The organism is Pseudomonas sp. LBUM1644 (assembly GCF_059716195.1).
The window spans coordinates 4,420,262-4,477,441 of record NZ_CP166812.1 but is presented as its reverse complement, the minus strand read 5'-3'; the positions used below and the strand labels follow the sequence as shown (position 1 = coordinate 4,477,441).

The window sequence follows — 57,180 nt, the reverse complement described above, 5'->3', positions numbered from 1 at the left end:
AGAAACTAATCACAAAAATGCTTGATCTTTCTGGCTGTGGCCTTGAGATATCCCCTTTATTTCGCCCAATAGTGCCAAAATCGGTAAATAATGTTTTTTATACTGACTATGCGCCGGCGGAAGAGCTAAGAGCAAAGAATCGAGAAAATGTAAATCTTACTTCCGGCTCGTTTTCTGGGATCGTAGATTTAGATTTTGTATGGGCTCCCGGGTCGAAACTTTCAGAAAGCGCTCCTAAAGATATTCTGTTTGACTACGCCGTAGCGTCACATGTTATAGAGCACGTGCCCAATGTTGTTGGCTGGTTAAATGAAATTTTGAGTGTTCTAAAAATTGGTGGAGTTTTGGCTCTTGCTGTGCCAAACAAGAAATCGAGCTTTGATTACTATCGTCAAACTACAAGTGCAGCTGAAATATTTGATGCATGGATTCGAGGGGCTTCTACCCCATCACCCAAACAGATTTTTGACTGTCTTTCTTTGGCAGCCGTTGACACTGGACAGCCTGGAACCAGGTCGTTCGACTTAGATCTCCCGCTGAAAAAGGCGAACCTCACGTATTCGCTTGATGAGGCGGCATCATATGCAATCGACACCTATGCCTCTGGTAACTACCTAGATGTCCACTGCTCTGTTTTTACGCCTGAGAGTTTTGTTGACGTATTTCAGACGTTGGTTGGCTTGAAATTATTGAATGTATCGATATCTGAAGCAGTTGAAGGAGAGCCGGCTGGAGTTCCTGGGTCTTTAGTTTCTTCAGAATTTGTTGTCTTCTTAACTAAGCTCGGAGAGCCCGAGCGTAGGTCGCCTGCAAATGATTTAAAAATATCTGCTGGATCAACGTCAGCAGTTTCTCATTTACATAAAGCATTTGCTGAGGCGATCGAAGCTCAAGAGGATTTAAAACGTTATATAAAAGTTCTTGAGTCTCAGTTGCGGCTTAAGACTGTGGTAAAGCGCGTATTGCGAAGATTTATTGGTCGTGCATAGAAATGTAAAAGTAATCAGCAGAGCTCACCCAGTGTGGGATTTTTTGTGCTCCCGGCAGGGCGCACTTAGTTGGGGAGGATAAATCCCCCGCCGGCAATGGGAAGCGCTAACCAGAAGTAAGGGTATCAGTTGATTACGCCGCGAGGTGCGGAGATGACAGTGCAAAAGTCAGCAGAGGGCATAGTAGGTCGCAAGACTGAAGGCCTGCACAATTAATACCGGGAGTAGGACGAATGTAAGCGCTCCATGAGCCCCACCTTTTAATGTGGGGTTCATGGAGCGCTTACTATGAATGAAAGGTCTCGAGGTGTTGTGGCTGCTTGCCAACGCCGGCTGCACATCGCGGGAGGCTGTCTTGCTGGTGATGGTAAGTCCGGTATCCCCTTCGGCGCCCGCTTGGATGACGGTCCCGGGTATTTCAAAAGTAAGGACGTGCCCGGCTATATTGACCGAGAGTACTTTTTCTTACGGATATACAATCGAGAGGTCTTTCCCTAGTAGCTTCGCGAAAGCATGCTCGGTGAGGGGAATTGTTTTGGTTTGACCGGGTTCATTATGAAACGCTACAAGTATTCCCCAGCCATCGACGCCGGCACCGCTTTCTGCAAGAGGTCGAAGCAAGAGAGTTTTCACCGTACCGAAGATAGATATATCGACTCGATCGGTGGATCCAAAAATGTTTCTGCCGCCTGGGATAAACTCAATGTGCCGCCCATTGACAGAGGGAGGTGGTTTGGTTAGGGATTTTTCAGAGCCTTTAGGTGAGGCCGTTGGAGCGAAGAGGGGGTGAGGTTCCATCCAAATTCCATCCGCCCGGTACCTGATAAGCCAGGACTCAATTTGTTTGTAGAGATTCGCAACAGTATTCAGCCTACTCTCGATGGGAAGCATGTGTAGCCCAATGTTGATAACTCCTGCATTGGCATGTGTGTCTTCCTGCGTAATTTTCACTTCATCCATCATGAGCCTCCGTAGAATATTATCCGTACCGACAACTTGGTATAGGTCCATTTCCCCGTAGTGTCAAAGCTCCAACCCATCTGTGGCGGCAATGCCAGTCCGCGAAGCACCCCATTTCGGTTGGCTGCTTTATAAATCTGCCGGGCTTACTGTCGTGTGGAAAATTCATTATCCGGTGGAGAACGATACGACCGCATACGTGCGGGCAGTTGAGGCAGGTGCCGGCATTCTACCTGGCGCAGAGATCGATTTGGCTCAGGCACCAGTCATATACGGATTCAGCGTCTGAACGCATCATTTAGGGAGCAAGCTCCAGAAAGAAATCGGAAGCTCAGCTTCAGGCTTTAAAAAAAGTATTGAATGTGGGTTTCATGGAGCGCTTTCGTAACAATTAGCCAATATTTTTGTGATAGGAAACCATGCATATCACCTACGTCGCGGTAGAGTTGTCGTTGCCGAGTAGATACTGATCAACGTTAATTCTTTCATTCTGATCGCCTCCGAAAAGCTCCCTGCTAAGGCGTAGCCTCGTAGTGTGTAGGGGGCGATTTTCATTAATCCGGAATCTTAATCAGATTCCGGATTTTTCTACCGTCCCAGGATTATCTAGCGGATATTAAGTTGCCAACATGCACATCAATGTGGGGCTGCATTGCTAGGGCGTTACCCTAGGATACTAAAATATTTCGTACCCATTTTGGTACCCACGATTTCAAATGTAGGGAGTTGCGTTCTAGTTTGTGGATCGATGCTTTTAGCGATTCTTGTACTGCAACAGCGTCAACAAAGGCCTTTCTTGCATGCTCAAGATCCTTGGTGAAACCCGCAACGTCTGATTCATAAACAACACCTATTGCGGCGCTGTGCGGTAAACCCGGATGTTTTACCCTTGGTTCGCCGATTTTTTTAAGTGTCACATAAAACTCATTCTCATTCCCCGTAGGGGTTGATATCTCGACATTCGTTATTCCGATGTCATTGAGCTTCGAAAAAAGGGTACAAAAACTTTCAGGGGTAAATGCTGAGCAATGGACATCGAAGTACGCTCCTGTAGTCCAGGAATTAACAACAAAATTTAACGCTTCTTGATCTGTGTAACTCCTAGCGGCATCTTCGAATTTTTCCGCTACTTCAAAGGCTCGTGTTCCTGGCTCTCCACTTCCGTCTACCGAGCGGCTGAGAAAGTCATAAATCTGACGCGGGCTCGGTATTCTTTGTTGGCGAACCCATTGGTCAATGAGGTCAGAAACGTCAGTTTCTCGACGAAACTTATCATAGCAAAAGCGTTTATCGGGAAGGGCTAATGAAAATATTCCTCCATTTTCAAGAACCTCGAAAACCTCGAGCACCCATCCAATAGGATCTGGAACATGTTCAAGAACATGGGACGAAACTGCCCATTTGAACTTCTGTCCAGCTGGAACGCACTCAATCAACTTCTTGCCAGGAGTCCAAACGAAATCAATTTCCATGATTTCATCATGTTCGTAATTCGAATGTTTCTGCCTTGAGTCTTCTGCAGTTGTATAGTCCGTATAGTACACATTATGGTTGCTTTTTAATGCTGTTGGCCGGTATAGAGGGGAAACTTCGAGCCCCGGCTTATCAGTTTCAAGACCTCTAAGTAATACTTCACGCCGATCTTCTTGAGATTCCGCAACCATTCTAAAGCCCTTTTTATATATGAATAAGTTTTAATTATAAAGCTATATAGCAATGAACATGAAATCCGCTAAACTTTTGAAATCTACCTCAGTCGGAGTGGTTTGACAATATGATTTATGGCTAACCTAGGGGGCATGAAAGTGGTTTTCATCTCTGGCGGAATGCCCGGCTTACACGGACTGGACGGTTGCGCCTCGATTAGGCGGATAACGCATCGCTGATGCGGGTGCCGGCAAACTTAGTCACCCCCGCTATCGAGATGGATCAGGTCGTGCCCTGAAGGGGCTTGATTGCCTGAATCAAGCTGCTTTATCTATATGGCATTGGTGGTCGCCCGACGTATCGATTGGCAGTCATGCTGCGGATTCATCCGATACAGAACTTACAGCGATCCGGAAATGGCAGCAGCGCTCTACGGGGTCACGTGCTTACGCCAAATGTTGGCCTGCGCTTGGATCGCATTCTTGAGGAGACCGCCATGCGCAACTACCTGGTCAAAAAATATGAGCAGTCACCCAGCGCAGAGGTTTAGAAATAGATTGCTATTTCAAGTCTCCATTTATGAGTGGGTGGAGTGGCGTTTGGTTGGTGGTTGAAGCAAGCTGCCCGCAGCTTAAGATCGATTAATACCATTTTAAAGTTTTTATCGTTTTGAATTATTGTTTGCTGGATTTCATGTTGATGAAGGTTGCGGGGTTGGGTCGTGTTGAACCAGCAGAGGGTTTATTTTGCATCAAGTGATGGTTGGTTGACGCGAATGAGTCTATTGCTTATCTAAAATGACTAATGTCGCTATCTTGATAATAATTTTAGCTTATGTACAATTGGAAGCCTGAGGTCGGAGATTTTGCTTTGGGGTTTGGGTCCCATTAACAATCATAAGGTTCGAAAACACTAATGATTAAGGTTCTGCATTTTTTCAAAACTTACTATCCCGAGACTATGGGCGGGATTGAACAAGTCATTTTCCAGCTAGCGGAAGGTTGCATCAAGCACGGCATCGAATCTGAAGTTTTGTACTTGAGTCGGGAAGGGGCTGAACGGGGAATGCGAGTGGCCAATCATGTGAGCCATCGTTCAAAGCAGGATTTACAAATAGCGTCTACAGGCTTTTCAATTTCGGCCTTTAAAGACTTTGTTGAATTGGTAAAGGATGCGGATGTAATACACTATCACTTCCCTTGGCCTTACATGGATTTAGTGCATTTTGCCTCGCGATTAAAAAAGCCGACGGTAGTAACGTATCATTCGGATATTGTGAAACAAAAAATTCTGCTGAAGCTTTATCGGCCTTTGATGCGGTGCTTTCTTACTGATGTCGATAAGATTGTCGCCTCCTCTCCTAATTATGTTGAGAGTAGCTCCGTCCTGGAGGAGTTTAAAAGTAAAGTCTCTGTTATTCCGTTTGGACTTGATAAGGCTACATATCCAGAAGCTTCGCCTGAGAAGCTGGAATATTGGCGAAGTCATCTCGGAGAGCGTTTTTTTCTATTTGTTGGAGCGCTGCGTTATTATAAGGGATTGAATTTTCTGCTGGAGGCGGCAAAGGAAACTAATCTCCCAGTTGCTATTGTCGGCGCTGGACCGCTTGAACACGAGTTGAGGCAACAGGTCGAACGATTAGGGATTGATAATGTTCATTTTTTGGGTGCGTTGGCTGATGACGACAAATTTGCATTGCTGAGTCTTTGCTACGCATTGGTTTTCCCCTCCCATCTGCGTTCAGAGGCATTTGGAATCTCATTGCTTGAGGGGGCGATGTACGGTAGGCCCCTAATATCCTGTGAAATTGGTACGGGAACAACTTACATTAATATTGCAGATGAGACTGGGTTAGTCGTTCCTCCGCGTGATTCAAAGGCTCTTGCGGATGCGATGCGAAAACTTTGGCAAAATCCATCGCTTGCTGAAGCTATGGGAAAGGCTGCAGCAGTTCGCTGCGAGAAGTTTTTTTCTGTTGATTCGATGGTTAGTTCTTACGCTAGCCTTTATCGTAGTTTGTTATGACGCTTGCGAGCGCGAGTATGGTATTTGTTAGAGGTTAGAGGTTAGAGGTTAGAGGTTAGAGGTTAGAGGTTAGTGGTTTGGTTATAGTTTTAAAGAGATTTTGTTTTTTAAGTGTGGGTGAAGGTGTATTTTGTTTTAATAGGTTGCTTACGTAGGTTGGCAGTATTACTATCTATGGTGTTTATTTTAATGAGTCGTTGACATGAGCTCTGCATCTATCCTCGTCACCGGAGCTTCTGGCTTTTTGGGGGGGGCGTTAATCAGGCATTTGAGTTCAATTAAATCACTGACGCTAACTGCAGCTGTTAGGAGCCAGGATATTGTTCTCCCTCCTGGCGTGCGTTTACTGCCGATGCCCAGTCTAGACGGGGCTGCTGATTGGCATCATGCACTTCGTGATGTTGATATTGTGGTGCATGCCGCTGCGCGTGTGCACGTAATGAAAGAGGTCTCTGTCGATCCCCTATCAGCGTTTCGTGAAGTCAACGTCGATGGCACACTTAATCTCGCCCGGCAAGCCGCATCTGCGGGCGTCAAGCGCTTTATTTTTATTAGCTCTATCAAAGTCAATGGGGAATTTACCCGACCAGGTGAGGCCTTCACAGCAGATGAATCTCCGGCTCCAGTTGATCCTTACGGGATCTCTAAGTTTGAAGCGGAGCGGGGACTTCGCGAAATAGCCGCTGCGACGTCTATGGAAGTGGTGATTATCCGGCCGGTGCTGATATATGGAGTGGGGGTAAAAGCAAATTTTTTGAGTTTGATGCGATGGCTGTATAAAGGGATACCTTTGCCATTTGGGGCTGTTCATAATAGTCGAAGCTTTGTTGCGCTAGATAATCTGGTTGATCTTATAGTTATCTGTCTGCAGCATCCAGGAGCTGTTAACCAAACGTTCTTAGCTAGTGATGGTGAGGATGTTTCCACCACAGAGTTGTTATGTAAGATAGGCCGGGCTTTAGGTAAGTCTGCACGTTTATTCCCTTTTCCGAGTTGGGCTTTGCAATGCGCGCTTGTGATGATAGGCAAAGTCTCACACGGCCAGCGCCTGCTTGGCTCCCTTCAGGTAGACATCAGTAAAAATGCAAGGCTGTTGAACTGGACGCCTCCTGTCAAAATGGACGATGCCCTCCGTAGGACAGCACAACACTTTTTGGAACATCACAAAACATGAACTTCTGGTGGTTTATACCGGTTATCGCCGGCATTTCTCTGTTCCTCACCGCAGTACTTCGCCGCTATGCACTGTCACGCAGTTTGATGGATATCCCCAATGAGCGGAGTTCACACTCGATTTCCACCCCTCGCGGAGGCGGGGTAGCAATAGTAGTTGCTTTTTTGTTGGCTCTTACGATGCTCTGGGTTATCGGGCAGCTATCATTGGCGCATTTTGTTGGCATTGTGGGTTCGGGGGCGTTTGTCGCTTTAATCGGCTTTATGGATGATCACGGCCATATCGCCGCCCGCTGGCGATTGCTGGGACATTTCTCCGGAGCAGCCTGGGTTTTGTTTTGGCTGGGTGGTTCGCCACCGATTGTCGTGCTTGGCGTCAATCTAGAGCTTTCATGGTTCGGGTATCTGCTCGGCGTGTTCTATCTGGTCTGGTTGCTCAATCTCTACAACTTCATGGACGGAATCGACGGCATCGCCAGCGTCGAAGCGATTTGTGCCTGCCTGAGCGCCAGCCTGCTTTATTGGTTAGCGGGTCTGGACAGTCTGGTTTGGGCCACCCTGTTGCTTGCAGCTTCCGTCGCAGGCTTCCTTTACTGGAATTTCCCTCCCGCAAGGATTTTCATGGGCGATGCCGGCAGTGGGTTTCTGGGCATCATCCTGGGTGGTCTTTCTCTGCAGGCCGCGTGGGTCAGTGCCCCAATGCTTTGGGCCTGGTTGATTCTGCTCGGGGTGTTCATCGTTGACGCGACGTTCACACTGTTCCGCCGTCTGTTTAGAGGGGACAAAGTCTATGAAGCCCATCGCAGCCATGCCTACCAGTTTGCTTCACGCCGTTTCGGCAAGCATCTACCGGTCACTATTGCGGTCGGTGTGATCAACGTCCTCTGGTTGTTGCCGATAGCCCTGTGCGTGACGCATTTTGGTCTGGATGGCGCGTTGGGTGTCGTTTTGGCTTACGCACCATTGATCGCGCTGGCTATAAAGTTTCATGCCGGAGAACTTGAAGTCCCGGCGATATAGAACTAAGCAAAAACTACTGTGTTATTAGGTTTAAAGTGATCACCAGGCGCATTTGAAGAATGTGAACAGGTTGCTACCAGGAGGGGAAAGAGTGTTCGAAGCGTCCATGGGTAAAGTCAGAGGGTTTCTGGTAGGGCTTCCTCGGCGCCGAAAAAGGCTGATTCAGGTGGCCACGGACATTGTGTTGGTCTGGGTTGCATTGTGGCTGGCATTTATCGTACGTCTGGGCCTGGACGATATGTACAACCCACTGAGAGTCCATCTCTGGCTCTTCGTTTGCGCGCCTGTTATTGCTATTCCCTTGTTTATACGTTTTGGCATGTACCGTGCGGTCATGCGCTATTTCGGCAATGACGCACTTGTTGCCATCATCAAAGCCGTCAGCCTTTCAGCGCTTATCCTGGCGCTCGTCGTCTATTGGTACAGCAATCACGAAGCCATAGTCCCGCGCTCCATCGTTTTCAATTACTGGTGGCTCAGCCTCGTCATCATCGGCGGCCTGCGCCTCTGCATGCGTCAATATTTCATGGGCGACTGGTTCAGCGGTGGAAAACATATGCCCTTCACCAGTCGCGATGATGGGTTGACCAAGGTCGCTATCTACGGCGCCGGTGTGGCGGGCAATCAGCTGGTAGCGGCGTTGCGGATGGGTCGGGTCATGCGTCCGGTGGCGTTTCTGGACGATGATCCAAGTATTGCGGAACGATCGATTGCCGGGCTGCAAGTCTATAAACCCAAGCACATTCAACAGATGATCGATGAAACAGGTGCACAGGAAATCCTCCTGGCCCTGCCGTCGTCCACCCGTGCGCGTCGTAGGGAAATTCTCACGTTGTTGGAGCGTTATCCGCTTCACATCCGAAGCGTTCCTAACTTCACTGACCTGGCCAGCGGCCGGGTAAAGGTCGAAGACATCCAGGAAGTGGATATTGCGGACTTGCTGGGGCGTGATTCGGTGCCTGCGCAACCGGACTTGCTCGAGCGTTGTATCAAAGGCAAGACCGTGATGGTCACTGGCGCGGGCGGTTCGATTGGTGCGGAGCTCTGCCGGCAGATCTATTCGCTTGGTCCGACCACGCTTTTGCTGTTCGATCACAGCGAGTTCAACCTCTACAGCATTTTGACGGAGCTGGAGCAGCGCGGAAGCCGGAAGTCGGTGCCTGTGCGTCTGCTGCCGATCCTGGGTTCCGTTCGTCACCAGGACAAACTTCTGGATGTGATGAAGACCTGGGGCGTGGAGACGGTCTATCACGCCGCCGCGTACAAGCATGTGCCGATGGTTGAGCACAACATTGCTGAAGGCGTACTGAACAACGTCATTGGCACGCTCAATACTGCTCAAGCGGCGTTGCAGTCGGGTGTTTCCAACTTTGTGCTGATTTCCACCGATAAGGCCGTGCGGCCGACCAATATCATGGGCAGCACCAAGCGCTTGGCCGAGCTGACTCTTCAAGCGCTCAGCCGTGAAATCGCCCCGGTGTTGTTTGGTGACAAAGCCAATGTCTCTCGGGTCAACAAAACTCGCTTCACCATGGTTCGCTTTGGCAATGTGCTGGGGTCTTCCGGTTCGGTGATTCCACTTTTCCACAGCCAGATTAAGTCCGGTGGTCCGCTGACGGTCACCCACCCGAAAATCACCCGCTATTTCATGACCATCCCCGAAGCCGCGCAATTGGTGATCCAGGCCGGTTCCATGGGGCAGGGTGGTGATGTATTCGTTCTCGACATGGGCGAGCCGGTGAAGATCGTCGAGCTGGCCGAGAAGATGATTCACCTGTCTGGCTTGAGCGTGCGTTCGGACAAGAATCTTCAGGGCGACATTTCTATCGAATTCACCGGTCTGCGTCCCGGTGAAAAGCTTTACGAAGAGTTGCTGATTGGCGACAACGTGGCGGCGACCCCGCATCCCATGATCATGAGCGCCAACGAAGATCATCTACCGTGGGATCTGCTCAAGGTTCGGTTGACGGAGTTGCTGAGCGCCGTTGATCAGGACGATTACTCTCGCGTGCGGCAGATTCTGCGCGAAACCGTCAGCGGTTACACCCCCGACGGCGATATCGTTGACTGGATCTACCAGCAACGTCGCCTCGAGCCCTGATTGTTTCACATCCTGTAACGGACACATTTTTGACAGGCTCCAGACATCGCCTAAATTTGGGAGGCAGCTTCGGAAAAGCTGCTTTCTCAATTGATGTCATGGAGCTTCATTTATGCGTACAGGCTATTTCTACTCTCTGGTTTTTGCCCTGCTGACTAGTGCCTCGATGGGTGCTTTGGCCGCGCCGGCGGTCAAGGTTGAGGCTGGCAAGGCACCCATCGTTCTGGAAACTGCTTCCAAGGCACAGTCTGGCAAGGTTGACTTGAATGGGGCTGATGCGCCGACCCTGCAACGGGAGTTGTCCGGGGTGGGTGAGGCCAAGGCCAAGGCGATTGTTGCGTATCGTGACAGTAATGGGCCGTTTGCGTCGGTGGAGGAATTGCTTGAGGTGAAGGGGATTGGTAAGGCGATTCTGGATAAGAATCGCGAGAAGCTTGAGGTGAACTAAGCTTGTAGGTTCAGCGCCGTGAAGGCCGGTCATTGACCGGCCTTTTTGCGTTTTGGCGTGAGGGATCGCGTTTGAAGATCAAAAGATCGCAGCCTTCGGCAGCTCCTACAAGGGCGGGCCTTTTGTCGGTGGGGGGAAAATTACGGCTATCATATGGTGATGGGATTATGCCTATAATAATTTGGTTTTCTGCTGCGGCGCCTTAAGCGTCGGGCGCTTGTATTTCCTCTCAAGCATCTCTCAGGAGCACAGTCATGACTTCCACCCAGTCCCAAGGTACGGCCCTTGTCACCGGTGCTTCTTCCGGTATCGGGGCGATTTACGCTGAGCGGTTGGCGGCGCGTGGTTTTGATTTGTTGTTGGTCGCTCGCGACGAGCAGCGGTTGCAGGCGGCGGCGAGCAAGTTGCGCGCCGAGCATGGTGTTCAAGTCGAGGTGTTGAAGGCCGACCTCACGCAGAAGGATGATGTGCTGAAGCTGGAGCAGCGTCTTCGCAGTGATTCGAGTATCAGTTTGTTGCTGAACAATGCCGGTGTTGCCGCCGATGGTTTGTTGGCCAATGCCGACTTGGATCAGCTGGAGCGCTTGATTCAATTGAACGTTACGACGGTGACGCGATTGGCGTCGGCAGCGGCTGCCAGTTTCGCCAAGGCAGGTCGGGGTTCGATCATCAATATTGCCTCGGTGGTGGCGTTGTTTCCCGAGCGCTTCAACGCAACGTACAGCGCGAGCAAGGCGTATGTGTTAAGTCTTACCCAGTCGTTGAATGCCGAGCTGGATGGCACAGGGGTCAAGGTCCAGGCGGTGTTGCCAGGCGTAACACGCACAGAGATCTGGGAGCGCTCCGGTATCGATGCTTCCCAGATACCGGCCGACATGGTCATGGAAGCGGGTGAGATGGTCGACGCGGCGTTGTCGGGTCTGGACCAGGGTGAGTTGATCACCATTCCGTCATTGCCGAATGCGGCCGATTGGGATGCCTTCGTTGCGGCGCGTCATGTGATGGCGCCGAATCTGTCTAAAAGTTCTGCCGCCGCGCGTTACAAGTGAGGCGCCATGAATCGGCCTGAGGTGTTAGCGGTATGAGTGATCGTCGAGTAGTTGTAACTGGCATGGGCCTGGTGTCGCCGCTGGGTAGCGGTGTCGAGGCGGTTTGGGCGCGTCTGTTGGCGGGGCGTTCCGGTTTGCGCAAGTTGCCGGACGAGGTGGTTGCCGATCTGCCGGCCAAGGTCGGGGGCACGGTGCCGACGCTGGCGGAGGATGCAGAGGCGGGTTTTGATCCGGACCGGGCCATACCGCCCAAAGAGCAGAAGAAGATGGACCGCTTCATTACGTTTGCCATGGAAGCGGCGCGTCAGGCATTGGAACAAGCCGGGTGGCAGGCGCTGGACGCCAATGCCCAGGAGCGCACTGCGACCATTATCGGTTCAGGCGTGGGTGGTTTCGGCGCGATAGCCGATGCGGTGCGCACCACGGACACCCGTGGCCCGCGACGTTTGTCGCCGTTTACTATCCCTTCGTTCCTGGTCAATCTCGCGGCGGGTCATGTTTCGATCCAGCATGGTTTCAAGGGGCCGCTGGGTGCACCGGTGACGGCGTGTGCTGCCGGGGTTCAGGCGATTGGTGACGCTGCGCGCTTGATTCGTTGTGGCGAAGCGGACATCGCGGTATGCGGTGGCGCGGAGGCGGCGATCGATCGTGTCAGTCTCGCCGGATTTGCTGCCGCGCGTGCCTTGTCCAGTAGTTTCAACGAGACGCCTGAGCGCGCTTCACGGCCTTTCGACAGTGACCGCGACGGCTTCGTCATGGGCGAGGGCGCCGGCGTTCTGGTGATCGAATCTCTGGAGCATGCGCTGGCCCGCGGTGCTCAACCGTTGGCTGAGCTGGTCGGTTACGGCACCAGCGCCGATGCCTATCACCTGACGGCAGGCCCGGAAGATGGCAGCGGCGCGCGCCGTGCGATGTCGCTGGCGCTGGCACAGGCAGGCGTTTCTGCGGCACAGGTGCAGCATCTGAATGCTCACGCGACGTCGACGCCGGTCGGTGATCTTGGGGAGCTGGCGGCGATCAAGGCGTTGTTTGGCGCCGATAACAAGATTGCGGTCACTTCGACCAAGTCCGCTACTGGGCATTTGCTGGGCGCGGCAGGTGGAATCGAGGCGATCTTCACGCTGTTGGCGATTCGCGATCAGGTCGTGCCGGCTACCCTCAACTTCGAAACGCCGGACCCTGCGGCTCAAGGCGTGGACATCGTCCACGGCAAGGCGCGGCCGATGGCTATCGAATACGCGCTGTCCAATGGCTTCGGGTTTGGCGGGGTGAATGCGAGCGTGTTGTTCAAGCGCTGGCAGGGTTAGTCCCGGGTTGTTTGAGAGACTCGCGAGTGACGTCGAGAATCCGCTGGGCCAATTCGGGATTCTCGACGCTGCGCGATAGCAGCAACGCGCCGATCAGCGTGGACATGATGACGATGCTGCGGTCGGCGGTGTCGTCGCCCTCAAGTGTGCCTTGCACTTGTTCGAGCCGCGCGTTGAGCACCGCATCAGTGGTCGGGCTCGGCTGCCCGCGCATCCCCAGTTCCGATGACATGGTCAGCAGTGGACAGCCTTCCTGGGGCGACGTCTGGTGCCATTCGGACAGATAGGCGTCGATGAACGCGTCCAGCGGCTGATCCTGCGCAAACAGTTCGGCGCAGAGGCCGTCGACCTGATCGCCTGCGGCCTGCAAGGCCTTTTCTACCAGTTCGTCCTTGGATTTGAAGTGCGAATAAAACCCGCCATGGGTCAAGCCCAATGCCTTCATCAACGGTTGCAGGCCTGTTGCGCCAATGCCGTCGCGACGAAAGCGTTCTGAGGCTTCCTTGATAATGCGTTGATGTGTCTGGGCTTTATGGTCCTGCGAGTAACGCATGTCGAATCTCCGCAACAATGCACCATATTAACCAATGAAAATTGAATGGTGGCTGTACTTCTACTTCTAAAAAGCATGCAGATGCGTCGAACTTGATCGAAGGGCGCTGTAGCTGGTGGCACGAAAAGTGATTACTCGTTCAGTGACGATTGTTGAACAATCACGAGGCGATGAGCATGAGCAGCGGACTGTCCCTGGCCGACCACATCACATTGGAGTTGCGCGCCGACATTATTGGCGGTCGTTTGCTGCCCGGCATGGCGCTGGTGGAGAACGATCTGGTGTCGGCCTACAACGCCTCCCGCAACACGATTCGCGAAGCGTTGCATCGCCTGGGGCAGGAAGGCCTGACCCGTTATGTCCGCAACAAGGGCGTGATGGTGCGCCGACTCGGCGTCGACGATGTGCGGGATCTGTTTAACGTGCGTAGGACCCTGGAACTGCACGCCATCAGCGCCAGTCAGCCGCTGCGCGAGTATCAATCCGATCGGATGCTCGAGGCGCTGGAGGCCACCGAGCTTGCCCGGGAGCGTGAGGACTGGCGCGCCGTCGGTACGCACAGCCTGGCCTTTCATCAGCATATCGTCGGGTTACTGCGCAGTCCGTTGTTCAATGAATTCTTCACCAACGTCGTCGCGCAATTGCGCCTGGTGTTTTGCACCGCGCCCGATGAATCACGCTTTCAAGCGCCCTGGCTGGCGCGCGACCGACAGATACATGAGTTGCTGGCCGAAGGCGACAAGCGCGCGGCCGAAGATGCAATGAGCCTTTATCTCGACGATTCCGAACACCTTCTGGTGCAATTGCTTGCACCTTCGTCCCCTCACTGATCGAGGATTTGAGCCATGTACAAAGACTATCCGGCGGCCTATCAAGTCAGCAAAGGCTCAGCCTTGCAGGTGGATAAACCCTTTTATGAGCGAGTCCGCGACACGAAGGAGGGGCGCACGCTGATCGAGTCGTTCGAAGTGCCGATCCGCACCGGTCGTGCCTGGAAAGTGCCGGCAGGGCATGTGTTTCGTGTGACCACGCCAGTCGGGCCGCAAGTCGGTGACTTCAACGTCTGGAACGCCAATGATCCGCGTGAACGCCTGTGGGCGGCGCGGACCCGGCAGTTACAGGGCGCTCACGTCAGCACTCATGACCGGCTCTGGTCGAACCTGCCATTTTTGCGGCCGCTGGTGACCATCACCGATGACAGCCTGGCCGGTTATGGCATCGACGAACATGGTGGCCGCCTGCATGATTTGCTCGGCACCCGTTGCGATCCTTATGTGAACAAAATGCTCACTGGCGAGGATTTTCATCATCACTGCCACTCGAACCTGACTCGCGCGGTGTTGCCTCATGGGCTGACCGAGTTTGACGTGCATGACGTGCTCAACATTTTCCAGTGCACCGGCCTGAATCACGATGACATGTATTTCATGAAAGCCTGCCCGGCGCAGAAGGGCGACTATCTGGAGTTCTTTGCCGAGATCGATTTGCTGTGTGCGCTTTCAACCTGTCCCGGCGGCGATCTTTCGCTGGCCATGTGGGGGCCGGATGCGCAGGATCCGCTGAGCGTTTGTCGCCCGTTGGGCGTGGAGATCTATCGTTTGGACGATTCGTTGCTGGAGGGCTGGAGCCAGCCTGAGCGCGCAGCCTACAAAGGGCTGCACGGTTTGCACATTGCCAAGGCGGAGTGGGAAAAGTAGGCGCAAAAAGGATCGCGGCTTGTGGCGGCGCCTGCATGGAGCCTGGGGCTGCCCAAGGCTCGGCGCTTTTCAAGGCTGGCGCATGTCCTTGACGCTGCTCATATTTTTTAATCCGCCCGAACGGTTGTAACTTCGTCTCAGATAGGTACAATGGCGCGGCTCGCCGTCAGGTGAGCGTCGTTATGGTGACCCCATCGGTCCCCCCGCAACGATTACCCGTGAACCTGGTCAGATCCGGAAGGAAGCAGCCACAGCGGGAACATTGTGTGCCGGGGTGTGGCTGGTGGGGTTGCCTCCATAACGCCCCGCGAGTTTTCTCTCGTGGTATCTGATTACAAATACTTTATTTTTTTACACTGCCATGGACCTTGTCCAAGGGCGGTTTTTTGTCGTCCCCAATTTTAAACAGCGCCACAATCTGTAGCAGCTGGCGAAGCCTGCGTTCGGCTGCGCAGCAGTCGTAAAATCAGGCAATGCGGTGTTTCAGTAATACCTCGCGCTCAGGTTTCACGACTGCTGCGCAGCCGAACGCAGGCTTCGCCAGCTGCTACAAAATGTGCGGCGCCTCAGGGCTGGCTGATGCGTTCGCTGGAGGGTTCACCACCGATATACAGCCGGATAATGTCATCGATCTCCCCGGACATTTTCATCCGCAACAATGTGCGCAGAATCCGCTGCACGGGCACTTTCGGATCGTTGCGCACGAAGCAACCGACACTGTGCTCCTCCAACACCGCTACGGCTTTCAGTTGGCGGTCGGGCAGCAGGCGCTGATTGAACCAGTTCAACGTCCATTCATTGCTCACCGCATAGCGATAACGCCCTGCGATGAGTTTTTCCAGCACTTGTTCCTGATTGCGCGCGTCTTCGCGTTGCAGTCGATCGGCATCGAACAACGGTTGCAGCGTCGGATAGCTATAGCCAAGCACCGTGCCGATGCTTTGTCGCGACAAGTTAGCGGGGACTATCGAGGCTGCCGGCTCTTGCTGGCTAATCAACACATCGCGCTGAAACCACAGCGGAATACTCCAGATGTAGTCCCCGGATTGATTTGGCAGCCAGGATTGTGCGGCATAGCAGCGGATATCGACCTCGCCGTGTTCCATGGCGCTTTGCACGCGGGCCCGAGGCAGCACGTGAAATTCGGCCGGTACACCGACCTGAGTCGCGAGGCTGAGCATCACGTCATGCAGGATGCCCTGTGTCGGGTGCCCACGGTCCAGTTGCACCATCGGCATCGCCCAACTATCGGGTATAACGAAGCGCAACGGCGCGTCAGTCGCCGCGACGTTCAGGCTGATCAACAGCAACGCCCCCAAGGCCAACCGCATAAACGCTCCGGTACTGATAAAACCCGAGCCGATAAAAGCCCCCCAAACTGCATCTTAGCCAGATTAGACGAGCGCGCCGGATGCAATTTTGGCCTTGCTCCGCTAGCATTAGCCGCTTCTGTTCCTTCGTTGCGACGGTTTTCGATGAGTTATCAGGTTCTTGCACGTAAATGGCGTCCGCGCTCGTTCCGCGAAATGGTCGGCCAGACCCATGTGCTCAAGGCTCTGATCAACGCCTTGGACAGCCAGCGGCTGCACCACGCCTATCTGTTTACCGGCACCCGCGGGGTCGGCAAGACCACCATCGCGCGGATTATCGCCAAATGCCTGAACTGTGAAACAGGTATCACTTCGACGCCGTGCGGCGAGTGCTCGGTGTGCCGCGAAATCGACGAGGGCCGTTTCGTCGACTTGATCGAGATCGACGCCGCGAGCCGGACCAAGGTCGAGGACACCCGCGAACTGCTCGACAACGTGCAGTACGCGCCAAGCCGTGGGCGCTTCAAGGTTTACCTGATCGACGAAGTGCACATGCTCTCCAGCCATTCCTTCAATGCGCTGTTGAAAACCCTCGAAGAGCCGCCGCCCTACGTCAAGTTCATCCTGGCCACCACCGACCCGCAGAAACTTCCGGCGACGATTTTGTCGCGATGCCTGCAGTTCTCCCTGAAAAACATGACGCCTGAACGGGTGGTCGAGCATTTGACCCATGTGCTGGGTGTCGAGCAGGTGCCGTTCGAAGACGACGCACTGTGGTTGCTCGGTCGCGCCGCGGACGGTTCGATGCGGGACGCCATGAGCCTGACCGACCAGGCCATCGCCTTCGGTGAAGGCAAGGTCATGGCCGCCGACGTGCGGGCGATGCTCGGCACGCTCGATCACGGCCAGGTCTACGACGTTCTGCATGCGCTGATCGAAGGCGACGCCAAGGCGTTGCTCGAAGGGGTCCGCCATCTGGCTGAACAAGGCCCGGACTGGAACGGCGTGCTCTCGGAAATTCTCAACGTGCTGCACCGCGTCGCCATCGCCCAGGCCTTGCCTGAAGGTGTCGACAACGGCCAGGGCGATCGCGACCGGGTGCTGGCACTGGCCCAGGCGCTGCCGGCCGAAGATGTGCAGTTCTACTATCAAATGGGCCTGATTGGCCGCCGCGATTTGCCGCTGGCGCCAGACCCCCGTGGTGGCTTCGAAATGGTCCTGTTGCGAATGCTCGCATTCCGACCGGCCGACACCGCGGATGCGCCGAGGCAACCGCTAAAGCCAGTGGGGATCAGCCAGGCCACAGTTGATTCCGCACATTCAGTGGCTGCCGCGCCCAAAGTTGCGCCGGTAGTCGCTGCGGCAGTTGCACCTGCGCCGGTTGCTCCAGTTCCCGTTCCAGCCGCTGAGCCTGAGCCTGAGCCGGTTGCGCCCGTCGTCACGCCTGAGCCAGTGATCGAGCCTGTCGCGATCGAAGCCGTGGTCGACCTGCCATGGAATGACCCGGTCGAGCCTGAGCCCGTCCAGCAACCCGCCGTCGAGCCAGTGCTGGAAACCGCTAGCGAGCAGCCCGAGCTGGCGCCAATGCCGTTGCCAACGCCTGACAGCGTGGTGCCGGACGCGCCGGAGTGGGCCGCCGCGCCGATTCCGGAGCCCTCCGTGGCCGAAGTCGATGCCGCGACGCCGGGTGTGGACCTGGACGACGAGCCGCCGCTGGACGAAGACTACATCGAGCCGGACATGGATTCGGCCTACAGTTACCTGGATGAACTGGCCAGCGAACACGCCGCCGATCCGGTGCCCGAACCCGAGCCTGAACCGGCCGCGATGCCCGCCACCGGGCTGGCCCTGCAATGGCTGGAGCTGTTCCCGAAACTGCCGATCTCCGGCATGACCGGCAGCATTGCCGCCAACTGCACGCTGATCGCGGTCGATGGCGACAATTGGCTGATGCACCTGGACCCGGCGCACAGCGCCTTGTTCAATGCGACCCAGCAACGTCGTCTCAACGATGCGCTGAATCAGTTTCACGGGCGTACGCTGACCCTGAGCATGGAGCTGATCAAGCCCGAGCAGGAAACCCCGGCCCAGGCTGCGTCCCGGCGCCGTGCGAACCGTCAGCGCGAGGCCGAGGAATCGATCCATGGCGATCCGTTCATCCAGCAAATGATGCAGCAGTTCGGTGCGGTGGTCCGTAACGATACTATTGAACCTGTCGAAGCTCTGGTCAGTCAGGGCTAATAACTGAAGGCGTTGGGCCGAAAGGCCGGGCGCTGATTAATCCAAGTACGTTTGAGGTGATTCCCATGATGAAAGGTGGCATGGCCGGCCTGATGAAGCAGGCACAGCAGATGCAGGAAAAAATGGCCAAGATGCAGGAAGAACTGGCCAACGCCGAAGTCACCGGTAAAGCCGGCGGCGATATGGTCACCGTAGTGATGACCGGTCGTCACGACGTCAAGCGCGTGACCATCGACCCAAGCCTGGTCGAAGGCTTGAGCGAAGACGACAAAGAGATGCTGGAGGCCGTATTCGCCGCCGCCGTCAACGATGCCGTGCGCAAGATCGAAGCCAACAGCCAGGACAAAATGTCCGGCGTGACCGCTGGCATGCAATTGCCACCGGGCATGAAGCTGCCATTCTGATTCGCTAAAGCGCATCGGATGAGCTACAAAAAAATGCCAGGCATCGCGCCTGGCATTTTTGTTTTTGCCTGTTGGAATTATTGTGTCTGGGAGGCTGCCTTCGCGAGCAAGCCCGCTCCCACATTGGATCTCCAGTGTTCACAAAATCCCTGTGGGAGCGGGCTTGCTCGCGAAGGGGGCGACCCGGTCCTCCGTTAGAAACATCGAACGCCATACCACCGCCAAGGTCTGCTCCCTACTACCGCCAAATTCACCGATCAAAGGAGACGCTCACATGCCAGACGCATTGACCCTCAACCAACGTATCGTCCTGGCGTCCCGCCCTACAGGCGCGCCGACGCCGGAGAATTTCCGCCTGGAGCGCGAAGCGCTGCCAGAACTCACCGACGGGCAAGTGCTGCTCAAGACCCTCTACCTGTCGCTGGACCCGTACATGCGCGGTCGCATGAGTGACGCCCCGTCCTACGCGGCTCCTGTCGAAATCGGCGGCGTGATGACCGGGGGCGCGGTCAGCCGCGTGGAGCGTTCGCTGAATCCGAAGTTTCAGGAAGGGGATGTGGTAGTCGGTTCCACCGGTTGGCAGAGCCACAGCATCAGCGACGGCCGCAACATCATCCCGGTGCCGTCCGGGCTGCCAAGCCCGTCAATGGCGCTGGGTGTGCTCGGTATGCCGGGCATGACCGCTTACATGGGTTTGATGGACATCGGCCAGCCCAAGGCTGGCGAGACCCTGGTGGTCGCGGCGGCGTCCGGCGCGGTGGGCTCAGTGGTCGGTCAGGTGGCGAAGATCAAAGGCCTGCGCGTGGTCGGCGTGGCCGGCGGTGCGGAAAAGTGCCGTTATGTGATCGACGAGTTGGGTTTTGATGCCTGCATCGATCACAAGAGCCCGAACTTCGCTGCCGAGTTGGCGCAGGCCTGCCCGACAGGCATCGACATTTACTACGAGAACGTCGGCGGCAAAGTATTCGACGCGGTATTGCCGCTGCTCAATCCCAAGGCGCGAATTCCGCTGTGCGGCCTGATTGCGGGCTACAACGCCCATGAAGCCCCGACCGGCCCGGATCGCTTGCCGCAATTGCAACGCACGTTGCTGACCAAACGCGTGCGAATCCAGGGCTTTATCGTGTTCGACGACTATGGCGATCGCCAGCCGGAATTCGTCAGTGCAATGGCGCCGTGGGTGCGCGATGGCAAGGTGAAATTCCGCGAAGACGTGGTCGATGGCCTCGAACAGGCGCCTGAGGCGTTCATCGGTCTGCTGGAAGGACGCAACTTCGGCAAACTGGTGGTGCGGGTCGCGCAAGACTGAGTATTTGACGCTAAAGAGAGGCGCGGGTATAAACCGCGTCTCGTTGTTTAGTCGGACGTTTCCCCATGAGCTTCAGCCCTTTGATTCGCCAACTGATCGATGCCCTGCGTACGCTGCCGGGCGTGGGTCAGAAAACCGCCCAGCGCATGGCGCTGCAACTGCTCGAGCGTGATCGCAGCGGTGGTTCGCGTCTGGCGCTGGCGTTGAGCCAGGCCATGGAAGGGGTGGGCCATTGCCGCTTGTGCCGCACGCTGACGGAAGACGACCTGTGCCCGCAATGTGCGGATACGCGCCGCGATGACACCTTGTTGTGCGTGGTGGAAGGGCCGATGGACGTTTACGCGGTGGAGCAGACCGGTTTCCGTGGTCGCTACTTCGTGCTCAAGGGGCATCTGTCGCCGCTTGACGGTCTCGGACCGGAGGCGATTGGCATCCCACAATTGATGACGCGGATCGAAGAGGCCGGGACCTTCACCGAAGTCATCCTCGCGACCAACCCGACGGTGGAAGGTGAGGCGACGGCGCATTACATCGCGCAGCTGCTGAGCAATAAAGGCCTGATTGCATCGCGAATCGCACACGGCGTGCCGTTGGGTGGTGAGCTGGAGCTGGTCGACGGTGGAACGTTGGCGCATTCGTTTGCCGGGCGTAAGCCGATCGCCTTGTAACAAAATCAAAAGATCGCAGCCTTCGGCAGCTCCTACAGGGATCAGGTACGGCTCGCGTCCTGTAGGAGCTGCCGAAGGCTGCGATCTTTTGATCTTGAAATTCCCTGTTGAAACCCAAGCAAGCGCTCGGTTAACGTCACTGAACCTTCAGTGGAGTTCGCCGATGCCTGCCTTTCAGGAATACTTCGATCCCAGCCACCAATTGGTCCGCGACAGCGTCAGGCGTTTCGTCGAGCGCGAGATCCTTCCGGACATTGACCAGTGGGAAGAAGCCGAAGGCTTTCCCCGCGAACTCTATCTCAAGGCCGGCGCAGCGGGGATTCTGGGCATCGGTTATCCCGAAGCGCTGGGCGGCAGCCACGAAGGGGATGTGTTCGCCAAAATAGCCGCCAGCGAAGAGCTGATGCGTTGCGGCTCCGGTGGTTTGGTGGCGGGCCTCGGTTCGCTGGACATCGGCCTGCCGCCGATCCTCAAATGGGCCAGCCCTGAAGTTCGCGACCGCGTGGTGCCGCAGGTGTTGGCCGGTGAGAAGATCAGCGCCTTGGCCGTGACCGAGCCCAGCGGCGGTTCCGATGTGGCCAACCTGCAAACCCGCGCCGTGCGTGACGGTGATGTCTACCGGGTCAGTGGCAGCAAGACCTTTATCACCAGCGGTGTCCGTGCGGATTTCTACACCGTCGCGGTGCGCACCGGTCCGCCCGGTTTCGGCGGCATCAGCCTGTTGCTGATCGAGAAGGGCACCCCGGGTTTCACCGTCGGCCGTCAGTTGAAGAAAATGGGCTGGTGGGCGTCAGACACGGCCGAGTTGTTCTTCGATGATTGCCGGGTGCCTGTAGGAAACTTGATCGGGGCCGAGAACATGGGTTTCGCCTGCATCATGGGCAACTTCCAGAGCGAACGCCTGGCGTTGGCGCTGATGGCCAACATGACCGCGCAACTGGCCCTGGAAGAGAGCCTGAAATGGGCCCGCCAGCGTGAAGCCTTCGGCAAACCGATCGGCAAGTTCCAGGTGCTGAAGCACCGCCTCGCGGAAATGGCCACGGCACTGGAGGTTTCTCGGGAGTTCACCTACCGGCAGGCGGCGAAAATGGCGGCGGGGCAGAGCGTGATCAAGGAGATTTCCATGGCCAAGAACTTTGCGACTGACACCGCTGATCGCATCACCACCGATGCGGTGCAGATCCTCGGTGGTCTCGGTTATATGCGCGAGAGCCTGGTGGAGCGGCTGTACCGGGATAACCGGATTCTGTCGATCGGCGGCGGGACGCGGGAAGTGATGAACGAAATCATCAGCAAGCAGATGGGGCTTTAGATGCAAAAAGATCGCAGCCTTCGGCAGCTCCTACAGTGGGTTGGCGTACACACTGTAGGAGCTGCCGAAGGCTGCGATCTTTTGATTTTTGTTACTTATCGCTAAGAGCAAACTGCGTCAGACAAAACGTCGCAATCCCCATATCTTCCAGGCGCTGCGAACCACCCAACTCCGGCAGATCAATAATCGCCGCCGCTTCATGCACTCGTGCGCCCATGCGCCGGATCAGGTTCGCCGCCGCAATCAGCGTGCCGCCCGTGGCGATCAGGTCATCGAACATCACCACCGAATCGCCCTCACACAGGCTGTCGGCGTGGACTTCAAGGAACGCTTCGCCGTACTCGGTCGCATAGCCCTCGGCCAACACGTCGGCCGGCAGTTTGCCCTGCTTGCGAAACAGCACCAGCGGCTTGTTCAACTGATAGGCCAGCACCGAACCGATCAGGAAACCACGCGCATCCATCGCGCCGATGTGGGTGAAGTCGGCCTCGACATAACGCTGGGCAAAGCTGTCCATCACCAGGCGCAAGGCCCTGGGCGACTGGAACAGCGGGGTGATGTCGCGAAAGATCACCCCAGGCTTGGGAAAGTCGATCACGGGGCGGATCAGGGATTTGATGTCGAAGGCGTCGAAGGCCATAGTCGAAGAATCCTGGCAGGCTGCAAACGTCGCAGTATAACGGCGGCTGAACCGTTTCGCTCAGCCGCGTTCGTCGCCATCAGCCTTCGATGGAACCGCCAGCCAGGGCGCAGAGCTGGATCGGGTCGAGGATATGGATTTCCTTGCCTTCGGCGGCGATCAATTCGTTCTGCTGGAAGCGCGTGAACACCCGGGACACGGTTTCCACCGCAAGGCCCAGGTAGTTGCCGATTTCGTTGCGCGACATGCTCAGGCGAAACTGGTTGGCCGAGAAACCCCGCGCGCGGAAACGCGCCGACAGGTTGACCAGGAACGTGGCGATACGCTCGTCGGCGGTTTTTTTCGACAGCAGCAACATCATTTGCTGATCGTCACGGATTTCTCGGCTCATCACGCGCATTAACTGACGGCGCAGTTGCGGCAGTTGCAGGGCCAGTTCGTCGAGACGTTCGAAGGGGATTTCACACACCGAAGTGGTTTCCAGGGCTTGCGCCGACACCGGGTGTTTTTCGGTGTCCATGCCCGACAGGCCCACCAACTCGCTTGGCAGATGGAAACCGGTGAGCTGTTCTTCACCGCCATCGCTCAGGCTGAACGTCTTGAGGGCGCCGGAGCGAACTGCGTAAACGGAATCGAAGGTGTCGCCCTGGCGAAACAGGAACTCGCCTTTTTTCAGCGGACGGCCACGTTTAACGATTTCGTCCAGCGCTTCCATGTCTTCCAGATTCAGTGAAAGTGGCAAACAGAGGGGAGCCAGGCTGCAATCCTTGCAATGGGCCTGACTGTGAGCGCGCAGTTTTACTGGCTCGGACATTTCTTCAATCCTTGTGGGAAAACACACATAAGACGTAAGGGTAACTCACCAGAGGACATCCAGGCGCGACGATTTTGCCATTGGGTCTAGATCACCCGTGAAAACCGCTGGCGATTCTGCTCTCCAAGATACGCATCGAACACCATGCACACCGACCGCACCAGCAAACGGCCGGCGGGGAGCACATTGATTGTTTCGTTATCCAGTTCGATCAGTCCGTCGTCGGCCATCGCCCGCAATTGTGGCCACAACTCGCCAAAGTAACCGCGAAAATCAATGTTGAAGGTGTGTTCGATGTTCGCGAATTCCAGGCTGAAATTGCAGATCAGTTGTTGAATCACGGCGCGCCGCAGACGGTCGTCGGCATTGCACAACAGGCCCCGGCTGGTGGCCAGTTGGGACGAGGCCAGGCTGTTTTGGTACTGGTTCAAATCGCTGTTGTTCTGGCAATACAGGTCGCCAATCTGACTGATGGCGGACACGCCCAGGCCAATCAGGTCGCAATGACCGTGGGTGGTGTAGCCCTGGAAGTTGCGTTGCAGGGTCGACTCTTCCTGGGCAATCGCCAGTTCATCATCGGGCAGTGCGAAGTGATCCATGCCGATGTAGCGGTAGCCGGCAGCGGTCAGTTGTTCGATGGTGCGCTGGAGCATTTCCAGTTTCTGCGCCGGCGTCGGCAGTTCGTTGGCGTTGATTCGCCGTTGCGGCATGAAGCGTTCCGGCAGGTGCGCGTAGTTGAACACCGAGAGGCGGTCCGGTTGCAGGTTGATGACCTCATCGACGGTGCGGGCGAAGTTTTCGGGCGTCTGTCTCGGCAAGCCGTAGATCAGGTCAATGTTGATCGAGCGGAATTGCAGGGTCCTGGCGGCGTCGATCACCGCGCGGGTTTCTTCCAGGCTTTGCAGGCGATTGACTGCCCGTTGCACCACCGGGTCGAGGTCTTGCAGGCCGATGCTGACCCGGTTGAAACCCAGTTCACGGAGCAGGCCCATGGTCGACCAGTCCGCTTCTCGAGGATCGATTTCGATGCCGTAGTCGCCAGAATCGTCGTCCAGCAAATTGAAGTGTTTACGCAGTTGGGCCATCAGCTGGCGCAGTTCATCGTGGCTGAGAAAGGTCGGCGTGCCGCCACCGAAATGCAGCTGTTCGACCTTTTGCGCCGGGTCGAGGTGGCAGGCGATCAGCTGGATTTCCTGCTCAAGGCGCTGCAAGTAGGGCAGGGCGCGGCCACGGTCTTTGGTGATGACTTTGTTGCAGGCGCAGTAGTAGCAAATGTTCGCGCAGAACGGCACGTGCACGTACAGCGACAATGGGCGCAGCGCTTTGCGACTTTCGCGCAAGGCGTGAAACAGATCGAACGTGCCGACATGCCCGTCGAATTGCACGGCGGTCGGGTATGAGGTGTAGCGCGGGCCCGCCAGGTCATAACGGCGGATCAGATCGGTGTCCCAACGAATGGCGTCGAGCATCATGCGGGCATTCCCCGGATAGGCTGGCAGTGTCAGCGAGTCTAGGGGCGGCGGCGGTGAGGCATGTTGATTTGCATCAACGGCGAGCGCGGATCTGTAGCAGCTGCCGAAGGCTGCGTCCGGCGGCGAAGCCGTCGTAAACCATCCACCTGGGAATTTCAGAAAGATTGCGTACACCTTATTGCGAGGACTGCGTCCTCGAACGCAGCCTTCGGCAGCTGCTACAGGGGCGCCTTGCGGATCTAATGCCCCATCAACCAATGCTGATGCGGCCCGGGCAATGTCCAGATCCCAAACAGCATCACCAACAACCCACCAGCCATACGCACGCTGCGTTTGCGCAACAACGCCGTCACCCGCTCAGCCGCCAGCCCCGTGGCGAGCAACACCGGCCAGGTCCCGAGCCCGAACGCCAGCATCAACAACGCACTGTCCAGTGCATTGCCCTGGCTCGCCGACCACAGCAGCGTGCTGTAGACCAATCCACACGGCAGCCAGCCCCAGAGCGCGCCCAACAGTAATGCGCGAGGCAGGCTCGACACGGGCAGCAGTTTGTTGGCAACCGGCTGGATATGCCGCCACAGGCCGCGACCGAGGCTTTCGATGCGGGTCAGGCCGCTCCACCAGCCGGCCAGGTACAGGCCCATGGCAATCAACAGCATCCCGGCGATGACCCGCATAAACATCGCCGCCGGGCTGTTGGCCACCGCCCAACCGGCCAGCCCGATCAGCAGTCCGGCCGTTGCATAGCTGAGGATTCGCCCGAGGTTGTAGGCCAGCAGCAGTCGAAAGCGTCGGCTGCGCTGCTCCTTGGGAATCGCCAGGGTCAATGCGCCCATCAAGCCGCCGCACATTCCCAGGCAATGCCCGCCACCGAGCAGGCCAAGGATCACCGCAGACACCAGCAGCGGCGCCAACTCAAGCATGAGGTGGCGCCTTGTCGTCCGGTTTGGCCGGATGGCCACTGGCTTCGTCGACCGCTGCCTTGTGATTCGGGTCCTGGTCGTCGAACAGAATGCTGTGGGCCGGGCCATCGAGGTCGTCGTACTGACCGCTGTCGACTGCCCAGAAAAAGATATAAACAGCGATGGCCACGATCAGCAGCGCGGCCGGGATCATCACGTAGAGAGCTGGCATCTGGACTCCATGCCCGCGCGGCTCAGGCCGGCAGCGGACGGGTTTCGGGGGCGGTGCTGGCGGCCGGCGCGCTCGGCAGGCGAGTCAGGCGCAGGGCGTTCAACACCACGGTCAACGAACTGATGGACATGCCCACCGCGGCCCACACGGGAGTGATCCAGCCGAGGGCGGCGAACGGCAACATGAGGCCATTGTACAGCCCGGCCCACAGCAGGTTCTCGATGATTACCCGACGGGTGCGCCGAGCCACGCTGAAGGCCTGCACCAGCGCGTCGAGACGGTTCGAAAGCAGGACCGCATCGGCACTGGTTTTCGCCAGGTCGGTGGCCGAGCCCATGGCCACGCTGATGTCGGCAGCCGCCAGCACGGGCACGTCGTTGACCCCGTCACCGAGCATCAACACCTTGCGACCTTCCTTGTGCAACTGTTGCAGGACCTGCAATTTATCGTCCGGACACAAACCACCATGGGCCTCGTCGATGCCCAGTTCCGCGGCGACACTGGCGACCATGGGCGAGCTGTCGCCCGACAGCAGCAGCGTGCGCCAGCCGCGAGCCTTGCACGCCTGCAATAGCGCCGGCGCATCGGCGCGCAATCGGTCATCGAGGACAAACCATGCCAGCGGTCCCTGGCTATCGCCGAGCAGCAGCCATTGCCCGGCTTCATCGGGCATTCGCGGTACGACGGCGCCGCTGAGTTCGCAGACAAAACCCGGTTGGCCGATGCGCAGCCGTTGTTCGCCGACCCGCCCTTCGAGGCCCAGGCCCGGCGTGCTGTGGACTTCTTCAGCGGCCAGCGGCGCTCGCCCAAAGGCGCGGGCGATCGGGTGTTCGGAACGGTTTTCCAGGGCGGCGGCGAGGCTCAGGCATTGATCGCTGTCGAGGGCGCCGAGCGGGCGGATCGAGCGCAGCGCCAGGCGACCTTCGGTGAGCGTGCCGGTCTTGTCGAAAATCACCGTGTCGATCTGGTTCAGGCCTTCCAGCACATGGCCGCGCGTCAACAACAAGCCCAGCTTATGCAGCGTGCCGGTCGCGGCGGTGAGGGCGGTCGGCGTGGCAAGGGACAAGGCGCACGGGCACGTCGCAACCAGCATCGCCAGCACAATCCAGAACGCTCGCGATGAGTCCAGTTCCCACCAGACCAGGCCGATGACGGCCGCGGCGATCAACGACAGCAGCAGAAACCATTGCGCCGCGCGGTCGGCGATTTCCGCCAGTCGCGGCTTCTCGGCTTGCGCGCGGTCCAGCAGGCGGACGATGGCGGACAGTCGCGTGTCCTGACCGAGCGCGAGCACTTCAACCGTCAGCGCGCCTTCGACGTTCAGCGTGCCGGCCGTCACCGCGTCGCCCCGGGTTCGAGGTTGCGGCAGGTATTCGCCGGTCAGCAAGGACTCGTCGACACTTGATTGACCGTCGAGGATCTTGCCGTCAGCCGGGAGGACCGCACCGGGATGCACCAGCACTTGATCGCCGACGCGAAGTTCGCTGAGCAGGATTCGCTCGCTCTGGCCATCGGCACTCAGGCGCAAGCACGAGGCGGGCAACAGGTTTACCAACTGTGCGGTGGCGGCAGCGGTGCGTTCCCGGGCCCGGCGTTCCAGGTAGCGCCCGGCCAGCAGGAACAGCGCAAACATGCCGACGGCATCGAAATACAGTTCACCGATGCCGGTGATCGAGGTCCAGATCCCGGCGAGGTAGGCGCTGCCGATCGCCAGCGATACCGACACGTCCATGGTCAGGTGGCGGGTGCGCAAATCGCGCATGGCGCCCTTGAAGAACGGCGCGCAGCTGTAGAACACAATCGGGGTGGTGAGAAACAGCGCCACCCAGCGCAGGATGGTGTGCAGCTCGGGGCTGAGGTCGATGTTGAATTCCGGCCAGGTGGCCATCGTTGCCATCATCGCCTGGAACCACAGCAGCCCGGCCACGCCGAGTTGACGCAAGGCCAGGCGGTTTTCGCTGGCCAGTTGTTCGCTGGCGCGGTCGGCTTGATACGGGTGGGCGGCGTAGCCGATATGGCGCAGTTCGCTCAGGACCTGGCTTAGCGGCAATTGGGCATCGGCCCAACGCACGTGCAGGCGGTGGTTGGACAGGTTCAGGCGCGCTTCGGCCACGGCGGGCAGGGTGCGCAGGTGCTTCTCGATCAGCCAGCCACAAGCGGCGCAACTGATGCCTTCCATCAGCAGCGTGGTTTCGGCGAGATCGCCGTCGTGGCGCACGAACGGAGCTTGCACGTCGGCCCGGTCGTAGAGCGCCAGTTCGTCCACCAACTGCACGGGCAGCGCTTGCGGGTTGGCCGATGACTCGCTGCGGTGCTGGTAATAGCTTTCCAGTCCACCGGCCACGATGGCCTCCGCCACAGCCTGGCAACCCGGGCAGCAGAATTCGCGGGTTTCCCCGAGAACGGCCGCGGTGAAACGGCTGCCGGCCGGGACGGGCAGGGCGCAGTGGTAGCAGGGAAGTTGCGTGGTCATGAGGTGGAGTCTATATCGTCCGGGAGGGCCCTAACCCCTGTAGGAGCTGCCGAAGGCTGCGATCTTTTGATTTTGCTCTTCAAAACAACATCAAAAGATCGCAGCCTCGTTTCACTCGGCAGCGCCTACAGGGTTTTACGCGGGGTTACGCGGTTTTACTTTTTCAGGTCTTCCGCGCCTTGCAGCGGCTCATCACCCAGCAGCAAATCCTTGTCTTGGCTGACCTGTTCTTCTTCAAACAGGCGCCAGGTTTTCTCATCCTGCACACCCAGCAGTTCCACAAAGCGACGGCCTTCGACCTTGTCGCTCAACTGGCCGATGTAACGGCCCTGTTCGGTTTCGCTGCGGGCGAGGGTGATCTTGCGATCCTTCTCCGGCTGCGTCGGCGAGATAAGGTTCAGTTCCAGGGTTTTCGGTTGGCTGTTGCCGGTCAGGTGCAGGTCGACTTCGCCGGTCACATCATCCAGGTGAACGCTGGCGCGCAGCAGCAGTGTCTGCGCCAGTAATTCACGGTCGAGGGAACGGTTGATGCCCTTGCCGGCCTCGTAGTAATTGTCGTTGACCAGGTTGTCCGGGTGGTTTACCGCAATGGTCACCATGGTCAGGGTCAGGGTCACCGAGCAGGCCAGAATCCCGATGATGATCCACGGCCAAAGGTGCTTGTACCAAGGGCTTGCGGCGTTTGCTGCGGTCATGATCACTTCTCTCAACGAACTTGCGGGCCGATGAATCGGCTCTTGGCTTCAATGTGGACGGACTCGTCATCGGCATCCTTGAGGATGAATTTCACCTCGTTGGTGCTCGATGGCAGTTTTTCCGGGGCGATGGACAACTCGACCGGCTGGCTGAAAATCTCCCCGGCAGCGACCTTGATCTCGCGCTTGCCTTGCAGCTTGAGGTCCGGCAAACCGGCGGCTTCCAGCACGTAGGTGTGGTCGCGTTGGTCCTTGTTCATGATCTTCAGGCTGTAGACGTTTTCGATCCGGCCTTCGGCGTTCTCGCGGTACAACACGCGGTCTTTGCTGACGTCGAACCCGACCAGCGAACGCATGAAGAAAGCGCCCGCCAGCAAGCCCATCATCGCCAGCAACACCACGGCATAGCCGATCAACCGTGGGCGCAGTTTATGGGTTTTCTGCCCGGACAGGTTGTGTTCGGTGGTGTAGCTGATCAGGCCGCGCGGATAGTCCATTTTGTCCATGATGCTGTCGCAGGCATCAATGCACGCGGCGCAACCGATGCACTCGATTTGCAGGCCGTCGCGGATGTCGATGCCGGTCGGGCAAACCTGTACGCACATGGTGCAGTCGATGCAGTCGCCCAGCCCCTGAGCCTTGTAGTCGATGCCTTTCTTGCGCGGGCCGCGGCTTTCACCGCGACGCGGGTCGTAGGAGACGATCAGGGTGTCCTTGTCGAACATCACGCTCTGGAAGCGCGCGTACGGGCACATGTAAATGCACACTTGCTCACGCAACCAACCGGCGTTGCCGTAGGTGGCGAGGGTGAAGAAGCCAACCCAGAAATACGACCAGCCATCGGCTTCACCGGTGAAGAAGTCGATGGTCAGCTCGCGGATCGGCGAGAAGTAACCGACGAAGGTCATGCCGGTGACGAAGCCGATCAACAGCCACATCGTGTGCTTGCTGAGCTTTCGCAGTAATTTGTTGGCGCTCATCGGCGCCTTGTCAAGCTTGATGCGCTGGTTGCGGTCGCCTTCGGTGACCTTCTCGCACCACATGAAAATCCACGTCCAGACGCTCTGCGGGCAGGTATAGCCGCACCAGACGCGACCGGCATAAACGGTGATAAAGAACAGGCCGAAGGCGCTGACAATCAGAATTCCCGAGAGCAGGATGAAATCCTGAGGCCAGAAGGTCGCGCCAAAAATGAAGAATTTGCGCTCCGGCAGGTTCCACCAGACGGCTTGATGGCCGCCCCAGTTCAGCCATACCGTGCCGAAATACAACAGAAACAAAAAGGCCCCGCCCATCATCCGCAGGTTGCGGAACAGGCCGGTGAAGGCGCGGGTGTAAATCTTTTCTCGCGAGGCGTAGAGGTCGACGCTTTGGTTAGCGTCTTTGGCAGGTGGAGTTACGTCGTGTACCGGAATCTGGTTACTCATCGGTTGCATCCCACGGCAGTGGAAAAATGCCTCGGTCAGTACATGCCGACCGCGGTCAAAAAGAGGTGTTGCAGTGGCGCAATGATACGCCTGTCGCTCTAGCTCAAGGGTGCGACCTTTGGTCACGTTGGTGGAAATCAATCGACAGTGTAATGACTTGAATCAATTGACTAGTGAAATTATGGACGGTTTTGCGGGTGTCGGCGCTCAATCGGCCCATGGGTCGATCAGGGCAACGCCACTGGATTGAAAGTCGCCGATGTTGCGGGTAACCACTGCCAGTCCATGAACCAGCGCGGTTGCGGCGATCAGGGCGTCGCACTCATTGGTCCGATCCGGAACATGCAAACTGGCGCAGCGCAGCGCCACGGCGGCATCGACCGGCAGGATTCTGCCATCGAAGGCCGGCATGACGTGTCGCTTCAGCCAGGTGCGCAAGACCTTGCCCTGCGCTGGGTCGCGGCGCTCCATTCGCAGCACCCCCGTTTCCAGTTCCTTCAAGGTGATAGCTGAAATGAACATGCGTGGAGCAATGACACTTTTGGCCCAGGCGACGACGTTGGCATCAGCCTGGGGTTTGCGCAGCTCAGAAATTACATTGGTGTCGAGGAGAAACATCAGGAAAGGTCCACGGGGCGATGGATGATCACGGCACGCTCGGTTTCGAGCTCGATGTCCGCCGCTTCTGGCATCACCAGCAGATCGACAATGGTAGCGTCCATGCCGGTTAGCTTTTGATACTCCTCAATGCTTAGCAGTACGTGCGCAGGCTTGCCACGATCAGTGATGATAACCGGCCCCTGACGCGTGGCTTTTTTGGCACTACTTGTGTCCTGATTGAATTCACGGCTGGAAATGGTGGTGATGGCCATCATGGGTGACCCTCCTGGAAATGCTGATGTAGGAACGTTACTACTTGGCCCTTCGCCGAGCAACCCGAATGCACGAGGGCGGCTGTACCGTTCGTCGTTGTCTGGAGGGGGACCAGACCGGGGCAGTTTGCGTCGCACCTGGCAAATAGAAAAGTAATGTTGAACTAACGATTGAATAAGCGCTTAACGATAGTTAGATTTCATGGGAGTCCACTTCCGGTAACAAGAGTATGTTTGCCGTTTTTCATTTGCTCGATATATTTTGCTCGGCGAAAGATGAGCAAGTAATTTTATATAAACGGAAATGGACTTCGATGAGATTTTATAGAAAGAGTAATTTGTTGCTGTGTCTTGCAATCATGCTGTCACTCCCTGTGGCCCACGGCGCATTGGCGGCGCAAGTACCGCGGCATCTGGTATTTGCCTCTGATCCGCAATACCCATGGAGTGATCTCACCGATGACGACATTTCAGACCCCAATAAAGAGGCGCGCTCGAAAGAGTTGATAGAGTTGCAGTATTCCGATATAGCGAGCTTTCGCAAGTTGAACGGCGGTTCCGCCCGTATACCGGTCATGATCAATGGTGATATTACGGCGTTCGGTCATGGGGGTGAACGTTCATACATGAAGTCCTTGTTCAACAATAAACTGGACGGGCTGTATGACTACGGATTGGGTAATCATGACTATGCGAATAATGTGGATGACTGTTTTTTAAATAACTGCGCGGCCGGAAGTGTCAATGATCTGAAGGATCGTTACTGGGGGAAAGTGATCTCCATGGATTGGGCGGCGAGAAACTCAGGCCTGGGGAAAACCTACTATGGCAGTCTCGCTTATTCGAAGAGTTTCGGTGATGTGCACATGGTGCAGTTGAACAACGAGCCGACCTATTCAGTGAATTTTTCATCCGGCAATCCGCTCGCGCGAACATCCTTTGAAATCACACCGGCCCTTGATTGGCTTGAGCAGGATCTGAAGCGTGCTCGAGAGCAGGGCAAGATCATTATTCTCAATATGCACAAGGTGTACGACTGGCATGGAAGTGACGAGCAGATTGCCCGGTTTCAACAAATGATCGAACACTATCGGGTAACAGCGATTTTTGGCGGGCACGATCACTGGAAGGCCGGGGCTTACCTGGATTGGGATACACCGAAGTATTTTGGGGCGGTGCCGGTATTTCTCAGCGGATCTGCCTCACAGCAAACCTATTTGATTGCCAGTTTTTCCAATGACAGGCAGTCACTGACCGTGAGTGCCGTTCAAAACAGCAATTGGCCAAGCCGTGAAGCCGTCGAGGTCATTGCGGTCCTCAATTAAGCGTTGAAACAAAACGGCCCCGCCAATTCACATGGGCGGGGCCGTTTTTTTGCTGCAGGCGTTTGCCTTACTGGGCGTCTGCCACCGGCGCTTTCTCACCGTGAGACAGGCTGTAGACGTAAGCGGCCAGCAGGTGAACCTTGTCATTGCCTTGCAGCTGTTCTTGCGCAGGCATCTGGCCCTGACGGCCATAACGGATGGTCTGCTGCAGTTGAGCGAAGCTCGAACCGTAGATGAACGCTGCCGGGTGGGTCAGGTTAGGCGCGCCCATTGCTGGCGTACCTTTGCCTTCCGGACCGTGGCACGCCACGCAGTTGGCCGCGAACAGTTTCTGGCCGGCAACCGGGTCGGCCTTGGTGCCTTCCGGCAGCTTGCGGCCATCGAGGTTGGTCACCACGAACGCGGCAACGTCGGCAACGCCTTGCTCGCCGATCACTTCAGCCCAGGCCGGCATCACGGCGTGACGGCCGCCCATGATGGTGGTCTTGATGGTTTCCGGTTCGCCGCCCCAGCGCCAGTCGGCGTCGGTCAGGTTAGGGAAGCCATAAGCGCCCTTGGCGTCGGAACCGTGGCAGACCGAGCAGTTGGAGGCGAACAGGCGGCCACCCATCTTCAGGGCTTGCGGGTCCTTGGCCACTTCTTCGATGGGCATGGAAGCGAACTTGGCGAAGATCGGACCGAACTTGGCGTCCGACTTGGCCATTTCCTTTTCCCATTCGTGAACGCCGGTCCAGCCGTTCTGGCCGTTGGCGAACGCGGTCTGCTTGTCGTTATCGAGGTAGTTGTAACCCGGCAGCAGGCCTTTCCAGTTGCCCAGGCCTGGATACAGCACCAGGTAGCCCAGGGCGAAAATGATGGTGCCCACGAACAGCATGAACCACCATTTTGGCAGTGGGTTGTCGTACTCCTCGATCCCGTCGAAGGAGTGGCCAACCGTTTCTTCGGTGGCTTCGCTGCGCTGGCCCTTACGGGTGGACAGCAGCAGCCAGGTCAGGGCGAAGATGGTGCCGAGACTGAGGACTGTGACGTACAGACTCCAGAACGTAGTCATTCTTTGTTACTCCTAGAAGCTTGCTCGACGTGCTTGATGGCTTCGGGATCATCCGCGAAAGGCAGCAAGGTCGCGTCTTCAAACTCCGACTTGCGCTTGGGGCTGAACACCCACAACGCCAGACCGATGAAGGCCACCATCACAACAACGGTGCCCAGGCCACGAATCATCCCGATATCCATCTAAATCACCGTTTGCTTTTGATGATGGTGCCCAGGCCTTGCAGATAGGCCACCAGCGCGTCCATTTCGGTTTTGCCCTTCACAGCATCCTTGGCGCCGGCGATGTCTTCGTCGGTGTAAGGGACGCCGAGCGTGCGCAAGACTTCCATTTTCTTGGCGGTGTCTTTGCCGTCGAGCTTGTTTTCCACGAGGAACGGGTAGGCCGGCATTTTCGACTCAGGCACAACGTTGCGCGGGTTGTACAAATGCGCACGCTGCCAGTCATCGGAGTAACGACCGCCGACACGGGCCAGGTCCGGACCGGTACGCTTGGAACCCCACAGGAACGGGTGGTCCCAGACGCTTTCACCGGCGACCGAGTAGTGGCCGTAGCGTTCGGTTTCAGCACGGAACGGGCGGATCATCTGCGAGTGGCAGCTGACACAACCGTTGGCGATGAAAATGTCACGGCCTTCAAGTTCCAGCGCCGGGCGCGGCTTCATGCCCTCGACCGGCTTGTTGGTGACGTCCTGGAAAAACAGCGGAACGATCTGGGTCAGGCCGCCGACGCTGACGGCGATAACCATGAAGAAGGCCAGCAGGCCAATGTTCTTCTCGACTGCTTCATGCTTCATCAGTGAGCTCCAACTACAGCAATCTGAGCGGCGGCTTCGGCTTCAGCCGGGTTCGAGGCACGTACGGTACGCCATACGTTGTAGGCCATGAACAGCATGCCGCTGGCAAAGAACGCACCGCCCAGGGCGCGAACGATGAAACCAGGGTGGCTGGCTTGCAGCGCTTCGACGAACGAATAGGTGAGGGTGCCGTCGTCGTTGATTGCACGCCACATCAGGCCCTGGGTGATGCCGTTGACCCACATCGAAGCGATGTACAGCACGGTACCGATGGTCGCGAGCCAGAAGTGCGTGTTGATCAGGCCGATGCTGTGCATCTGCGCACGACCGAACAGTTTCGGGATCATGTGGTAGATCGCGCCGATCGAGATCATCGCTACCCAGCCAAGAGCGCCGGCGTGTACGTGGCCGATGGTCCAGTCGGTGTAGTGCGACAGCGAGTTGACGGTCTTGATGGCCATCATCGGGCCTTCGAAGGTCGACATGCCGTAGAACGCCAGGGATACGACGAGGAAGCGCAGGATCGGGTCGGTGCGCAGCTTATGCCAGGCGCCCGACAGGGTCATCATGCCGTTGATCATGCCGCCCCAGCTTGGCGCCAGCAGGATGATCGACATCGCCATGCCCAGGGACTGTGCCCAGTCCGGCAGTGCGGTGTAGTGCAGGTGGTGCGGACCGGCCCAGATGTACAGGGTGATCAGCGCCCAGAAGTGCACGATGGACAGGCGATAGGAGTAGATCGGGCGCTCGGCCTGCTTCGGCACGAAGTAGTACATCATCCCCAGGAAACCGGTGGTCAGGAAGAAACCGACCGCGTTGTGGCCGTACCACCACTGGATCATCGCGTCCGTCGCACCCGAGTAGGCGGAGTAGGACTTGAACAGGCTGACCGGCAGCGACATGTGGTTGACGATGTGCAGCATCGCCGTCACCACGATAAACGCACCGTAGAACCAGTTACCCACATAGATATGCTTGGTCTTGCGCTTGACGATGGTGCCGAAGAACACCAGGCCGTAGGTAACCCAGACGATGGCCAGCAGAATAGCCAGGGGCCATTCCAGTTCGGCGTATTCCTTGGTGGTGGTGTAACCCAGCGGCAAGGTAACGATGGCGCCGATGATTACCGCTTGCCAACCCCAGAAGTGGAAGGCCGCGAGGCTGTCGGAAATCAGTCGCGTTTGGCAGGTTCGCTGCACGACGTAATAAGAAGTGGCAAACAGTGCACAACCACCGAAGGCGAAGATCACCAGGTTGGTGTGCAACGGGCGTAAGCGTCCAAAAGTCGTCCACGGCAGACCGAAGTTCAATTCCGGCCATACGAGCTGTGAGGCGATGAAGACACCAAGCCCCATGCCAAGGATCCCCCAGACCACCGTCATGATGGCGAACTGGCGGACTACCTTATAGTTATAAGCAGTCGGACTGATTGCTGTGCTCATTCTAAGGTTCCACGGTTTGGGTGTTTTATTAGGAGTAAAAATCGGCCGCAAGTATGGAGAAAGCAGGGGGTCATTGCAACGCGCCATGACCTGGGTCAATGCTTTCAAAAGCTGATTCTGCGGCCTTTCCATGCGCCGCGTAAGGACAAAATTGCCCAGGGCCAAAATGTCGCAGCGGATGAAAGAGGCGAGGGGGTCAGGTCAGTTGTAACGGGGTATGTTCAAACGCAACGACAAGGTGACCGATGGCATTTGGCACGACAGCCGGTATCTACCAGCCTTTGCGGCCTGTCATCGAGCTGAATCGTCAAACACATCGCGCCAAGGTCGACCTGGAACCGGCTCATTACCAGTCCGCATCGAGTAGCTTAGACCCGAATCTGGGGAACCGAAAGGCGGACCAACGGAGGGTGCGACACTTGGTCGCAAAGGGGCAGGGAACTGCCGCATCCGGGTGAATGCGGCAGCAGAGCGGTCGAGAATTATTCGCCTTTGCCTTCAGCCTGCAAACGCTCGGTGCTGACACCGTGAGACAAGCTGTAAACGTAGGCCGCGAGCAATTGCACCTTATCGTTGCCGAGCAGTTCGTTCTGCGCGGGCATATGGCCCTGGCGGCCATGACGAATGGTTTGTTGCAGTTGCGCCAGGCTCGTACCGTAAATAAAACCGGCCGGGTGCGTCAGATTCGGCGCACCCATGGCTTCAGTGCCTTGGCCGTTTGCCCCATGACAGGCTACGCACGTGGTGCTGAACACTTGCTGTCCGGCGTGCAGGTCGGCACTGCTGTCGGCTGGCAACGGCAGGCCGGCTAGATCGTGACGCACATAAGCCGCGACGTTTTTCACGCCCGCTTCACCGAGGATCTCACCCCACGCTGGCATCGCCGCCATGCGACCGCCCATGATGGTGGTCTTGATCATCTCGGCGTCGCCGCCCCAGCGCCAGTTGCTGTCAGCCAGGTTGGGGAAGCCGAAAGCGCCCTTGGCATCCGAGCCGTGGCAGACCGAGCAGTTCGACGCGAAAAGCCGACCGCCCATTTTCAGCGCTTGCGGGTCCTGGGCTACCTCTTCCAGGGGCATGGCGGCGAATTTGGCGAAGATCGGTCCGAATTTGGCCTCCGCCTTGTTCATTTCCTTTTCCCACTCGTGAACGCCGGTCCAGCCGTCCTCGTAACCCGGCAGGATGCCTTTCCAGTTGCCCAGCCCCGGGTAAAGCACCAGATAACCCACGGCAAACACCAACGTGCCGGCGAACAGCACGAACCACCACTGCGGCAGCGGGTTGTCGTACTCTTCGATGCCGTCGAAGCTGTGGCCCATGGTCTGGTCGACGCTGCCCTTGGTCTCGCCCTTGCGGGTGCCGATCAGCAGCCAGGTCAGGCCGATCAGGCTGCCGAGGGTCAGTACGCAGATCCACGTACTCCAGAAGGTGGTCATGGCCGGGTACTCCTTGTTGTTGCAGGTTCTTGGGTGTTATCGGTTTGCGGCTCATCGGCGAACGGCAGCAGGCGCGCTTCGGCAAATTCTGGATTGCGCTTGCCGTTGAACACCCACAGCGTCAGGCCGACAAAGGCCACGAACACCACGACCGTGCCCAGGCCGCGGATCATTCCACTGCTCAACTCAAAGATCATGGTTCACCTCTTGCTCTTGATGGCAGTGCCGAGCACTTGCAGGTAGGCGACCAGGGCATCCATTTCGGTCTTACCCTTGAGCGAGGCCATTGCACCGGCGATGTCGCCGTCGGTGTACGGCACGCCGAGGGTGCGCATGGCGCGGAGCTTGGTTTCGGTGTGGCTGCTGTCGAGTTGATTGGCCACCAGCCATGGGTAGCCAGGCATTTTCGATTCCGGCACCACGTTGCGCGGGTTGTACAAGTGGGCGCGGTGCCAGTCTTCTGAGTAACGACCGCCGACCCGTGCCAGGTCCGGCCCGGTGCGTTTCGAGCCCCACAGGAACGGGTGATCCCAGACGCTTTCCCCGGCCACCGAGTAGTGCCCGTAGCGTTCGGTCTCGGCGCGAAACGGACGGATCATCTGCGAGTGGCAACCGACGCAGCCTTCGCGGATGTAAATGTCGCGACCTTCCAGTTGCAGCGCGGTGTAGGGCTTCATGCCTTCCACCGGTTTATTGGTCACGTCCTGGAAGAACAGCGGGACGATCTGGGTCAGGCCACCGATGCTCACGGCAAGGACCATCAGCAACAGCAGCAGGCCGACGTTTTTCTCGATTGTTTCGTGTTTCATGGCGGACTCCTCAGGCCATCTGCGCGGCAGCGGCGACTTCGGCAGGCTGCGAGGCCCGCACGGTGCGCCAGGTGTTGTAAGCCATCAGGAACATGCCGCTGAGGAAGATCGCACCGCCCACCAGTCGCACGACGAAGCCCGGGTGGCTGGCCACCAGGGTTTCGACGAAGGAGTAGGTCAGCGTGCCGTCCTCGTTCACTGCGCGCCACATCAGGCCCTGGGCAATGCCGTTGACCCACATCGACGCGATGTAGAGCACGGTGCCGATGGTCGCGAGCCAGAAGTGCGCATTGATCAGGCCGATGCTGTGCATCTGCGCGCGGCCGAAGATTTTCGGGATCATGTGGTACAGCGCGCCGATGGAAATCATCGCCACCCAGCCGAGCGCGCCGGCGTGAACATGGCCGATGGTCCAGTCGGTGTAATGGGAGAGGGCGTTGACGGTCTTGATCGCCATCATCGGGCCTTCGAAGGTCGACATGCCGTAGAACGCCAGCGAGACCACGAGGAAGCGCAGGATCGGATCGCTGCGCAACTTATGCCAGGCGCCCGAGAGCGTCATCATGCCGTTGATCATCCCGCCCCAGCTCGGCGCCAGCAGGATCAGCGACATCACCATGCCCAGCGACTGCGCCCAGTCCGGCAGTGCGGTGTAGTGCAAGTGGTGCGGGCCGGCCCAGATGTACAGGGTGATCAGTGCCCAGAAGTGCACGATGGACAGGCGATAGGAATACACCGGACGTTCGGCCTGTTTCGGCACGAAGTAGTACATCATCCCGAGGAAACCGGCGGTGAGGAAAAAGCCCACGGCGTTGTGCCCGTACCACCACTGAACCATGGCGTCAGTCGCGCCGCCGTACAGCGAGTAGGACTTGGTCAGGCTGACCGGGATTTCCATATTGTTGACGATGTGCAGAATCGCGACGGTGATGATGAATGCACCGAAGAACCAGTTGCCGACGTAGATGTGCTTGGTCTTGCGCTTGGCCAATGTGCCAAAGAACACGATGGCGTAGGCGACCCAGACGATGGTGATCAGGATGTCGATCGGCCATTCCAGCTCGGCGTATTCCTTGGAGCTGGTGTAACCCAGCGGCAGGCTGATGGCAGCCATCAGAATCACCAGTTGCCAGCCCCAGAAGCAGAAGGCAGCAATTTTCGGCGCGAACAATTGCGTTTGGCAGGTGCGCTGCACCGAATAGAACGAACTGGCGAACAAGGCACAGCCGCCAAAAGCGAAAATCACGGCGTTGGTGTGCAATGGGCGCAACCGCCCGAAACTGGTCCATGGCAAATTGAAGTTGAGTTCGGGCCAGACCAACTGGGCCGCGAGAAAAACCCCGAGCCCCATGCCGACGATGCCCCACACCACCGTCATAATGGCGAATTGGCGGACCACCTTGTAGTTGTAGGCGGTACTGATAGAAGTGTTCATGGTTCCCCATCCACGGTTCAGCCGAAGTGAAGGCGCTTGCGCAAGGCAATGGCGCTTCCTTCGCCTGGAGTTATAGGCAGACTAAAAGCGAGGCAAGCATGGACAAAGAGCACAAGGCCAGTATTGACGGGGATCAATGGGCGCGGTGTGTGCAGGATCATGGATGGTTGTGGAATGCCGCAGTCGCGCCGGCTTCGGCGACGCTGATTCTCGCGCATGGTGCCGGCGCGCCGATGGACAGCGGCTGGATGAACGACATGGCTGAACGCCTCGCCGCTCAAGGCGTCAACGTGTTGCGCTTCGAGTTTCCGTACATGGCGCAACGGCGTGTCGATGGCGGTAAACGCCCGCCAAATCCAGCGCCGAAACTGATGGAATGCTGGCGTGAGGTCTATGCCGTGGTGCGACGCCATGTCACTGGGCGCCTGGCCATTGGCGGCAAGTCCATGGGCGGGCGGATGGCCAGTCTTTTAGCTGATGAGCTGGGAGCCGATGCGTTGGTGTGCCTCGGGTATCCGTTTTATGCCGTGGGCAAACCGGAGAAACCTCGGGTCGAGCATCTGGCCGGGGTCAAGACACCGTCCTTGATTATTCAGGGAGAGCGCGATGCGCTGGGCAATCGCGAGGCGGTCGAAGCGTATGAGCTATCGCCGAGTATCGAGGTGTTCTGGCTGACCGCGGGGGACCATGACTTGAAGCCGCTGAAGGCTTCGGGGTTTACCCATGCGCAGCATCTGGCGGCTGCGGCGGGGAGGGTTGCTACGTTTTTGTGACAAGCAAGATCAAAAGATCGCAGGCTGCGCCAGCTCCTACAGTGTGACGCGATCCCTGTAGGAGCTGCCGAAGGCTGCGATCTTTTAGCGGTTAAACCGCTCTACCAACGAATACTGCACATTCGCCGTCTTGGTCAGCTCTTCACTCAACAACGCTGAATGCTGAGCCTGCTCCGACGTCTGATCAGCCAGTTGCGAAATATTGCTGATGTTGCGGCTGATTTCTTCGGCGACAGCGCTTTGCTCTTCGGTCGCGGCGGCGATCTGGGTGGTCATGTCGGTGATGTTGGCCACCGCTTCACTGATGCCCACCAGCGCCTTATCCGCTTCCATTACCCGCGCCACACCTTCTTCCGCCTGGCGATGCCCGGCTTCCATGGTTTGCACCGCAGTGCCCGCCGTTTGCTGGAGCTTGGCGATCAGCGCATGAATCTGCCCGGTGGATTCGCTGGTGCGTTGCGCCAGTTGACGGACTTCGTCAGCCACCACCGCAAAACCACGGCCCATCTCACCGGCACGGGCGGCTTCGATGGCGGCGTTCAATGCCAGCAAGTTGGTCTGGTCTGCGATGCCTTTGATCACATCGACCACACCACCGATTTCGTCGCTGTCCTTGGCCAGTTGCGTCACGGTCAGGCCGGTTTCGCCGACCACCACCGACAGGCGCTGGATGGCTTCGCGGGTTTCCCCGGCGATATCCCGACCGCGACCGGTCAGGCGATTGGCTTCCTGGGTCGCATCCGCCGTGCGCTGCACGTGGCTGGCGACTTCCTGCGTGGTGGCGGCCATCTGGTTGACGGCGGTGGCCACTTGTTCGGTTTCGACGCGCTGACGTTCCAGGCCGGTGGAGCTGGACTGGGCCAGCTTGTCGGACTGTTTCGCCTGGTCGCTCAGGTGCTCGGCGGTGTCCTGCAGACGCGTCAGACAGGTTTTCAGGCGCGCTTCCTGGCTCAGGATCGACATTTCCAGGCGCGCTTGGGCACCGCGGCTGTCGGTGTACATCTGCGCGATCAACGGGTCGGAGGTGGTCTGCCCGGCGAGGCGCAACAAACGCTTGAGGCCGCGTTGTTGCCAGCTCAGGCCCATCAGGCCCAGCGGCACCGAAAGACCGGCGGCGAGGGCAAAGCCCCATTGAGAGTTGAGCGTCGCGCCGATGATGAAGCTCAGCTGACTGACCAGAATGAACGGCAGCCAGTCCTGAAGCACCGGCAGCCATTTGTCTGTCGAGGGGATGGCGGACTTGCCCTGGTTGATGCGCTGGTAGAGCGCTTCGGCACGCTGGATCTGTTCGGCGGTCGGTTTGATCCGCACCGACTCGTAACCAATGACCTGATTGCCCTCAAACACTGGCGTCACATAGGCGTTAACCCAGTAGTGATCACCACTTTTGCAGCGATTCTTGACGATGCCCATCCATGGCAAGCCTTGTTTCAGTGTGCCCCACATATGCGCGAACACCGCGGCCGGGACGTCGGGGTGACGGACCAGGTTATGCGGCGCACGGATCAACTCCTCACGCGAAAAACCGCTGATCTCGACGAAAGCGTCGTTGCAGTAGGTAATCACGCCCTTGGCATCGGTGGTGGAAATCAACCGTTGCTGAGTCGGGAAAGTCCGTTCGCGCTGGGTAATGGGCTGGTTGTTACGCATGGCATTTTCAATCCGTGAGGCTTTGACAGGTTTTCGGCGAGGTTGGCGATTAGTTGAAATTATTTTTCATTTTTCAGGAGCACGTCGCAAAACGGCGATTGCGTTATAGGCAGTTACTGTAGGAGCGCGCTTGCTCGCGATGGATTCAAGAGCGCCGCGTTTATTCAGAAAACGCGCGTCATTGTTAACGTCCATCGCGAGCAAGCTCGCTCCTACAAGGGCTTGGTTGTTACGACGCGATCAACTGCCGCAACACGTAATGCAAAATCCCTCCCGATTTGAAGTATTCGACTTCATTGAGCGTATCGATCCGGCACAACACCTCGACTTTTTCACGGCTGCCATCTTCACGGGTGATCACCAGCGTCAGGTTCATCCGCGGTGTCAGTTCGGCGCCGGTCAAACCGAGGATGTCCAGGGTTTCCTTGCCGTTGAGGTTCAGGCTTTTGCGATTCTGGTCCAGCTTGAATTGCAACGGCAATACGCCCATGCCCACCAGATTGGAGCGGTGAATCCGTTCGAAGCTCTCGGCGATGACCGCTTTGACCCCCAGCAGGTTAGTGCCCTTGGCGGCCCAGTCTCGGCTCGATCCGGTGCCGTATTCTTGCCCGGCGATCACCACCAGTGGCGTCCCCGACGCTTGATAGCGCATCGCGGCGTCGTAGATCGGCACCTTCTCCCCGGTGGGGATGTAGATCGTATTGCCGCCTTCCTCGCCGCTGAGCATTTCGTTACGAATGCGGATGTTGGCGAAGGTGCCGCGCATCATCACTTCATGGTTGCCGCGACGGGAACCGTACGAGTTGAAGTCCCGCGGCTCCACGCCTTTCTCGCGCAGGTATTGGCCTGCCGGACTGTCGGCCTTGATGTTGCCGGCCGGGGAGATGTGGTCGGTGGTCACCGAATCACCCAGCAGAGCAAGGACTCTGGCGCCGGCGACATCCTTGACCACTGGCGGCGGCCCGCCGATGTCGTCAAAGAAGGGCGGATGCTGGATGTAAGTCGAATCGTCCTGCCAGACATACGTGGCCGCTTGCGGCACTTCAATCGCTTGCCACTGCTCATCGCCGGCAAACACTTCGGCGTATTCCTTGTGGAACATCGACGTATTGACCTGGTTGACCGCATCGGCGATCTCTTTGGTGCTTGGCCAGATGTCCCGCAGATACACCAGGTTGCCCTCCTTGTCGGTACCCAAGGGCTCGCTGCTGATGTCGATGCGCATCGTGCCGGCCAACGCATAGGCGACGACCAGCGGTGGCGAGGCGAGCCAGTTGGTTTTCACCAGAGGGTGCACGCGACCTTCGAAGTTGCGGTTGCCCGAGAGCACCGAGGCGACTGTCAGGTCGGCTTTCTGGATCGCTTTTTCGATCGGTTCCGGCAACGGCCCGGAGTTGCCGATGCAGGTGGTGCAGCCATAACCGACCAGGTCGAAGCCGAGTGCATCCAGGTATTGAGTCAACCCGGCGGCCTTGTAGTAATCAGTGACCACTTTCGAGCCCGGCGCCAACGAACTCTTGACCCACGGTTTGCGCTTGAGGCCTTTCTCCACGGCTTTTTTCGCCACCAGCCCTGCGGCCATCATCACGCTCGGGTTGGAGGTGTTGGTGCAGGAGGTGATGGCGGCAATCACCACGGCACCGTTTTTCAGGCGATAGGTCTGGCCGTCATACTCATAGTCCGCCTCACCGGCCAGATCGGCATTGCCCACCGCGACGCCACCGCCGCCTTCACTTTCCAGGCGACCGACTTCCTTGCTGGTGGGTTTGAATTGCAGGTCGATGAAGTCGCTGAACGCTTGCGCGACATCCGGCAGCGAAACCCTGTCCTGTGGCCGTTTCGGCCCGGCGAGGCTGGCTTCGACGCTGCCCATGTCCAGCGCCAGGCTGTCGGTGAATACCGGCTCCTTGCCCGGCAGGCGCCACAAGCCCTGGGCCTTGGTGTAAGCCTCGACCAGTTTCACGGTTTGCACGGGGCGACCGGACAAGCGCAGGTATTCCAGCGTGACATCGTCCACCGGGAAGAAACCACAGGTAGCGCCATATTCCGGGGCCATGTTGGCGATGGTCGCACGGTCGGCCAGCGGCAGATCGGCGAGGCCGTCACCGTAGAACTCGACGAATTTGCCGACCACGCCTTTCTTGCGCAGCATCTGGGTCACGGTCAGCACCAGGTCGGTGGCGGTTATGCCTTCCCTGAGCTTGCCGGTGAGTTTGAAACCGATCACTTCCGGGATCAGCATCGACACCGGTTGGCCGAGCATCGCGGCTTCCGCTTCGATCCCGCCGACGCCCCAGCCGAGCACGCCGAGGCCGTTGATCATGGTGGTGTGCGAATCGGTGCCGACCAGGGTGTCGGGGAAGGCGTAAGTGCGCCCGTCCTCGTCCTTGGTCCAGACGGTGCGGCCGAGGTATTCAAGATTGACCTGGTGACAAATGCCGGTACCCGGTGGCACCACGCTGAAATTGTCGAAGGCGCTCTGGCCCCAGCGCAAAAACGCATAACGTTCACCGTTGCGCTGCATTTCGATGTCGACGTTCTGCTCGAAGGCGCTTGAAGTGCCGAACTTGTCGACCATCACTGAGTGGTCGATCACCAGGTCCACCGGCGACAGCGGGTTGATGCGCTGTGGATCGCCGCCGGCCTTGGCCATGGCCGCGCGCATCGCGGCGAGGTCGACCACGGCGGGCACCCCGGTGAAGTCCTGCATCAATACCCGCGCCGGGCGGTACTGGATTTCGCGATCGGAGCGTCGCTCCTTGAGCCAGGCGGCAATCGCCTTGAGGTCGGCGCCGGTGACGGTTTTTTCGTCTTCCCAGCGCAGCAGGTTTTCCAGCAGCACTTTCAACGACATCGGTAGCTTGTCCAGGTCGCCCAGGCTTTTGGCGGCTTCCGGGAGGCTGAAATAGTGATAGGTCTTGTCGTCGACTTGTAGGGTTTTAAGGGTTTTCAGGCTATCGAGGGACGGCATTGAAATGACTCCTTTGGGTCCGCACGGCTACGGACTGACGGGACGAACAGAGCTTTTAACCTAGCCCTGTTTAGGCGTTAAGGCTAATAACTGGACTCTATGGCAACGTCCAGGGTTTCGAACTCGGCTATCATGCGCCGGTTTTCGTGACAGGCTTTGCTTCAACGCAAGTCTGGGCATCGCGCAGTGGTTGAATTTCTCGCCATCTGCCCAGGAGTAAGAATGAACACCCTCTTTATGCATTGCCGGCCGGGCTTCGAAGGCGAAGTCTGTTCCGAGATTTCCGAACACGCCGCGCGGCTGAACGTGGCCGGTTATGCCAAGGCCAAGACCGCCAGTGCCTGCGCCGAATTCATCTGCACCGAAGAAGACGGTGCAGAGCGCCTGATGCGTGGCCAGCGTTTCGCTGATCTAATCTTCCCGCGGCAATGGGCCCGCGGGATTTTCATCGATCTGCCGGAAACCGACCGCATCAGCGTGATCCTCGCGCACATGGCCGATTTCCCGCTGTGCGGCAGCCTGTGGCTGGAAATGGTCGATACCAACGATGGCAAAGAGCTGTCGAACTTCTGCAAGAAATTCGAAGGTCACCTGCGCAAGGCGTTGATGGCGGCGGGCAAACTGGTCGAAGACGCCAGCAAGCCGCGTTTGTTGTTGACCTTCAAAAGCGGCCGCGAAGTGTTCATGGGCCTGGCCGAGTCGAACAACTCGGCGATGTGGCCGATGGGCATTCCGCGCCTTAAGTTTCCCCGTGAGGCGCCGAGCCGTTCAACGCTGAAGCTCGAAGAGGCCTGGCACCACTTCATCCCACGTGACCAGTGGGACGAGCGCCTGCACAGCGACATGACCGGCGTCGATCTCGGCGCAGCACCCGGCGGCTGGACCTGGCAACTGGTCAACCGTGGCATGCTGGTCACCGCCATCGACAATGGCCCGATGGCCGAAAGCCTGATGGACACCGGTCTGGTGCAACACTTGATGGCCGACGGTTTCACCTTCAAGCCCCGGCAGCCGGTGGACTGGATGGTGTGTGACATCGTCGAGAAACCGGCGCGCAACGCCGCGATGCTGGAAGAATGGATTGGCGAGGGGCATTGCCGCGAAGCGGTGGTCAACCTCAAGCTGCCGATGAAACAGCGTTACGCTGAAGTGAAACGCTTGCTGGAGCGCATCGCCGACGGCTTCAAGGAACGCGGGATTCGGGTGGAGATCGGCTGCAAGCAGCTGTATCACGACCGCGAAGAAGTGACCTGCCATCTGCGCCGGCTCGACGTAAAGAAACCCAAGTCCCGCTAAATCCCTGTAGGAGCTGCCGCAGGCTGCGATCTTTTGATCTTGCCCTTAAAAACAAAATCAAAAGATCGCAGCCTGCGGCAGCTCCTACAGGGAATGCCACAGATGACGTTAAACCCGGCATTGCGCGACAATGCCGGCACGATTCAGGAGTACATCATGAGTGAAATGATCGATACGCCGGTAGACGGCACCCTCGACGCCACCGGCCTCAACTGCCCGGAGCCGGTGATGATGCTGCACCAGCACATCCGCGACCTGGCACCCGGCGGCCTGCTCAAGGTGATCGCCACCGACCCGTCGACGCGCCGCGATATCCCCAAGTTCTGCGTGTTCCTGGACCATGAACTGGTCGCGCAGCACGAAGAGGCCGGCACCTACCTCTACTGGATCCGCAAGAAGCTCGCTTAACCGGCCGATTGGCTGATGCGGATCCGCTTGCGTGCACTGCGCGTCAGGCGGATCGACAGCATCAGCGCCGCGCAACTCAAGCCCACGATCAAACCCTGCCACAGCCCGCTCGGGCCGCTCGGCGCGCCCAGCCAATCAGTCAGCCCCAGTGCGTAACCCACCGGCAGACCAATGCCCCAGTACGCGAACAGGGTGAGGATCATCGTCACCCGCGTGTCCTGATAACCGCGCAATGCGCCAGCGGCTGTGACCTGGATCGCATCGGAAAACTGGAACAGCGCCGAATACACAATCAGCATCGCCGCCACATGAATGACCGTCGGGTCCGAGGTGTAGATGGTCGCGATGTGCTCGCGCAATAACAGCATCATGCTCGCCGAAATACAGGCGTAAGCCAGTGCGGTGCCCATACCGACCCCAGCGGCGAAACGTGCTTCACGCGGTTCCTCGCGACCGAGCGCCTGACCGACTCGCACGGTCACGGCCATGCCAAGCGAGTAGGGAATCATGAACACCAGCGAACTGAAGTTCAGCGCGATCTGATGCCCGGCCACCACCGTGGCGCCAAGACTGCCGATCAATAGTGCGATCACCGCAAAAATGCTTGACTCGGCAAACACCGCGATCCCAATCGGCAGGCCGATGCCGAGCAGGCGCTTGATCACCGACCATTGCGGCCAGTCGAACCGGCTGAACAACTGGCTCGACTGATAGGCCGGCGCCCAGCGTTCCCAACCGGCCATGCCCAGCGCCATGACCCACATCACAATCGCCGTGGCCCAGCCGCAACCGACACCGCCCATGGCCGGCACACCGAAATGGCCATAAATGAAGATGTAGTTCAGCGGAATATTCAGCGCCAAGCCGCACAGGCCGAGCACCATGGCCGGCCGGGTGCGGCCCAGTCCGTCGCTGAAACAGCGCAGTACATGGTAGAAGGCGACGGCGGGCAAACCGCTGGCGATGCCGTGCAGATATTGCATGCACGGGCCGATCAGTTCGGGATCGACGTTCATGGCGTGTAAAATCGGCTCGGCGCTGAACAGCATGCCGGTCGCCATCAATCCCACCACCAAGGCCAGCCACAATGCCTGACGGACAATCGGCCCGATCTCGCCGTGGGTACCGGCGCCGAAGCGCTGTGCGACTTTCGGTGTGGTGGCCAGCAGGGTGCCGGTCATCAACAGAAACACCGGGACCCAGATCGAGTTGCCCAGCGCAACGGCGGCCAGGTCGCGTGGCCCGACACGGCCGGCCATTACCGCGTCGACGAAGCCCATCGCCGTCGTGGCAAGCTGCGCGACCATGATCGGCAGCGCCAGGCCGAGCAGGTTTTTCAGCTCCAGGCGAATCCGGGCGGGGCGGGAGAGGGCAATAGCGGCGGGGCGGTCAGTTACGGAATTCAAGGGCGAAACGTCCAGAGTGTTTGAAGGCGCAGGCGCGCATTCTACGCGTTGACGCAGCGGTCAGGAAAAGACCTGTGTTAGCGATTTGTAATCCCCCTTCGACGCGCACATCCCCTGTAGGAGCTGCCGAAGGCTGCGATCCTTTGATCTGCGCTTTTGACTTTTTGCGCTGCCGTTCAAAAAACAAGATCAAAAGATCGCAGCCTGCGGCAGCTCCTACAGGGATCGGCGCTAGTCGGTGAGGGGCATCTGCGCCTACACTCTCCGTCCGCCAAAGGAGCCTGCCATGCTGATTGTTGCCGACGAAAATATCCCGCTGCTCGATGCCTTCTTTGCAGGTTTGGGTGAAATCCGCCGGGTGCCGGGACGTTCCATCGACCGCGCCACTGTCGAACAGGCCGATGTATTGCTGGTGCGTTCGGTGACCAACGTCAACCGCGCGTTGCTCGAAGGCAGCAAGGTGCGCTTTGTCGGCACGTGCACCATCGGCACCGATCACCTGGACCTGGACTACTTTCAGCAGGCCGGCATCACCTGGTCCAGCGCGCCCGGCTGCAACGCCCGTGGCGTGGTCGACTACGTCCTGGGCAGTTTGTTGACCCTTGCCGAAATCGAAGGCGCCGACCTGACCCGGCGTACTTACGGTGTGGTCGGTGCCGGTGAAGTGGGTGGCCGTTTGGTCAAGGTCCTGCAAGGACTGGGCTGGAACGTTCTGGTCTGCGATCCGCCGCGACAAGCCGCCGAGGGTGGCGATTTCGTCAGCCTTGAGCAAATCATCGAGCAGTGCGACGTCATCAGCCTGCACACACCATTGAAGAAGCACGGTGCTCAGTCCACTTGGCACCTGTTCGATAAACACCGTTTGAACCAGCTCAAGCCCGGTACCTGGCTGATCAACGCCAGTCGCGGCCCGGTGGTGGACAATGCTGCCCTGCGCCAGGTATTGCTGCAGCGCGAAGACCTGCAAGCGGTACTGGATGTGTGGGAAGGTGAGCCTGAAGTCGATGTGGCGCTGGCCGAACTGTGCGTGCTGGCGACACCGCACATCGCCGGTTATAGCCTCGATGGCAGGCAGCGCGGGACCGCGCAGATCTATCAGGCGTATTGCGCATTTCTCGGGCAAGCGGCCCAGGTCAGCCTGAGTGATTTGCTGCCGGCGCCCTGGTTGTCCCAAGTCACCCTGGATGCCGGATGCGATCCGGCCTGGGCGCTGGCGATGTTGTGCCGTGGCGTGTACGACCCGCGCCGCGACGATGCGGATTTTCGCCGCAGCCTTGTAGGCAATGTGAGCGAGCAGCGTGCAGCGTTCGATGCCTTGCGCAAGCATTATCCATCGCGCCGGGAGATCGATGGGTTGCAGGTGCGAATTGACGGGGACTCGCCAGCGTTACGCCAGATCGTCGCAGCCCTTGGCGCAACCGAATCCCTGTAGGAGCTGCCGCAGGCTGCGATCTTTTGATCTTGTTTGTGATTCTCGACAATCAAAAGCCAAGATCAAAAGATCGCAGCCTGCGGCAGCTCCTACACAAGCCAGGCAAAACAAGCACCCACAAAAAACCCGACCATCAGGGGCCGGGTCAAGAAGACGGTGGCTATATCACTTTTGTTCGGCAGGCTTGACCAATCGCTGTTCCAGTTCGCGGCAGGCGTCCTGGATCATGTCTTCAGTGATCGGTACTTCGCGCCCGTCCTTATCGATAATCGAGCAACCCAGAGACTGGTGCGGCTGCGTGCGGATCACTTCAATCTTGTCGTCGCTGCTGTTCTGCAAGGACATGGCCTGTCTCCTCATCAGGTTGTGTGCTTACTTTAGAACCGCCAGGTGACCGGGCTGTGACAACTCCCTGCGATCTTTCCAAGGGCGGCAACACCAGTCCACCAGAAATAGTGCAACCTTGCCACCCGGACTTTAGACCAATAGCGTCTAGGCACTAGTCTTGGCGGTCATAATTAACCGGACTCATTGTGATTTACAGAGTTCCAGGTGCGGGGCGAGTGTAGGCTGGGCCCTGTCTATCTTCTGCGATCAGGCTATCGGATGATTTCAATACTTTCTTCCCGTCAACGTCGCGCGATTCGCTTGACCAGTCGTTTTCTTGCGCCCTATCGCTGGCCGGCGTTCGGTGCCCTGCTGGCGTTGATCGTCACGGCGGGCATTACCTTGTCGATGGGGCAGGGCATTCGGTTACTGGTGGATCAGGGTTTCATGACCCAGTCCGCGCATTTGCTCAACCAGACCATCGGCTTGTTCATGTTGCTGGTGCTCGGTCTGGCGATCGGGACCTTTGCGCGTTTTTACCTGGTGTCCTGGATCGGTGAGCGTGTCGTCGCGGACATCCGTCGCCAAGTGTTCAACCATCTGGTCTATCTGCACCCGGGGTTCTACGAAGACAACCGCAGCTCCGAGATTCAATCGCGCCTGACGGCCGACACTACGCTACTGCAATCGGTGATCGGCTCTTCGCTGTCCCTGTTCTTGCGCAACTTGTTGATGGTGATCGGCGGCATTGTCTTGCTGTTCATCACGAACCCCAAGCTCACCAGCATCGTCGTCATTGCGTTGCCGCTGGTGATCGCGCCGATCCTGATTTTCGGTCGCCGGGTGCGCAACCTGTCCCGGTTGAGTCAGGACCGGATCGCCGATATCGGCAGCTATGTTTCCGAAACCCTGGGCCAGATCAAGACAGTGCAGGCCTACAACCACCAGGTTCAGGACGAGCAGCGTTTTGCCGTGACCGTGGAGGAGGCGTTCAACACGGCGCGCAAACGCATCTTCCAGCGCGCCTGGCTGATTACGCTGGTGATCGTGCTGGTGCTGGGCGCGGTCGGGGTGATGCTCTGGGTCGGCGGCATGGATGTGATCGCCGGGCGGATTTCGGCGGGGGAACTGGCGGCGTTCGTCTTCTATAGCCTGATCGTCGGCAGCGCTTTCGGTACGTTGAGCGAGGTGATCGGTGAGTTGCAGCGAGCAGCAGGCGCAGCTGAGCGGATTGCCGAGTTGCTGCGTTCGGAAAACATCATCCAGCCACCGACGACGGGGTTGGTCACTTTGCCTGAGCGGGTGAGGGGCGATCTGCTGCTGCAGGACGTGCGTTTTTCCTACCCGTCACGTCCCGAAAGCTATGCCGTCGATGGCTTGAATCTGACGATCAATGCCGGCGAAACCCTGGCGCTTGTAGGACCGTCCGGCGCAGGCAAGTCGACGGTGTATGACCTGTTGCTGCGCTTTTACGATCCGGCTGAAGGACGCATCCTGCTGGATGGCGTGCCACTGATTCAACTCGATCCTCTGGACCTGCGTCGCTGCTTCGCCTTGGTCTCGCAAAACCCGGCGCTGTTTTTCGGCAGTATCGAAGAGAATATCCGCTACGGCAATCCGTCGGCCACCCTGGCCCAGGTTCAGGAAGCAGCAAAAATCGCTTATGCCCACGACTTCATCGAGGCCATGCCCAACGGCTACCAGACTCACCTCGGCGACGGCGGCCTCGGATTGTCCGGCGGCCAGCGCCAACGCCTGGCCATCGCCCGCGCATTGTTGGTGGACGCGCCCATCTTGCTGCTCGACGAAGCCACCAGCGCCCTTGATGCCCAGAGCGAGCACCTGATCCAGCAAGCCCTGCCGAGCCTGATGAAAAACCGCACCACCCTGGTCATCGCCCACCGCTTGGCCACGGTGAAAAACGCCGACCGGATCGCGGTGATGGACCAAGGAAAACTGGTGGCGGTGGGGACACATCAGGAATTGATTGCGAGTAATGCGTTGTACGCGCGGTTGGCGGCGTTGCAGTTTAGTGATGGCAAGGCCGCGCTCGACCTCCACCTGTAGGAGCTGCCGCAGCTCCTACATTACCGGCATTACCGGTCATTGATCGTCAAAGTAGCGCTCATGCCAATCCACCAACGGCTGTGGCGAATTGAGCTTCTGGCCGTAGATCACCGAGTACGACAGCACGTTCTGCACGTACTGACGGGTTTCGTCGAACGGGATGCTTTCCACCCAGACGTCGAAGCTCAGGTGGTCCGCGCCGCGCAGCCATTGACGCACACGACCGGGGCCGGCGTTGTAGGCGGCGGAGGCAAGGACACGGTTGCCGTTGAACTGGGCGTGGACCTGGCTCAGGTACGCGGCGCCGAGCTGGATGTTCTTGTCCGGGTCGAGCACCTGCTGCGGCGAGGCCAATGGAATGCTGAATTTGCGCGCGGTTTCCTTGGCGGTCCCCGGCATCAATTGCATCAGGCCGCTGGCGCCGACGCCGGAGCGGGCGTCATCCATGAAGGCGCTTTCCTGGCGGGTGATGGCGAACACCCAACTTGAATGCAGGCCACGGATCTTGGCTTCACGCACCAGGGTTTCGCGATGGGCCATCGGGAAACGAATGTCCAGGTCGTCCCAATACTGGGCCTGGCTGATGGTGCGGATGGCCGGGAAATACCATTTCAGGTCGTAGGCCAATTTCGCCTGGGCGACCATTTCGTCACGGTTGAAATGGCGGCTGACGTAATACCACTCACGGCGACCGTCGACGATCTCCCCGCGGGCATGCAGCTCCAGGGCGCGACGCACACCTGGCGTGTTGCGCACCTTGTTGATCAGCGCCTGGCTCAGCACCAGCGGTTTATTGACCAGCGAATAGGGGGACTGCGAGCGATCGGCAGCGAGGAATCCGTAGAAATCCCGCTCGCGAGCGAGGCCTTTATAAAGCGTCTGTGATTCCGGATTTTGCGGCTGCGCCAGTTCCAGGCTGCGGGCCTGCCAGTAACGCCAGCGGTTGGTCGTCGCCAGATCCTGCGGCAAGCGGCGGGTCAGTTGATAGGCATCGTCCCAGCGGGCCAGGCGCAGCAACAAGCGCAGGCGCCATTCGGACACGGTGTTGTCGCGCAACTCCGGGTCGTATTTGGTCATCACGTCCAGCGCGCGGCTGTCGAAACGTCGTGCGAGGGTCAGGCCAATTTCCCGGGCGATCGCGACTTTTTCGTCTCGGGAAAAGTGCATGCTGCTGGCATAACCGTCGAGCAACTCCATGGCCTTGTCCGGGTCCTGGCGCGCCAGGCGGCGCAGGCCAAGGCTGACGACATCCGACATCGGCTCGTCGGCCGGGGTGAATCGCGACGGCTGGTTGAGCAGCTCGGGTTTCTGCGCCACATCCACCAACAGACGACCGCGAGGAGCGAGGGTGGTCAGGCCGTTGACCAGGCTGTTGGCCAGTGGATAGTTGCGCGCCTGGGCGGCGAGCTTGGTGCGCTCCCAGCGTTTCTGCTCGGTCAACTGGCCTTCGGCGGCCCACATGCCGAACATCGCGTCGCAGGCGGCGGGCTGGGATTTTCCGGTCAGCCAGAGTTTTTCGGCGTTGGCGTAACCTTGGGGCTTGAGGTTATGACTGATTTCATACTGCGCGTTCAAGCAGTCCAGTTCGGTGAAGTTCATCTTCGGGTCGTAGTATTTGACGAACGTCGCCCAGTCGCCGCGATCGGCCAGCCAACGCAACCAGCGCAATTTCATCCAGTTGGCTTGCGGCAGGTCACCGTGTTCGGCGAGGAATTTTTCGATTTCTTCGTTGCTCGCCGTTTTCAGGCGCGCGGTCAGTTCGTCATAGGCCAGGTACGGCTCCAGCGGGTAATCGCTGAGCGCCTGGCTGTAACGGAAGTAAGGACCGGTATCACCCTTGGCCAGGGCGCGCTTGGCCTCATCGTAGTATTGGCGCTGGGTGGACAGGTCAACCGCCTGGACTGATTGAACGGCAGTGGCAGAGAGAAGCAAACACGATAAAAGACTGAAAAGGCGACTGCGCATGAGACATCCGGGCAGAGAAATCATGACAAGTGCGGGCATGCCCGCACTGAATAATCTGTAGCTTAGCCTTTTGCCAGCAGCGGGCGAAAGCTTTGCCGGCCTGTCAGCATCAGTTCGCAACATTTGTCATGCAGAGTCCCACGATGGTGAAATTGCCGGCCTTCTGAAGCCTCAAGTCAGGTAGAATGCGCGCCCGGTTTTTGGAGAAGCTCATGACCCTGCTCAAATTCAGCGATGTGTCCCTTGCTTTCGGCGCTATGCCGTTGTTGGACAAGGTGTCCTGGCAGATCGCCCGTGGTGAGCGGGTGTGCATCATCGGCCGTAACGGCACTGGCAAGTCCAGCATGATGAAGCTCGTCAAGGGCGACCAGAAGCCTGACGAGGGCTCCGTTTGGCGCGCGCCCGGCCTCAAGATTGGCGAATTGCCGCAAGAATTGCCGGTAGCCGACGAGCGGACCGTGTTCGACGTGGTGGCCGAAGGCCTGGACGGTGTTGGCGCACTGCTTGCCGAGTATCACCACCTGAGCCAGAACATCGTCACCGCCGAGGACCTGGACAAATTGATGCACGTCCAGCACGACCTCGAAGCACGCGATGGCTGGCGTCTGCAGCAACTGGTCGACAGCACCTTGAGCCGCCTGCAGTTGCCGGCCGACAAGACCCTCGCCGAATTGTCCGGCGGCTGGCGTCGTCGCGTCCTGCTGGCCCAGGCCCTGGTTTCCGAACCGGACCTGCTGCTGCTCGACGAACCGACCAACCACTTGGACATCGGTGCCATCGCCTGGCTCGAAGAGGCGTTGAAAGATTTCCAGGGCGCCGTGCTGTTCATCACGCACGACCGTTCCTTCTTGCAGAACCTCGCGACGCGCATCCTGGAACTGGATCGCGGTGGCCTGATCGACTGGAACGGCGACTACGCCAGCTTCCTCGTGCACAAGGAAGCGAGTCTGGCGGCTGAAGAAACCGCCAACGCGCTGTTCGACAAGAAACTGGCCCAGGAAGAAGTCTGGATCCGCCAGGGCATCAAGGCGCGTCGCACCCGTAACGAAGGCCGTGTCCGCGCACTGAAAGCCCTGCGCGTCGAGCGCAGCGAGCGTCGTGAGCGCACTGGCAAGGCCAATATTCAGCTGGACACCGCCGACAAGTCCGGCAAGCAGGTGATGGTCCTCGAGAATGTGAGTTTCGCGCATCCGGGCGGTCCGTTCCTGATCAAGGATTTCTCGATGGTCCTGACGCGCGGCGACCGTATCGGTCTGCTCGGCGCCAACGGTACCGGCAAAACCACGCTGTTGAAGTTGATGCTCAGCGGTCTGCAGCCGACCAGCGGCAAAGTGGAAGAGGGTACGCGGATCGACGTGGCCTACTTCGACCAGCTGCGCCATCAGCTGGACCTGGAAAAGACCGTGATCGACAACGTCGCGGAAGGTCGCGACTTCATCGACATCGATGGTCAGAGCCGTCACGTGCTGAGCTACCTCGGCGACTTCCTGTTCAGCCCGCAGCGTGCGCGCACGCCGGTGAAGGCGCTGTCCGGTGGTGAGCGTGCCCGTCTGTTGCTGGCGAAACTGTTCAGCAAACCGGCCAACTTGCTGGTGCTCGACGAACCGACCAACGACCTCGACGTGGAAACACTCGAACTGCTGGAAGAGGTCTTGCTGACCTTCAACGGCACCGTGCTGATGGTCAGCCACGACCGGGCATTCCTCGACAACGTGGTCACCAGCACCCTGGTCTTCGAAGGTGAAGGCAAGGTTCGCGAATATGTCGGTGGTTATCAGGACTGGCTGCGTCAGGGCGGCTCGCCGCGCCTGCTGGGCGTGACCGAAAGCAAATCCGGCAAAGCCGACTTGACCTCCGCGGTAGTGACGGCCGAAGCGGCGCCTGTCGCTGCTGCGGTTGAAGCGCCAGTGGCGAAGAAGAAACTCAGCTACAAATTGCAGCGTGAGCTGGAAATGTTGCCGGGCCAGATCGAAGCCATGGAACAGCAGATTGCGGCCGTTGAAGCGCAGATGGCGGATGCCGCGTTCTATCAGCGTCCGGCAGCGGAAACCGCCGCGGTGATCGCTCAGCTGGAACAGTTGCAGGCTGAGCTCGACGTTATGGTCGAGCGCTGGGCCGAGCTGGATGCCTGATTGATCCTGCGATAAAAAAGCCCGGCTCACTCACGTGAATGCCGGGCTTTTTGTAGGAGCTGCCGAAGGCTGCGATCTTTTGATCTTATATCTTTTGATCTTCAAGACAGCCAAGATCAAAAGATCGCAGCCTGCGGCAGCTCCTACAAGGGTTTAGCTTTTGATCAGGCGCACTGCGAGCACGTCGCAAGGCGCACCGTGCAGCACATCATTGGCGGTGGAACCCAGTAGAAGCGCCAGGCCATGCCGGCCGTGACTGCCCACCACGATCATGTCGCAACCTTGTTCCTTGGCCAGATGGTGAATCTCCTGCCGCGGTTGGCCGTAGGTCAGGTGGCTGTATTCCTTGGAGAGCTCCGGATATTTAACGATCAATCGGTCCAGGCGTTCTCGGGCCTGATCGAACTGCTGTTGTTGCAGTTGTGACAGGTCCATCGGCACGTCGCCGCCAAAGGCCATGGCCATCGGCTCGACGATGTGTACAAGAGACAGTTTTGCGCCATTGCTCACGGACAGTTCGCGAGCGCGGTGGATTACAGGATCGCACTCTTCGGTTAGATCTACAGCGACCAGAATGTGGTGGTAGGGCATGAGGTGCTCCTCCTGAGGATTGCGATATGGGTAAGTATGGCTGGTTTCAAGCGTATTGGTTTCAAAGTGACCCAATGCGCCCATCAAGAATCGGGAGTACAGATATGACGGTCTGGATAGTGGTGTCA

General features: G+C 58.2%; 51 protein-coding genes and 1 other RNA gene (2 of these 52 only partly in view). 24 read left to right on the top strand and 28 right to left on the bottom strand.

Annotated elements, in window-relative coordinates; genetic code table 11:
* Positions 1-989, top strand: partial view of a class I SAM-dependent methyltransferase gene (locus ACA052_RS20370; protein WP_497646505.1) — the 3' portion only. 13 nt of this gene lie to the left of the window's left edge; only the last 989 of its 1,002 coding nucleotides appear in the window; its start codon lies off the left edge, out of view; its stop codon occupies positions 987-989.
* Between the two features lie 465 nt (positions 990-1,454).
* Here ACA052_RS20370 and ACA052_RS20365 read toward each other — a convergent pair whose 3' ends face one another.
* Positions 1,455-1,949, bottom strand: coding sequence for a hypothetical protein (locus ACA052_RS20365; protein WP_497646504.1), 495 nt, complete (start codon positions 1,947-1,949; stop codon positions 1,455-1,457).
* Positions 1,950-2,617: 668 nt separating this feature from the next.
* Positions 2,618-3,613, bottom strand: a complete 996-nt coding sequence (locus tag ACA052_RS20360; RefSeq protein WP_497646503.1) for a methyltransferase domain-containing protein — start codon at positions 3,611-3,613, stop codon at positions 2,618-2,620.
* A 901-nt stretch (positions 3,614-4,514) separates the two neighbouring features.
* Here ACA052_RS20360 and ACA052_RS20355 point away from each other — a divergent pair.
* From ACA052_RS20355 to fabF, 7 genes are all read left to right on the top strand, one after another.
* A complete protein-coding gene (locus tag ACA052_RS20355; protein ID WP_497650369.1) occupies positions 4,515-5,621 on the top strand; it encodes a glycosyltransferase family 4 protein in 1,107 nt (368 codons plus the stop codon).
* Between the two features lie 202 nt (positions 5,622-5,823).
* Positions 5,824-6,795 (top strand): UDP-glucose 4-epimerase family protein, encoded by a 972-nt coding sequence (locus ACA052_RS20350; RefSeq protein WP_497646502.1) that lies wholly within the window; start codon positions 5,824-5,826, stop codon positions 6,793-6,795.
* A complete protein-coding gene (locus ACA052_RS20345) occupies positions 6,792-7,814 on the top strand; it encodes an MraY family glycosyltransferase (protein ID WP_497646501.1) in 1,023 nt (340 codons plus the stop codon). The genes ACA052_RS20350 and ACA052_RS20345 overlap by 4 nt, the downstream gene beginning before the upstream one ends.
* Before the next feature lie 106 nt (positions 7,815-7,920).
* The gene (locus ACA052_RS20340) at positions 7,921-9,915 is read left to right on the top strand and encodes a polysaccharide biosynthesis protein (protein ID WP_497650368.1); all 1,995 of its coding nucleotides are present in this window, start codon (positions 7,921-7,923) and stop codon (positions 9,913-9,915) included.
* Between the two features lie 112 nt (positions 9,916-10,027).
* A complete protein-coding gene (locus tag ACA052_RS20335; protein ID WP_497646500.1) occupies positions 10,028-10,363 on the top strand; it encodes a ComEA family DNA-binding protein in 336 nt (111 codons plus the stop codon).
* A 254-nt stretch (positions 10,364-10,617) separates the two neighbouring features.
* Entirely contained in the window at positions 10,618-11,412 is a 795-nt protein-coding gene (locus ACA052_RS20330) for an SDR family NAD(P)-dependent oxidoreductase (RefSeq protein WP_497646499.1), read from the top strand.
* Between the two features lie 32 nt (positions 11,413-11,444).
* The gene (gene fabF / locus ACA052_RS20325; protein ID WP_497646498.1) at positions 11,445-12,719 is read left to right on the top strand and encodes a beta-ketoacyl-ACP synthase II; all 1,275 of its coding nucleotides are present in this window, start codon (positions 11,445-11,447) and stop codon (positions 12,717-12,719) included.
* Here the strand turns inward: fabF and ACA052_RS20320 are convergent.
* Positions 12,700-13,272: a TetR/AcrR family transcriptional regulator gene (locus ACA052_RS20320; protein ID WP_497646497.1), complete on the bottom strand. Its 573-nt coding sequence runs from the start codon at positions 13,270-13,272 to the stop codon at positions 12,700-12,702. The two genes, fabF and ACA052_RS20320, sit on opposite strands and share 20 nt — an antisense overlap.
* 176 nt (positions 13,273-13,448) lie before the next feature.
* On the opposite strand from ACA052_RS20320, the gene ACA052_RS20315 reads away from it, so the two are divergent.
* The 3 genes from ACA052_RS20315 (at position 13,449) to ffs (ending at position 15,258) form a co-directional block, all read left to right on the top strand.
* Complete coding sequence (locus tag ACA052_RS20315) at positions 13,449-14,102, top strand: GntR family transcriptional regulator (RefSeq protein WP_497646496.1); 654 nt, start codon at positions 13,449-13,451, stop codon at positions 14,100-14,102.
* A gap of 15 nt (positions 14,103-14,117) precedes the next feature.
* Positions 14,118-14,969: an urea carboxylase-associated family protein gene (locus tag ACA052_RS20310; protein ID WP_497646495.1), complete on the top strand. Its 852-nt coding sequence runs from the start codon at positions 14,118-14,120 to the stop codon at positions 14,967-14,969.
* A gap of 192 nt (positions 14,970-15,161) precedes the next feature.
* An RNA gene (gene ffs / locus ACA052_RS20305) (signal recognition particle sRNA small type) lies at positions 15,162-15,258 on the top strand.
* Positions 15,259-15,535: 277 nt separating this feature from the next.
* Here the strand turns inward: ffs and ACA052_RS20300 are convergent.
* The gene (locus ACA052_RS20300) at positions 15,536-16,300 is read right to left on the bottom strand and encodes a substrate-binding periplasmic protein (protein WP_497646494.1); all 765 of its coding nucleotides are present in this window, start codon (positions 16,298-16,300) and stop codon (positions 15,536-15,538) included.
* Between the two features lie 144 nt (positions 16,301-16,444).
* Here ACA052_RS20300 and dnaX point away from each other — a divergent pair, with 144 nt between their 5' ends.
* The 5 genes from dnaX (at position 16,445) to ACA052_RS20275 (ending at position 22,213) form a co-directional block, all read left to right on the top strand.
* On the top strand, positions 16,445-18,520 hold the full coding sequence (gene dnaX, locus ACA052_RS20295; RefSeq protein WP_497646493.1) for a DNA polymerase III subunit gamma/tau: 2,076 nt from the start codon (positions 16,445-16,447) through the stop codon (positions 18,518-18,520).
* Between the two features lie 65 nt (positions 18,521-18,585).
* On the top strand, positions 18,586-18,924 hold the full coding sequence (locus tag ACA052_RS20290; protein ID WP_007905413.1) for a YbaB/EbfC family nucleoid-associated protein: 339 nt from the start codon (positions 18,586-18,588) through the stop codon (positions 18,922-18,924).
* Between the two features lie 274 nt (positions 18,925-19,198).
* Positions 19,199-20,233, top strand: a complete 1,035-nt coding sequence (curA, locus tag ACA052_RS20285) for an NADPH-dependent curcumin/dihydrocurcumin reductase (protein WP_497646492.1) — start codon at positions 19,199-19,201, stop codon at positions 20,231-20,233.
* A gap of 65 nt (positions 20,234-20,298) precedes the next feature.
* The gene (gene recR, locus ACA052_RS20280; RefSeq protein ID WP_497646491.1) at positions 20,299-20,901 is read left to right on the top strand and encodes a recombination mediator RecR; all 603 of its coding nucleotides are present in this window, start codon (positions 20,299-20,301) and stop codon (positions 20,899-20,901) included.
* 163 nt (positions 20,902-21,064) lie between these two features.
* Complete coding sequence (locus ACA052_RS20275) at positions 21,065-22,213, top strand: acyl-CoA dehydrogenase family protein (protein ID WP_497646490.1); 1,149 nt, start codon at positions 21,065-21,067, stop codon at positions 22,211-22,213.
* Positions 22,214-22,304: 91 nt separating this feature from the next.
* On the opposite strand, the gene ACA052_RS20270 is transcribed toward ACA052_RS20275, so the two are convergent.
* The 10 genes from ACA052_RS20270 to ACA052_RS20225 all read right to left on the bottom strand — a co-directional run bounded on the left by ACA052_RS20270 (position 22,305) and on the right by ACA052_RS20225 (position 31,740).
* Positions 22,305-22,853, bottom strand: a complete 549-nt coding sequence (locus ACA052_RS20270; RefSeq protein WP_497646489.1) for an adenine phosphoribosyltransferase — start codon at positions 22,851-22,853, stop codon at positions 22,305-22,307.
* A 79-nt stretch (positions 22,854-22,932) separates the two neighbouring features.
* Entirely contained in the window at positions 22,933-23,667 is a 735-nt protein-coding gene (gene fnr / locus ACA052_RS20265; RefSeq protein WP_497440547.1) for a fumarate/nitrate reduction transcriptional regulator Fnr, read from the bottom strand.
* A gap of 86 nt (positions 23,668-23,753) precedes the next feature.
* Positions 23,754-25,136 carry an oxygen-independent coproporphyrinogen III oxidase gene (gene hemN, locus ACA052_RS20260; RefSeq protein WP_497650367.1) on the bottom strand — a complete coding sequence of 461 codons (1,383 nt, stop codon included), beginning with the start codon at positions 25,134-25,136 and terminating at the stop codon, positions 23,754-23,756.
* A gap of 242 nt (positions 25,137-25,378) precedes the next feature.
* Positions 25,379-26,062 (bottom strand): sulfite exporter TauE/SafE family protein, encoded by a 684-nt coding sequence (locus ACA052_RS20255; protein WP_497646488.1) that lies wholly within the window; start codon positions 26,060-26,062, stop codon positions 25,379-25,381.
* Positions 26,055-26,273 carry a cbb3-type cytochrome oxidase assembly protein CcoS gene (gene ccoS / locus ACA052_RS20250; RefSeq protein ID WP_462026379.1) on the bottom strand — a complete coding sequence of 73 codons (219 nt, stop codon included), beginning with the start codon at positions 26,271-26,273 and terminating at the stop codon, positions 26,055-26,057. The genes ACA052_RS20255 and ccoS overlap by 8 nt, the downstream gene beginning before the upstream one ends.
* A 22-nt stretch (positions 26,274-26,295) precedes the next feature.
* A complete protein-coding gene (locus ACA052_RS20245) occupies positions 26,296-28,746 on the bottom strand; it encodes a heavy metal translocating P-type ATPase (protein WP_497646487.1) in 2,451 nt (816 codons plus the stop codon).
* Positions 28,747-28,901: 155 nt separating this feature from the next.
* On the bottom strand, positions 28,902-29,441 hold the full coding sequence (locus ACA052_RS20240) for a FixH family protein (protein ID WP_497646486.1): 540 nt from the start codon (positions 29,439-29,441) through the stop codon (positions 28,902-28,904).
* 11 nt (positions 29,442-29,452) lie between these two features.
* Positions 29,453-30,868: a cytochrome c oxidase accessory protein CcoG gene (ccoG, locus tag ACA052_RS20235; protein ID WP_497646485.1), complete on the bottom strand. Its 1,416-nt coding sequence runs from the start codon at positions 30,866-30,868 to the stop codon at positions 29,453-29,455.
* A gap of 207 nt (positions 30,869-31,075) precedes the next feature.
* Positions 31,076-31,486 carry a type II toxin-antitoxin system VapC family toxin gene (locus ACA052_RS20230; RefSeq protein ID WP_497646484.1) on the bottom strand — a complete coding sequence of 137 codons (411 nt, stop codon included), beginning with the start codon at positions 31,484-31,486 and terminating at the stop codon, positions 31,076-31,078.
* Positions 31,486-31,740, bottom strand: a complete 255-nt coding sequence (locus ACA052_RS20225) for a type II toxin-antitoxin system Phd/YefM family antitoxin (RefSeq protein ID WP_497650366.1) — start codon at positions 31,738-31,740, stop codon at positions 31,486-31,488. The genes ACA052_RS20230 and ACA052_RS20225 overlap by 1 nt, the downstream gene beginning before the upstream one ends.
* Before the next feature lie 314 nt (positions 31,741-32,054).
* Between ACA052_RS20225 and ACA052_RS20220 the strand changes: the two genes are divergently transcribed.
* Positions 32,055-33,065, top strand: a complete 1,011-nt coding sequence (locus tag ACA052_RS20220) for a metallophosphoesterase family protein (RefSeq protein WP_497650365.1) — start codon at positions 32,055-32,057, stop codon at positions 33,063-33,065.
* Positions 33,066-33,132: 67 nt separating this feature from the next.
* Here the strand turns inward: ACA052_RS20220 and ccoP (ACA052_RS20215) are convergent, their stop codons facing one another.
* The 8 genes from ccoP (ACA052_RS20215) to ccoN (ACA052_RS20180) form a co-directional block, all read right to left on the bottom strand.
* Positions 33,133-34,116, bottom strand: coding sequence for a cytochrome-c oxidase, cbb3-type subunit III (ccoP, locus tag ACA052_RS20215; protein WP_497646483.1), 984 nt, complete (start codon positions 34,114-34,116; stop codon positions 33,133-33,135).
* Positions 34,113-34,298, bottom strand: a complete 186-nt coding sequence (locus ACA052_RS20210) for a CcoQ/FixQ family Cbb3-type cytochrome c oxidase assembly chaperone (RefSeq protein WP_003175465.1) — start codon at positions 34,296-34,298, stop codon at positions 34,113-34,115. The genes ccoP (ACA052_RS20215) and ACA052_RS20210 overlap by 4 nt, the downstream gene beginning before the upstream one ends.
* Positions 34,299-34,303: 5 nt before the next feature.
* Entirely contained in the window at positions 34,304-34,912 is a 609-nt protein-coding gene (gene ccoO, locus ACA052_RS20205; protein WP_401353699.1) for a cytochrome-c oxidase, cbb3-type subunit II, read from the bottom strand.
* The gene (ccoN, locus tag ACA052_RS20200; protein ID WP_392886898.1) at positions 34,912-36,354 is read right to left on the bottom strand and encodes a cytochrome-c oxidase, cbb3-type subunit I; all 1,443 of its coding nucleotides are present in this window, start codon (positions 36,352-36,354) and stop codon (positions 34,912-34,914) included. Before ccoN (ACA052_RS20200) ends, ccoO (ACA052_RS20205) begins: the two co-directional genes overlap by 1 nt.
* A gap of 482 nt (positions 36,355-36,836) precedes the next feature.
* The gene (gene ccoP / locus ACA052_RS20195) at positions 36,837-37,790 is read right to left on the bottom strand and encodes a cytochrome-c oxidase, cbb3-type subunit III (RefSeq protein WP_497646482.1); all 954 of its coding nucleotides are present in this window, start codon (positions 37,788-37,790) and stop codon (positions 36,837-36,839) included.
* Positions 37,787-37,987, bottom strand: a complete 201-nt coding sequence (locus ACA052_RS20190) for a cbb3-type cytochrome oxidase subunit 3 (RefSeq protein WP_497646481.1) — start codon at positions 37,985-37,987, stop codon at positions 37,787-37,789. Before ACA052_RS20190 ends, ccoP (ACA052_RS20195) begins: the two co-directional genes overlap by 4 nt.
* Before the next feature lie 3 nt (positions 37,988-37,990).
* Entirely contained in the window at positions 37,991-38,599 is a 609-nt protein-coding gene (gene ccoO / locus ACA052_RS20185) for a cytochrome-c oxidase, cbb3-type subunit II (RefSeq protein WP_497646480.1), read from the bottom strand.
* Positions 38,600-38,609: 10 nt separating this feature from the next.
* Positions 38,610-40,034 (bottom strand): cytochrome-c oxidase, cbb3-type subunit I, encoded by a 1,425-nt coding sequence (gene ccoN, locus ACA052_RS20180; protein ID WP_497646479.1) that lies wholly within the window; start codon positions 40,032-40,034, stop codon positions 38,610-38,612.
* Between the two features lie 98 nt (positions 40,035-40,132).
* Here ccoN (ACA052_RS20180) and ACA052_RS20175 point away from each other — a divergent pair, with 98 nt between their 5' ends.
* Positions 40,133-40,807 carry an alpha/beta family hydrolase gene (locus ACA052_RS20175; protein ID WP_497646478.1) on the top strand — a complete coding sequence of 225 codons (675 nt, stop codon included), beginning with the start codon at positions 40,133-40,135 and terminating at the stop codon, positions 40,805-40,807.
* Between the two features lie 84 nt (positions 40,808-40,891).
* Here the strand turns inward: ACA052_RS20175 and ACA052_RS20170 are convergent, their stop codons facing one another.
* Entirely contained in the window at positions 40,892-42,457 is a 1,566-nt protein-coding gene (locus ACA052_RS20170) for a methyl-accepting chemotaxis protein (protein ID WP_497646477.1), read from the bottom strand.
* 229 nt (positions 42,458-42,686) lie between these two features.
* Positions 42,687-45,428 carry an aconitate hydratase AcnA gene (acnA, locus tag ACA052_RS20165; protein ID WP_497646476.1) on the bottom strand — a complete coding sequence of 914 codons (2,742 nt, stop codon included), beginning with the start codon at positions 45,426-45,428 and terminating at the stop codon, positions 42,687-42,689.
* A gap of 222 nt (positions 45,429-45,650) precedes the next feature.
* Here acnA and rlmM point away from each other — a divergent pair, with 222 nt between their 5' ends.
* Both rlmM and tusA read left to right on the top strand, forming a co-directional pair.
* A complete protein-coding gene (gene rlmM, locus ACA052_RS20160) occupies positions 45,651-46,724 on the top strand; it encodes a 23S rRNA (cytidine(2498)-2'-O)-methyltransferase RlmM (protein ID WP_497646475.1) in 1,074 nt (357 codons plus the stop codon).
* Between the two features lie 156 nt (positions 46,725-46,880).
* Positions 46,881-47,132 (top strand): sulfurtransferase TusA, encoded by a 252-nt coding sequence (gene tusA, locus ACA052_RS20155; RefSeq protein WP_095052036.1) that lies wholly within the window; start codon positions 46,881-46,883, stop codon positions 47,130-47,132.
* On the opposite strand, the gene ACA052_RS20150 is transcribed toward tusA, so the two are convergent.
* Entirely contained in the window at positions 47,129-48,538 is a 1,410-nt protein-coding gene (locus tag ACA052_RS20150) for an MATE family efflux transporter (protein ID WP_497646474.1), read from the bottom strand. The genes tusA and ACA052_RS20150 overlap by 4 nt on opposite strands.
* A gap of 286 nt (positions 48,539-48,824) precedes the next feature.
* Between ACA052_RS20150 and pdxB the strand changes: the two genes are divergently transcribed.
* Entirely contained in the window at positions 48,825-49,970 is a 1,146-nt protein-coding gene (pdxB, locus tag ACA052_RS20145) for a 4-phosphoerythronate dehydrogenase PdxB (RefSeq protein WP_497646473.1), read from the top strand.
* Positions 49,971-50,135: 165 nt separating this feature from the next.
* On the opposite strand, the gene ACA052_RS20140 is transcribed toward pdxB, so the two are convergent.
* On the bottom strand, positions 50,136-50,315 hold the full coding sequence (locus ACA052_RS20140) for a PA1571 family protein (RefSeq protein WP_497646472.1): 180 nt from the start codon (positions 50,313-50,315) through the stop codon (positions 50,136-50,138).
* Between the two features lie 261 nt (positions 50,316-50,576).
* Between ACA052_RS20140 and ACA052_RS20135 the strand changes: the two genes are divergently transcribed.
* Positions 50,577-52,364 carry an ABC transporter transmembrane domain-containing protein gene (locus tag ACA052_RS20135; RefSeq protein WP_497646471.1) on the top strand — a complete coding sequence of 596 codons (1,788 nt, stop codon included), beginning with the start codon at positions 50,577-50,579 and terminating at the stop codon, positions 52,362-52,364.
* A 36-nt stretch (positions 52,365-52,400) separates the two neighbouring features.
* Here the strand turns inward: ACA052_RS20135 and ACA052_RS20130 are convergent, their stop codons facing one another.
* Positions 52,401-54,329, bottom strand: a complete 1,929-nt coding sequence (locus ACA052_RS20130; protein WP_497646470.1) for a transglycosylase SLT domain-containing protein — start codon at positions 54,327-54,329, stop codon at positions 52,401-52,403.
* A 212-nt stretch (positions 54,330-54,541) separates the two neighbouring features.
* Here ACA052_RS20130 and ACA052_RS20125 point away from each other — a divergent pair, with 212 nt between their 5' ends.
* Complete coding sequence (locus ACA052_RS20125) at positions 54,542-56,461, top strand: ATP-binding cassette domain-containing protein (RefSeq protein ID WP_497646469.1); 1,920 nt, start codon at positions 54,542-54,544, stop codon at positions 56,459-56,461.
* Positions 56,462-56,614: 153 nt separating this feature from the next.
* On the opposite strand, the gene ACA052_RS20120 is transcribed toward ACA052_RS20125, so the two are convergent.
* Positions 56,615-57,052: a universal stress protein gene (locus ACA052_RS20120; RefSeq protein ID WP_497646468.1), complete on the bottom strand. Its 438-nt coding sequence runs from the start codon at positions 57,050-57,052 to the stop codon at positions 56,615-56,617.
* Between the two features lie 104 nt (positions 57,053-57,156).
* Between ACA052_RS20120 and ACA052_RS20115 the strand changes: the two genes are divergently transcribed.
* Positions 57,157-57,180, top strand: the start of a protein-coding gene (locus tag ACA052_RS20115) for a hypothetical protein (protein ID WP_497646467.1). 414 nt of this gene lie beyond the right edge of the window; only the first 24 of its 438 coding nucleotides appear in the window; it begins with the start codon at positions 57,157-57,159; its stop codon lies beyond the right edge, outside the window.

Bases quoted from the DNA above. Each gene is read 5' to 3' on its own strand.
- ACA052_RS20365 (WP_497646504.1), bottom strand. From the start codon at position 1,949: ATGGATGAAGTGAAAATTACGCAGGAAGACACACATGCCAATGCAGGA.
- ACA052_RS20360 (WP_497646503.1), bottom strand. From the start codon at position 3,613: ATGGTTGCGGAATCTCAAGAAGATCGGCGTGAAGTATTACTTAGAGGT.
- ACA052_RS20350 (WP_497646502.1), top strand. From the start codon at position 5,824: ATGAGCTCTGCATCTATCCTCGTCACCGGAGCTTCTGGCTTTTTGGGG.
- ACA052_RS20345 (WP_497646501.1), top strand. From the start codon at position 6,792: ATGAACTTCTGGTGGTTTATACCGGTTATCGCCGGCATTTCTCTGTTC.
- ACA052_RS20340 (WP_497650368.1), top strand. From the start codon at position 7,921: ATGGGTAAAGTCAGAGGGTTTCTGGTAGGGCTTCCTCGGCGCCGAAAA.
- ACA052_RS20335 (WP_497646500.1), top strand. From the start codon at position 10,028: ATGCGTACAGGCTATTTCTACTCTCTGGTTTTTGCCCTGCTGACTAGT.
- ACA052_RS20330 (WP_497646499.1), top strand. From the start codon at position 10,618: ATGACTTCCACCCAGTCCCAAGGTACGGCCCTTGTCACCGGTGCTTCT.
- fabF (WP_497646498.1), top strand. From the start codon at position 11,445: ATGAGTGATCGTCGAGTAGTTGTAACTGGCATGGGCCTGGTGTCGCCG.
- ACA052_RS20320 (WP_497646497.1), bottom strand. From the start codon at position 13,272: ATGCGTTACTCGCAGGACCATAAAGCCCAGACACATCAACGCATTATC.
- ACA052_RS20315 (WP_497646496.1), top strand. From the start codon at position 13,449: ATGAGCAGCGGACTGTCCCTGGCCGACCACATCACATTGGAGTTGCGC.
- ACA052_RS20310 (WP_497646495.1), top strand. From the start codon at position 14,118: ATGTACAAAGACTATCCGGCGGCCTATCAAGTCAGCAAAGGCTCAGCC.
- ACA052_RS20300 (WP_497646494.1), bottom strand. From the start codon at position 16,300: ATGCGGTTGGCCTTGGGGGCGTTGCTGTTGATCAGCCTGAACGTCGCG.
- dnaX (WP_497646493.1), top strand. From the start codon at position 16,445: ATGAGTTATCAGGTTCTTGCACGTAAATGGCGTCCGCGCTCGTTCCGC.
- ACA052_RS20290 (WP_007905413.1), top strand. From the start codon at position 18,586: ATGATGAAAGGTGGCATGGCCGGCCTGATGAAGCAGGCACAGCAGATG.
- curA (WP_497646492.1), top strand. From the start codon at position 19,199: ATGCCAGACGCATTGACCCTCAACCAACGTATCGTCCTGGCGTCCCGC.
- recR (WP_497646491.1), top strand. From the start codon at position 20,299: ATGAGCTTCAGCCCTTTGATTCGCCAACTGATCGATGCCCTGCGTACG.
- ACA052_RS20275 (WP_497646490.1), top strand. From the start codon at position 21,065: ATGCCTGCCTTTCAGGAATACTTCGATCCCAGCCACCAATTGGTCCGC.
- ACA052_RS20270 (WP_497646489.1), bottom strand. From the start codon at position 22,853: ATGGCCTTCGACGCCTTCGACATCAAATCCCTGATCCGCCCCGTGATC.
- fnr (WP_497440547.1), bottom strand. From the start codon at position 23,667: ATGTCCGAGCCAGTAAAACTGCGCGCTCACAGTCAGGCCCATTGCAAG.
- hemN (WP_497650367.1), bottom strand. From the start codon at position 25,136: ATGCTCGACGCCATTCGTTGGGACACCGATCTGATCCGCCGTTATGAC.
- ACA052_RS20255 (WP_497646488.1), bottom strand. From the start codon at position 26,062: ATGCTTGAGTTGGCGCCGCTGCTGGTGTCTGCGGTGATCCTTGGCCTG.
- ccoS (WP_462026379.1), bottom strand. From the start codon at position 26,273: ATGCCAGCTCTCTACGTGATGATCCCGGCCGCGCTGCTGATCGTGGCC.
- ACA052_RS20245 (WP_497646487.1), bottom strand. From the start codon at position 28,746: ATGACCACGCAACTTCCCTGCTACCACTGCGCCCTGCCCGTCCCGGCC.
- ACA052_RS20240 (WP_497646486.1), bottom strand. From the start codon at position 29,441: ATGACCGCAGCAAACGCCGCAAGCCCTTGGTACAAGCACCTTTGGCCG.
- ccoG (WP_497646485.1), bottom strand. From the start codon at position 30,868: ATGAGTAACCAGATTCCGGTACACGACGTAACTCCACCTGCCAAAGAC.
- ACA052_RS20230 (WP_497646484.1), bottom strand. From the start codon at position 31,486: ATGTTTCTCCTCGACACCAATGTAATTTCTGAGCTGCGCAAACCCCAG.
- ACA052_RS20225 (WP_497650366.1), bottom strand. From the start codon at position 31,740: ATGGCCATCACCACCATTTCCAGCCGTGAATTCAATCAGGACACAAGT.
- ACA052_RS20220 (WP_497650365.1), top strand. From the start codon at position 32,055: ATGAGATTTTATAGAAAGAGTAATTTGTTGCTGTGTCTTGCAATCATG.
- ccoP (WP_497646483.1), bottom strand. From the start codon at position 34,116: ATGACTACGTTCTGGAGTCTGTACGTCACAGTCCTCAGTCTCGGCACC.
- ACA052_RS20210 (WP_003175465.1), bottom strand. From the start codon at position 34,298: ATGGATATCGGGATGATTCGTGGCCTGGGCACCGTTGTTGTGATGGTG.
- ccoO (WP_401353699.1), bottom strand. From the start codon at position 34,912: ATGAAGCATGAAGCAGTCGAGAAGAACATTGGCCTGCTGGCCTTCTTC.
- ccoN (WP_392886898.1), bottom strand. From the start codon at position 36,354: ATGAGCACAGCAATCAGTCCGACTGCTTATAACTATAAGGTAGTCCGC.
- ccoP (WP_497646482.1), bottom strand. From the start codon at position 37,790: ATGACCACCTTCTGGAGTACGTGGATCTGCGTACTGACCCTCGGCAGC.
- ACA052_RS20190 (WP_497646481.1), bottom strand. From the start codon at position 37,987: ATGATCTTTGAGTTGAGCAGTGGAATGATCCGCGGCCTGGGCACGGTC.
- ccoO (WP_497646480.1), bottom strand. From the start codon at position 38,599: ATGAAACACGAAACAATCGAGAAAAACGTCGGCCTGCTGCTGTTGCTG.
- ccoN (WP_497646479.1), bottom strand. From the start codon at position 40,034: ATGAACACTTCTATCAGTACCGCCTACAACTACAAGGTGGTCCGCCAA.
- ACA052_RS20175 (WP_497646478.1), top strand. From the start codon at position 40,133: ATGGACAAAGAGCACAAGGCCAGTATTGACGGGGATCAATGGGCGCGG.
- ACA052_RS20170 (WP_497646477.1), bottom strand. From the start codon at position 42,457: ATGCGTAACAACCAGCCCATTACCCAGCGCGAACGGACTTTCCCGACT.
- acnA (WP_497646476.1), bottom strand. From the start codon at position 45,428: ATGCCGTCCCTCGATAGCCTGAAAACCCTTAAAACCCTACAAGTCGAC.
- rlmM (WP_497646475.1), top strand. From the start codon at position 45,651: ATGAACACCCTCTTTATGCATTGCCGGCCGGGCTTCGAAGGCGAAGTC.
- tusA (WP_095052036.1), top strand. From the start codon at position 46,881: ATGAGTGAAATGATCGATACGCCGGTAGACGGCACCCTCGACGCCACC.
- pdxB (WP_497646473.1), top strand. From the start codon at position 48,825: ATGCTGATTGTTGCCGACGAAAATATCCCGCTGCTCGATGCCTTCTTT.
- ACA052_RS20140 (WP_497646472.1), bottom strand. From the start codon at position 50,315: ATGTCCTTGCAGAACAGCAGCGACGACAAGATTGAAGTGATCCGCACG.
- ACA052_RS20135 (WP_497646471.1), top strand. From the start codon at position 50,577: ATGATTTCAATACTTTCTTCCCGTCAACGTCGCGCGATTCGCTTGACC.
- ACA052_RS20130 (WP_497646470.1), bottom strand. From the start codon at position 54,329: ATGCGCAGTCGCCTTTTCAGTCTTTTATCGTGTTTGCTTCTCTCTGCC.
- ACA052_RS20125 (WP_497646469.1), top strand. From the start codon at position 54,542: ATGACCCTGCTCAAATTCAGCGATGTGTCCCTTGCTTTCGGCGCTATG.
- ACA052_RS20120 (WP_497646468.1), bottom strand. From the start codon at position 57,052: ATGCCCTACCACCACATTCTGGTCGCTGTAGATCTAACCGAAGAGTGC.